This is a genomic window from Micromonospora sp. CA-263727, assembly GCF_050942455.1.
Classification (GTDB): Bacteria; Actinomycetota; Actinomycetes; order Mycobacteriales; family Micromonosporaceae; genus Micromonospora.
On sequence record NZ_CP192031.1, the window covers coordinates 5,760,001 to 5,816,745 of the forward strand.

At 71.7% G+C, this 56,745-nt stretch carries 52 protein-coding genes, 2 tRNA genes and 2 pseudogenes (2 of these 56 cut by a window edge); 17 read left to right on the plus strand and 39 right to left on the minus strand.

Annotation, left to right across the window (positions count from 1 at the left end; all coding sequences use genetic code 11):
• The 5 genes from clpX to ACQPYA_RS25115 form a co-directional block, all read right to left on the minus strand.
• Positions 1-862, minus strand: partial view of an ATP-dependent Clp protease ATP-binding subunit ClpX gene (gene clpX, locus ACQPYA_RS25095; protein ID WP_433529534.1) — the 5' portion only. 434 nt of this gene lie to the left of the window's left edge; 862 of the gene's 1,296 nt are visible here — the first part of the coding sequence; it begins with the start codon at positions 860-862; the stop codon falls past the left edge of the window.
• Between the two features lie 206 nt (positions 863-1,068).
• Positions 1,069-1,731, minus strand: a complete 663-nt coding sequence (locus tag ACQPYA_RS25100; protein WP_111217803.1) for an ATP-dependent Clp protease proteolytic subunit — start codon at positions 1,729-1,731, stop codon at positions 1,069-1,071.
• A gap of 14 nt (positions 1,732-1,745) precedes the next feature.
• The gene (locus ACQPYA_RS25105; RefSeq protein WP_433529535.1) at positions 1,746-2,387 is read right to left on the minus strand and encodes an ATP-dependent Clp protease proteolytic subunit; all 642 of its coding nucleotides are present in this window, start codon (positions 2,385-2,387) and stop codon (positions 1,746-1,748) included.
• A gap of 173 nt (positions 2,388-2,560) precedes the next feature.
• Positions 2,561-3,907: a trigger factor gene (gene tig, locus ACQPYA_RS25110; protein ID WP_433529536.1), complete on the minus strand. Its 1,347-nt coding sequence runs from the start codon at positions 3,905-3,907 to the stop codon at positions 2,561-2,563.
• A 160-nt stretch (positions 3,908-4,067) separates the two neighbouring features.
• Positions 4,068-4,141, minus strand: a tRNA-Pro gene (locus ACQPYA_RS25115).
• Between the two features lie 256 nt (positions 4,142-4,397).
• On the opposite strand from ACQPYA_RS25115, the gene ACQPYA_RS25120 reads away from it, so the two are divergent.
• Positions 4,398-4,471 (plus strand) — tRNA-Gly (locus tag ACQPYA_RS25120).
• A gap of 99 nt (positions 4,472-4,570) precedes the next feature.
• On the opposite strand, the gene ACQPYA_RS25125 is transcribed toward ACQPYA_RS25120, so the two are convergent.
• The 3 genes and pseudogenes from ACQPYA_RS25125 to ACQPYA_RS25135 form a co-directional block, all read right to left on the minus strand.
• A complete protein-coding gene (locus tag ACQPYA_RS25125) occupies positions 4,571-5,101 on the minus strand; it encodes a tyrosine-type recombinase/integrase (protein WP_433529537.1) in 531 nt (176 codons plus the stop codon).
• A 15-nt stretch (positions 5,102-5,116) separates the two neighbouring features.
• Positions 5,117-6,068 (minus strand): annotated as a pseudogene (locus tag ACQPYA_RS25130) (TRM11 family SAM-dependent methyltransferase).
• On the minus strand, positions 6,061-6,705 hold the full coding sequence (locus tag ACQPYA_RS25135; RefSeq protein WP_433529538.1) for a hypothetical protein: 645 nt from the start codon (positions 6,703-6,705) through the stop codon (positions 6,061-6,063). Before ACQPYA_RS25135 ends, ACQPYA_RS25130 begins: the two are co-directional and overlap by 8 nt.
• Before the next feature lie 257 nt (positions 6,706-6,962).
• Here ACQPYA_RS25135 and ACQPYA_RS25140 point away from each other — a divergent pair, with 257 nt between their 5' ends.
• Complete coding sequence (locus ACQPYA_RS25140) at positions 6,963-8,342, plus strand: IS1380 family transposase (protein WP_433529539.1); 1,380 nt, start codon at positions 6,963-6,965, stop codon at positions 8,340-8,342.
• 161 nt (positions 8,343-8,503) lie between these two features.
• On the opposite strand, the gene ACQPYA_RS25145 is transcribed toward ACQPYA_RS25140, so the two are convergent.
• From ACQPYA_RS25145 to ACQPYA_RS25155, 3 genes are all read right to left on the minus strand, one after another.
• The gene (locus ACQPYA_RS25145; protein WP_433529540.1) at positions 8,504-8,806 is read right to left on the minus strand and encodes a hypothetical protein; all 303 of its coding nucleotides are present in this window, start codon (positions 8,804-8,806) and stop codon (positions 8,504-8,506) included.
• Between the two features lie 4 nt (positions 8,807-8,810).
• On the minus strand, positions 8,811-9,869 hold the full coding sequence (locus ACQPYA_RS25150; RefSeq protein WP_433529541.1) for an RHS repeat-associated core domain-containing protein: 1,059 nt from the start codon (positions 9,867-9,869) through the stop codon (positions 8,811-8,813).
• Positions 9,870-9,997: 128 nt separating this feature from the next.
• Positions 9,998-10,495 carry a DUF4265 domain-containing protein gene (locus ACQPYA_RS25155; protein ID WP_433529542.1) on the minus strand — a complete coding sequence of 166 codons (498 nt, stop codon included), beginning with the start codon at positions 10,493-10,495 and terminating at the stop codon, positions 9,998-10,000.
• Positions 10,496-10,602: 107 nt separating this feature from the next.
• On the opposite strand from ACQPYA_RS25155, the gene ACQPYA_RS25160 reads away from it, so the two are divergent.
• Positions 10,603-10,761 carry a hypothetical protein gene (locus tag ACQPYA_RS25160; RefSeq protein WP_433529543.1) on the plus strand — a complete coding sequence of 53 codons (159 nt, stop codon included), beginning with the start codon at positions 10,603-10,605 and terminating at the stop codon, positions 10,759-10,761.
• Positions 10,762-10,817: 56 nt separating this feature from the next.
• On the opposite strand, the gene ACQPYA_RS25165 is transcribed toward ACQPYA_RS25160, so the two are convergent.
• A complete protein-coding gene (locus ACQPYA_RS25165; protein WP_433529544.1) occupies positions 10,818-12,050 on the minus strand; it encodes a low temperature requirement protein A in 1,233 nt (410 codons plus the stop codon).
• 209 nt (positions 12,051-12,259) lie between these two features.
• Entirely contained in the window at positions 12,260-12,799 is a 540-nt protein-coding gene (locus tag ACQPYA_RS25170) for a hypothetical protein (protein ID WP_433529545.1), read from the minus strand.
• Positions 12,800-12,910: 111 nt separating this feature from the next.
• On the opposite strand from ACQPYA_RS25170, the gene ACQPYA_RS25175 reads away from it, so the two are divergent.
• Entirely contained in the window at positions 12,911-14,143 is a 1,233-nt protein-coding gene (locus tag ACQPYA_RS25175) for a GNAT family N-acetyltransferase (protein WP_433529546.1), read from the plus strand.
• Positions 14,144-14,373: 230 nt separating this feature from the next.
• Positions 14,374-14,646, plus strand: a complete 273-nt coding sequence (locus tag ACQPYA_RS25180; RefSeq protein ID WP_433533608.1) for a hypothetical protein — start codon at positions 14,374-14,376, stop codon at positions 14,644-14,646.
• A 48-nt stretch (positions 14,647-14,694) separates the two neighbouring features.
• Here ACQPYA_RS25180 and ACQPYA_RS25185 read toward each other — a convergent pair whose 3' ends face one another.
• The 3 genes from ACQPYA_RS25185 to ACQPYA_RS25195 form a co-directional block, all read right to left on the minus strand.
• Positions 14,695-15,162, minus strand: a complete 468-nt coding sequence (locus ACQPYA_RS25185) for a ribose-5-phosphate isomerase (RefSeq protein ID WP_433529547.1) — start codon at positions 15,160-15,162, stop codon at positions 14,695-14,697.
• Positions 15,163-15,278: 116 nt separating this feature from the next.
• A complete protein-coding gene (locus ACQPYA_RS25190) occupies positions 15,279-16,484 on the minus strand; it encodes a DUF1015 family protein (RefSeq protein ID WP_433529548.1) in 1,206 nt (401 codons plus the stop codon).
• A gap of 775 nt (positions 16,485-17,259) precedes the next feature.
• A complete protein-coding gene (locus ACQPYA_RS25195; RefSeq protein ID WP_433529549.1) occupies positions 17,260-17,883 on the minus strand; it encodes a mycothiol-dependent nitroreductase Rv2466c family protein in 624 nt (207 codons plus the stop codon).
• Between the two features lie 220 nt (positions 17,884-18,103).
• Between ACQPYA_RS25195 and pepN the strand changes: the two genes are divergently transcribed.
• Positions 18,104-20,650, plus strand: coding sequence for an aminopeptidase N (pepN, locus tag ACQPYA_RS25200; RefSeq protein ID WP_433529550.1), 2,547 nt, complete (start codon positions 18,104-18,106; stop codon positions 20,648-20,650).
• Positions 20,651-20,761: 111 nt separating this feature from the next.
• Here pepN and ACQPYA_RS25205 read toward each other — a convergent pair whose 3' ends face one another.
• The 14 genes from ACQPYA_RS25205 to ACQPYA_RS25270 all read right to left on the minus strand — a co-directional run bounded on the left by ACQPYA_RS25205 (position 20,762) and on the right by ACQPYA_RS25270 (position 33,837).
• Positions 20,762-21,178 carry a DUF5130 family protein gene (locus ACQPYA_RS25205; RefSeq protein ID WP_433529551.1) on the minus strand — a complete coding sequence of 139 codons (417 nt, stop codon included), beginning with the start codon at positions 21,176-21,178 and terminating at the stop codon, positions 20,762-20,764.
• Positions 21,165-21,473 carry an aa3-type cytochrome oxidase subunit CtaJ gene (gene ctaJ / locus ACQPYA_RS25210; RefSeq protein WP_433529552.1) on the minus strand — a complete coding sequence of 103 codons (309 nt, stop codon included), beginning with the start codon at positions 21,471-21,473 and terminating at the stop codon, positions 21,165-21,167. Before ctaJ ends, ACQPYA_RS25205 begins: the two co-directional genes overlap by 14 nt.
• A 46-nt stretch (positions 21,474-21,519) precedes the next feature.
• Positions 21,520-22,983 carry an amidase gene (locus ACQPYA_RS25215; protein ID WP_433529553.1) on the minus strand — a complete coding sequence of 488 codons (1,464 nt, stop codon included), beginning with the start codon at positions 22,981-22,983 and terminating at the stop codon, positions 21,520-21,522.
• A gap of 85 nt (positions 22,984-23,068) precedes the next feature.
• Positions 23,069-24,115: an amidohydrolase family protein gene (locus ACQPYA_RS25220; protein WP_433529554.1), complete on the minus strand. Its 1,047-nt coding sequence runs from the start codon at positions 24,113-24,115 to the stop codon at positions 23,069-23,071.
• A complete protein-coding gene (locus tag ACQPYA_RS25225; RefSeq protein ID WP_433529555.1) occupies positions 24,115-24,639 on the minus strand; it encodes a 3-hydroxyanthranilate 3,4-dioxygenase in 525 nt (174 codons plus the stop codon). The genes ACQPYA_RS25220 and ACQPYA_RS25225 overlap by 1 nt, the downstream gene beginning before the upstream one ends.
• Complete coding sequence (locus ACQPYA_RS25230; RefSeq protein ID WP_433529556.1) at positions 24,636-25,067, minus strand: RidA family protein; 432 nt, start codon at positions 25,065-25,067, stop codon at positions 24,636-24,638. Before ACQPYA_RS25230 ends, ACQPYA_RS25225 begins: the two co-directional genes overlap by 4 nt.
• A 180-nt stretch (positions 25,068-25,247) precedes the next feature.
• Positions 25,248-26,021: a 2-keto-4-pentenoate hydratase gene (locus tag ACQPYA_RS25235; protein ID WP_433529557.1), complete on the minus strand. Its 774-nt coding sequence runs from the start codon at positions 26,019-26,021 to the stop codon at positions 25,248-25,250.
• On the minus strand, positions 26,018-27,073 hold the full coding sequence (gene dmpG, locus ACQPYA_RS25240) for a 4-hydroxy-2-oxovalerate aldolase (protein ID WP_433529558.1): 1,056 nt from the start codon (positions 27,071-27,073) through the stop codon (positions 26,018-26,020). Before dmpG ends, ACQPYA_RS25235 begins: the two co-directional genes overlap by 4 nt.
• Entirely contained in the window at positions 27,070-28,002 is a 933-nt protein-coding gene (locus ACQPYA_RS25245; RefSeq protein WP_433529559.1) for an acetaldehyde dehydrogenase (acetylating), read from the minus strand. The genes dmpG and ACQPYA_RS25245 overlap by 4 nt, the downstream gene beginning before the upstream one ends.
• On the minus strand, positions 28,002-28,793 hold the full coding sequence (locus ACQPYA_RS25250) for a 2-keto-4-pentenoate hydratase (protein ID WP_433529560.1): 792 nt from the start codon (positions 28,791-28,793) through the stop codon (positions 28,002-28,004). Before ACQPYA_RS25250 ends, ACQPYA_RS25245 begins: the two co-directional genes overlap by 1 nt.
• On the minus strand, positions 28,790-30,271 hold the full coding sequence (locus tag ACQPYA_RS25255; protein ID WP_433533609.1) for a 2-hydroxymuconic semialdehyde dehydrogenase: 1,482 nt from the start codon (positions 30,269-30,271) through the stop codon (positions 28,790-28,792). Before ACQPYA_RS25255 ends, ACQPYA_RS25250 begins: the two co-directional genes overlap by 4 nt.
• Before the next feature lie 20 nt (positions 30,272-30,291).
• Positions 30,292-31,626: an FAD-dependent oxidoreductase gene (locus tag ACQPYA_RS25260; RefSeq protein WP_433529561.1), complete on the minus strand. Its 1,335-nt coding sequence runs from the start codon at positions 31,624-31,626 to the stop codon at positions 30,292-30,294.
• A complete protein-coding gene (gene kynU / locus ACQPYA_RS25265; protein ID WP_433529562.1) occupies positions 31,623-32,927 on the minus strand; it encodes a kynureninase in 1,305 nt (434 codons plus the stop codon). The genes ACQPYA_RS25260 and kynU overlap by 4 nt, the downstream gene beginning before the upstream one ends.
• A 10-nt stretch (positions 32,928-32,937) precedes the next feature.
• Complete coding sequence (locus ACQPYA_RS25270; protein WP_433529563.1) at positions 32,938-33,837, minus strand: tryptophan 2,3-dioxygenase; 900 nt, start codon at positions 33,835-33,837, stop codon at positions 32,938-32,940.
• Between the two features lie 146 nt (positions 33,838-33,983).
• Between ACQPYA_RS25270 and ACQPYA_RS25275 the strand changes: the two genes are divergently transcribed.
• The 3 genes from ACQPYA_RS25275 (at position 33,984) to ACQPYA_RS25285 (ending at position 35,932) form a co-directional block, all read left to right on the plus strand.
• A complete protein-coding gene (locus tag ACQPYA_RS25275) occupies positions 33,984-34,439 on the plus strand; it encodes an Lrp/AsnC family transcriptional regulator (protein WP_433529564.1) in 456 nt (151 codons plus the stop codon).
• Positions 34,440-34,546: 107 nt separating this feature from the next.
• The gene (locus ACQPYA_RS25280) at positions 34,547-35,080 is read left to right on the plus strand and encodes a hypothetical protein (protein WP_433529565.1); all 534 of its coding nucleotides are present in this window, start codon (positions 34,547-34,549) and stop codon (positions 35,078-35,080) included.
• Positions 35,081-35,092: 12 nt separating this feature from the next.
• On the plus strand, positions 35,093-35,932 hold the full coding sequence (locus ACQPYA_RS25285; protein WP_433529566.1) for a class F sortase: 840 nt from the start codon (positions 35,093-35,095) through the stop codon (positions 35,930-35,932).
• A 30-nt stretch (positions 35,933-35,962) separates the two neighbouring features.
• Here the strand turns inward: ACQPYA_RS25285 and ACQPYA_RS25290 are convergent, their stop codons facing one another.
• Positions 35,963-36,496 (minus strand): HNH endonuclease, encoded by a 534-nt coding sequence (locus ACQPYA_RS25290; protein ID WP_433529567.1) that lies wholly within the window; start codon positions 36,494-36,496, stop codon positions 35,963-35,965.
• Positions 36,497-36,752: 256 nt separating this feature from the next.
• Between ACQPYA_RS25290 and ACQPYA_RS25295 the strand changes: the two genes are divergently transcribed.
• The 3 genes from ACQPYA_RS25295 (at position 36,753) to ACQPYA_RS25305 (ending at position 39,868) form a co-directional block, all read left to right on the plus strand.
• Complete coding sequence (locus ACQPYA_RS25295; protein WP_433529568.1) at positions 36,753-37,820, plus strand: mechanosensitive ion channel family protein; 1,068 nt, start codon at positions 36,753-36,755, stop codon at positions 37,818-37,820.
• Between the two features lie 222 nt (positions 37,821-38,042).
• Positions 38,043-39,395: an MFS transporter gene (locus ACQPYA_RS25300; protein WP_433529569.1), complete on the plus strand. Its 1,353-nt coding sequence runs from the start codon at positions 38,043-38,045 to the stop codon at positions 39,393-39,395.
• Between the two features lie 53 nt (positions 39,396-39,448).
• Complete coding sequence (locus ACQPYA_RS25305; protein ID WP_433529570.1) at positions 39,449-39,868, plus strand: globin; 420 nt, start codon at positions 39,449-39,451, stop codon at positions 39,866-39,868.
• Between the two features lie 40 nt (positions 39,869-39,908).
• Here ACQPYA_RS25305 and ACQPYA_RS25310 read toward each other — a convergent pair whose 3' ends face one another.
• The 4 genes and pseudogenes from ACQPYA_RS25310 to ettA all read right to left on the minus strand — a co-directional run bounded on the left by ACQPYA_RS25310 (position 39,909) and on the right by ettA (position 43,505).
• Complete coding sequence (locus ACQPYA_RS25310) at positions 39,909-40,493, minus strand: YbjN domain-containing protein (RefSeq protein WP_433529571.1); 585 nt, start codon at positions 40,491-40,493, stop codon at positions 39,909-39,911.
• A 131-nt stretch (positions 40,494-40,624) separates the two neighbouring features.
• Positions 40,625-41,370 (minus strand): annotated as a pseudogene (locus ACQPYA_RS25315) (hypothetical protein).
• Positions 41,367-41,813: an acyl-CoA thioesterase gene (locus tag ACQPYA_RS25320; RefSeq protein WP_433529572.1), complete on the minus strand. Its 447-nt coding sequence runs from the start codon at positions 41,811-41,813 to the stop codon at positions 41,367-41,369. Before ACQPYA_RS25320 ends, ACQPYA_RS25315 begins: the two are co-directional and overlap by 4 nt.
• A 15-nt stretch (positions 41,814-41,828) precedes the next feature.
• Positions 41,829-43,505, minus strand: coding sequence for an energy-dependent translational throttle protein EttA (ettA, locus tag ACQPYA_RS25325; protein WP_433533610.1), 1,677 nt, complete (start codon positions 43,503-43,505; stop codon positions 41,829-41,831).
• Between the two features lie 339 nt (positions 43,506-43,844).
• On the opposite strand from ettA, the gene ACQPYA_RS25330 reads away from it, so the two are divergent.
• The 3 genes from ACQPYA_RS25330 to ACQPYA_RS25340 all read left to right on the plus strand — a co-directional run bounded on the left by ACQPYA_RS25330 (position 43,845) and on the right by ACQPYA_RS25340 (position 48,897).
• Complete coding sequence (locus ACQPYA_RS25330) at positions 43,845-45,245, plus strand: alpha,alpha-trehalose-phosphate synthase (UDP-forming) (protein WP_433529573.1); 1,401 nt, start codon at positions 43,845-43,847, stop codon at positions 45,243-45,245.
• 41 nt (positions 45,246-45,286) lie between these two features.
• Entirely contained in the window at positions 45,287-47,848 is a 2,562-nt protein-coding gene (gene otsB / locus ACQPYA_RS25335; protein WP_433533611.1) for a trehalose-phosphatase, read from the plus strand.
• Between the two features lie 467 nt (positions 47,849-48,315).
• Entirely contained in the window at positions 48,316-48,897 is a 582-nt protein-coding gene (locus tag ACQPYA_RS25340; RefSeq protein WP_433529574.1) for a hypothetical protein, read from the plus strand.
• A gap of 89 nt (positions 48,898-48,986) precedes the next feature.
• On the opposite strand, the gene cobA is transcribed toward ACQPYA_RS25340, so the two are convergent.
• The 3 genes from cobA to cobC all read right to left on the minus strand — a co-directional run bounded on the left by cobA (position 48,987) and on the right by cobC (position 52,565).
• Positions 48,987-50,264, minus strand: a complete 1,278-nt coding sequence (cobA, locus tag ACQPYA_RS25345; RefSeq protein WP_433529575.1) for a uroporphyrinogen-III C-methyltransferase — start codon at positions 50,262-50,264, stop codon at positions 48,987-48,989.
• A 76-nt stretch (positions 50,265-50,340) separates the two neighbouring features.
• On the minus strand, positions 50,341-51,480 hold the full coding sequence (locus ACQPYA_RS25350) for a nicotinate-nucleotide--dimethylbenzimidazole phosphoribosyltransferase (RefSeq protein WP_433533612.1): 1,140 nt from the start codon (positions 51,478-51,480) through the stop codon (positions 50,341-50,343).
• On the minus strand, positions 51,480-52,565 hold the full coding sequence (gene cobC, locus ACQPYA_RS25355) for an Rv2231c family pyridoxal phosphate-dependent protein CobC (RefSeq protein WP_433529576.1): 1,086 nt from the start codon (positions 52,563-52,565) through the stop codon (positions 51,480-51,482). Before cobC ends, ACQPYA_RS25350 begins: the two co-directional genes overlap by 1 nt.
• A 121-nt stretch (positions 52,566-52,686) precedes the next feature.
• Here cobC and ACQPYA_RS25360 point away from each other — a divergent pair, with 121 nt between their 5' ends.
• Positions 52,687-54,819, plus strand: a complete 2,133-nt coding sequence (locus ACQPYA_RS25360; RefSeq protein ID WP_433529577.1) for a transglycosylase domain-containing protein — start codon at positions 52,687-52,689, stop codon at positions 54,817-54,819.
• 24 nt (positions 54,820-54,843) lie between these two features.
• On the opposite strand, the gene ACQPYA_RS25365 is transcribed toward ACQPYA_RS25360, so the two are convergent.
• Positions 54,844-56,331, minus strand: a complete 1,488-nt coding sequence (locus ACQPYA_RS25365; protein WP_433533613.1) for a cobyrinate a,c-diamide synthase — start codon at positions 56,329-56,331, stop codon at positions 54,844-54,846.
• A gap of 205 nt (positions 56,332-56,536) precedes the next feature.
• Here ACQPYA_RS25365 and ACQPYA_RS25370 point away from each other — a divergent pair, with 205 nt between their 5' ends.
• Positions 56,537-56,745, plus strand: the 5' end (the start) of a protein-coding gene (locus ACQPYA_RS25370) for an SURF1 family cytochrome oxidase biogenesis protein (RefSeq protein ID WP_433529578.1). The gene runs 601 nt beyond the window's last position; 209 of the gene's 810 nt are visible here — the first part of the coding sequence; it begins with the start codon at positions 56,537-56,539; the stop codon falls past the right edge of the window.

Sequence of the window (56,745 nt, forward strand, 5' to 3'; positions counted from 1 at the left end):
AGATGTCGTCGGTGGAACGCTCGGAGACCGCACGGAGCCGGGCACCGAAGCCGGTGCCGCCATGGCCCGTACGCGCCTCGATGATCTGATCCAGGCCGGCGAAGGCACCACCGCAGATGAACAGCACGTTGGTGGTGTCGATCTGGATGAACTCCTGGTGCGGGTGTTTGCGCCCGCCCTGCGGCGGCACGTTCGCCACCGTGCCCTCAAGCATCTTGAGCAGCGCCTGCTGGACGCCCTCGCCGGAGACGTCCCGGGTGATCGACGGATTTTCCGACTTGCGGGCGATCTTGTCGACCTCGTCGATGTAGATGATGCCGGTCTCGGCCCGCTTGATGTCGTAGTCGGCGGCCTGGATCAGCTTGAGGAGGATGTTCTCCACGTCCTCGCCGACGTAGCCGGCCTCGGTCAGCGCGGTGGCGTCCGCGATGGCGAAGGGCACGTTGAGCATCCGCGCTAGGGTCTGCGCTAGGTGCGTCTTGCCACACCCGGTCGGGCCGAGCAGCAGGATGTTCGACTTGGCCAACTCGACGCCGTCGTTACCGGCGCCCGGCGCGCCGGCCGCCTCGGCCTGGATCCGCTTGTAGTGGTTGTAGACCGCGACGGCGAGCGCCTTCTTGGCCTGCTCCTGCCCCACCACGTAGGTGTCGAGGAACTGGCAGATCTCCATCGGCTTGGGAAGCTCTTCCCACTTCACCTCGCCGGACTCGGCCAGCTCCTCTTCGATGATCTCGTTGCAGAGGTCGATGCACTCGTCGCAGATGTAGACCCCGGGGCCTGCGATGAGCTTCTTGACCTGCTTCTGCGACTTGCCGCAGAAGGAGCATTTGAGTAGGTCGCCGCCGTCACCGATCCGTGCCACCTACGTTCTCCCTGCACTCATCGGCCGGAGCCCCGGCCACGACCTGCGGACGCTGCGCTCCGCCCGTCTTCTTCCCACCTCACCGGTCGCCCGGCTAAGCGGTACGCAACCGACGTTACCCGCTGGCGGTGGTTTCTCCGACCCCCAAAACGGGTGTGTCAGAGGTCGGCCAGCAACCTGCCCGACCGACCCCTGACCCGACCTGGTCAGCTGGCGGCGTTCGCGGCCAGCAGGCCCTTCTTGCGACTGCTGAGAATCGTGTCGACCAGTCCGTACTCGCGGGACTCCTCGGCCGTCATGATCTTGTCACGGTCAATGTCCCTACGGACCTTCTCGACCGGCTGGTTGCAGTGCCGGGAGAGCATCTCCTCCAGCTGCGTACGCATCCGCAGGATCTCCCGGGCCTGGATCTCGATGTCCGAGCCCTGCCCGTAGCCGCCCTCGGTGGCCGGCTGGTGGATGATGATCCGCGAATTCGGCAGCGCCATCCGCTTGCCCGGGGTGCCCGCCGACAGCAGCACCGCCGCGGCGGAGGCGGCCTGGCCGAGGCAGACGGTCTGGATGTCCGGCCGGACGTACTGCATGGTGTCGTAGATCGCCGTCATGGCGGTGAACGAGCCGCCGGGCGAGTTGATGTACATGATGATGTCCCGGTCGGGGTCCGTCCCCTCAAGGGTGAGCAGCTGGGCCATCACGTCGTTGGCCGACGCGTCGTCCACCTGGACACCGAGGAAGATGATCCGGTCCTCGAAGAGCTTGTTGTACGGGTTGGACTCCTTGACCCCGTACGACGTGCGCTCGACGAAGGACGGCAGGACGTAACGGTTGTGCACGGCCGCGAACTGGGGCGGCAGGCTGAGGTCGGTCATCGTCTGCTCCTCGGTCAGCTCAGGGTCCCGGCGCCCTCGGGAACCTGCGCGGCCCCGGTGATCACCTTGTCGATGAAGCCGTAGTCCACGGCCTCCTGGGCGGTGAACCAGCGGTCCCGGTCCGAGTCCGCCTCGATCTGCGTCGGGGCCTGGCCGGTGTGGAAGGCGACCCGCTCCTGGAACATCCGCTTGGTGTAGAGCATCTGCTCGGCCTGGATGGCGATGTCCGCGGCGGTGCCGCCCATGCCACCGGAGGGCTGGTGCATCATGATCCGCGCGTGCGGCAGGGCGTAACGCTTGCCCTTGGTGCCCGCGCAGAGCAGCAGCTGACCCATCGAGGCCGCCATGCCCATCGCCACGGTCGACACGTCGTTGTCGATGTACTGCATCGTGTCGTAGATCGCCATGCCGGAGTAGACCGAGCCGCCCGGCGAGTTGATCCAGAGGAAGATGTCGCGGTCCGGGTCCTCCGCGGCGAGCAGCAGCAGCTGCGCGCAGATGCGGTTGGCCACCTGGTCGTTCACCTCGCTGCCCAGGAAGATGATCCGTTCCTTAAGCAACCGGTTGTAGACCGAGTCGTCGAGGTTGCCAATTGAGTCACCGCCACGGGCATCGATCGCCCGGAGCGGCTTCGCTGGGATGTGCATGTCGGTCATGGCAGCCCTTCGCTCTCCGTACCGTCGTGTCCGACACTAACCGCTGGGCCGGACGGCAGAGTCCCGGTCCGGGCACTGTTCGCTCTCAGCGCAGGGGCCCCGAGAGACGTACCCGGAAAGGGATCGGGCCACCACCCACCGCGACCGGCGGACGGCGGCCCCACCCGTCGCGATCAGTGCTCGTGCGCGTGCTCCGCCTCGCCGGCCTCACGGAGCGCGTCGAGGCTGACCGTGTTGCCGGCCGAGTCCTTGATCGTGACGCGCTCCATGACCGCGGCCAGCGCCTTGCCCCGCCGGACGTCGCCGTAGACCGCGCCGGCCGCGCCGGAGCGGACCAACTGGTCGTAGTACTGCTGGGGGGCCATGCCGGCGCGCTGGGCGCGGTGCACGATCTCGTGGCCGAACTCGTCGTCGGAGACCTGCACGTCCTCGGCGTCGGCGAGGGTGTCCAGCAGCAGCTGGACCTTGACGCCCTGGGTGGCCGCCTCGGTCAGCTCGGCGTCGATCTGCTCCTCGGTCTTCTCCTCGGCGGCGAGGTAGTCCTCCAGCGAGGCGCCGATCCGCTCCAGCTGGTCGACCATCGCCTCCTTGCGGCTCTCCACCTCGTCACGGATCACGCCCTCCGGCGCCGGCACCTCGGCGGCCTCGACGAGCTGCTCCAGGGCCTTGTCCCGGGCGGCGTAGATCTGCTCGACCCGCTTGCCCTGGACGACCCGCTCACGCAGGTCGCCGCGGAGTTCCTCGATGGTGTCGAACTCGCTGGCCAGCTGGGCGAACTCGTCGTCCAGCGCGGGCAGCTCCTTCTCCTTGACCGTACGCACGGTCACCACCACGTCGGCATCGCGGCCGGCGAAGTCGCCGCCGACGAGCTGGGTGGTGAAGGTGGTGTCCTCGCCGGCGGCGAGGCCGACCACGGCCTCGTCCAGGCCCGGCAGGAGCTGCTTGCTGCCCACCTCGTGGGAGATGTTGCTGGCCGAGCCGCCCGGCACCTCCTCGCCGTCGACGGTCGCCCGCAGGTCGATCTGGACGTAGTCGCCCTCGGCGGCGGCCCGCTCGACGGTCTTGAGGGTGGCGAACCGCTCGCGCAGATTCTTCACCTGCTCGTCAATCTCGCTCTCGTCGACCTGGAGCTCGTCGACCGTGACCTCGATGGTGGCCAGGTCGGGCACGGTGATCTCCGGCCGGACGTCCACCTCGGCGGTGAAGTTCAGCGAGTCACCGTCGTTGAACTCGGTGATCGCGACCTCGGGGCGGCCCAGGGTCTTCAGGTCGTGCTCACGGACCGCGGTGAGGATGTTCTGCGGGATCGCCTCCTGCACCGCCTCGTTGAGCACGGTGCCCCGCCCCACCCGCTGGTCGATGATCGCCGCCGGCACCTTGCCCTTACGGAAGCCGGGAATCTGGATCTGCTGGCCGATCTCCCGGTACGCCTTCTTGAGGCTCGGCTCGAGCTCGACGAACGGCACCTCGATGGCGAGCCGCACGCGCGTCGGGCTCAGAGTCTCGACGGTGCTCTTCACAGGCGTACTCCTTGACGGATCTCGGTTGAGTCTGGGCGCTCTTACAGCCCATCGAGTGTAGGCGAGCCGACACGGCCGGCCAGCAGCGCCCGGGAGCCAGCGGCGCGGCTGTCCCCGCGCGCCGGCCGTCCCGGGTGCCGCCGGTTCCACGTTGCGGCAGTCGGGGTGGCGGGATTTGAACCCACGGCCCCTCGCTCCCAAAGCGAGTGCGCTACCAAGCTGCGCCACACCCCGTGGCGACGAGCAGTCTATGCCTTCCAGCCGACAACGATGTCCCGGGGCGTCACCCAACGCGCCGAACACGCTCGGGCCACACGCTCGGGCGGGTGACAGCAGTCTCGGTGATGTTGTGGCATCCCTGCCGGCGGGATGCCACAACATCGGTGAAACTGCGGGGATCATGCACGGCGCGGCGCCGGGGATACGGCCGCGCGGTCGCCGCGGGCATTGGGTAGGCTGTCGGGCGCGCCCCGCTGCGGTGAGGGCGTACGCGGGCGTAGCTCAATGGCAGAGCTTCAGTCTTCCAAACTGACGGTGCGGGTTCGATTCCCGTCGCCCGCTCCACCTGTTCGGGCTGGTCAACGCTTGATCATCTTGTCACTTCATCGATGAACTTCGGTGCATGGGGCGGATTGGTAGGGAAATGGTAGGGATCTTGGTTCGCTACCCTGCCCGCCGCCGGGGAACTACCGCTGCCGCCGCTTCGGCTGCCGACTTGCCCACGGTTCCGATCAGGTGCCCGTAGGTGTCGCTGGTCAGGCTGATCTTGCTGTGGCCGAGGCGCTTGGAGATGACGGCGATGTCAACACCGCCCTCGATCTGCAGCGACGCCGACCCGTGCCGTAGGTGGTGCAACGCCACGTCGGGCAGCCCGTGTCGACCTACCAAACGTTTGAACGTCTTATACACCTGGTCCGGGTCGAGGGGTGTTCCGTCAGCGCGGGTGAACACGAGGTTCTCCCGGTTCCGGTAGGCCCGGCCCAGCGCCAGCCGTTCCTTCGCCTGCTGACGTCGCCACGCCCGCAGCACCAGGATTGTCACGGCGTCGAGGTCAACTGTGCGGTCCTCCCCGTCGCTGGTCTTCGGCCGGATCCGATAACTCACCGCCTGCCCCTGCTTCTCGGCGGCCTTCGCCTTGCGGTAGCTGATGCCGGTGATCTGCCACGCAACGCTCCGTCTCGGCGTGGTCGTCAAGCCTGGCCATCTCCGTCACACCCCCTCCCCCGGCTCGCCAGGCCGGGCCTTGAGGACGACAACGTCTTCGTGCTGGACGAGCCATTGCGGGTCGCCGGTGGCGATGGCGTCGCGGACGTTCTTCTGCTGAAAGAACGAGGCCCGGGGGATGATCACGCCGTCGCGGACGCCGCAGATGAGGGCGATGCACTCCTCAACGAGTTCGAGGCCGGCGTTGATGCCGGCGGCGACGACCATGCCGGGGATGTCGATGAGTTCGCCGTGTCGGCGGTACGGGCGGGCGGTGACGACGACGTGTCCACCGGGGCGCAGCATGGTCCGGCAGCCGGCGAGGATCGCGGTGAACCCGTCGGCGAGTTGGCCATGGCTGCGGTAGGCGAGGTCGTCCCCGCCGCCGTAGCTGTGGTTGATCTTGCGGACTTTGCCGCGTCTGGGGCCGGGGGGTGCGGACGTGGCCGTGGGTGGACGGCCCGTACGGCGGTGACGTGATCACCAGTGAGACCTGTCCGTGCAGGCTCGCCGGCAGCAGTGCCGGCAGGGCGGTGGAGTCTCCGTGGTAGATCTCGCCCCTTCCCGGTGCTCCGGCTTGGGTGGTGTGGCGGATGTTGTCGGCTGCCTTGGCGACCCATTCGGCTTCGTACTCGACCCCGATGCCGTGTCGGCCGAGGTGCATGGCCTCGATGATGGTGGTGCCGATGCCGGCCATGGGGTCGAGGACCACGTCGCCCGGGTTGGTGTAGGTGCGGATGGCGTACCGGGGGATGGTGGGCAGCATCTTGGCGGGATGGGTCAACGATTCGGGGGTGTATCGGCCTCGCCGCAGGTCCCGCGACGGGTGCTGGCCCGTGAGCCAGACGGCACCGAGGTAGCCCTCGGCGAGCCGGGCCGCCAGGTCGGACACACCGGAATGCAATGGGTCAGAGTCGTGGAGGCCGGTGGTGTGCAACGACGGACGAGGCTCAGACATCGGCGGTCTCCTCACCGGTGGCGGTGGTACCGAACGCGAGCAGGTCCCGGAACGTCGGGAGGTGACGGCCGGCGAGCAGACGCCGCCCGTCGTCGGCCTCGCCCAGGTGGTTGGGGGTCGTGCGGGGCTCGTCTTCGGGCAGTGGGGCGAGGACGGCGGGGATGTGCTGGTGGTAGTAAAGGCCGGCGGCGCGGGCGGCGGCGATGACCGTGGCGCGGTAGCTGACCTCACCCGGTCCAGGCCGCTGGGCGGTGACTCCTACGAGCAGGAACCCGCCAGGGCGCAGCAGAGGCCGCCAGGTCCGCATCGCTGTGGCCGCGCCGTTGGCGTCGTGCGCCTGGGGTTCTTGCGGCAGCGTGGCCAGGATCAGGTCGACGCACATGCATGGCCGGCGTGCCGCGCGGTGGGTGCGGTGTCCGGGCTCGGACGTTAGGAGCTGCACGTGCGGGCCATGGCGACCAGTGATCAGCCGGGCCGGTATCCGTCCCAGGTAGGCGGTCGCGGCGATGGCGGACGGGTGCGCGTCGAGGTCGAGCACCACCCCATCCGTGTCGGTGTAACGGCGGATGAGGTACGCGAGCTGGCTCGGGGACAGCCCGTGCCAGTCCGGCACCGCCAGTCGGGGCGTGCGCGGCACGAGGGAAAGAGGAAGGAGAGGGAGGAGCAAACCGACCGGTACCGGCTGGAGCCGGCCGCCGGGGGCGGTGGAGCGGAGCTTCGACATGGGCGTGTGGGCCACGTCCGCCGACGAGCGCTGACACTAGCCCGGGTGATTCGTGGTGATCATCAACTTGTGGGTCTGACCGGCGTGTAATAGACGAAAGTGCCTCTCCGGCAGGGGAAACTTGTGATTGCGACATCTACAAGGATCTCTACCAAGGAGGCACTTCCGGCGTGCAGTTTACGGCGTGGTCGAAGGATCTGCGGGTCACCGCGGACGGAACACAGGTGGTGTCGCACGTCGGCACGGCGCTGCTGCGGATGCTCGCGGACCGGGCCGGGCTAACCAACGCCTTGTCGGCAGCGCTCGCCCGTGCCGGGGTGTTCCCGGTTCATGACCGGGGCCGAGTCCTGGTCGATCTGGCCGTGATGATCGCCGACGGCGGTGAAGCCATCTGTGACATCGACGTGTTGCGGCACCAGGGCGAGGTGTTCGGGCCGGTCGCCTCGGACACCACCGTCTGGCGGGCCCTGGACGAGATCGGCCCTGCCCAGTTACGGCGCATCGCGGTGGCGAGGGCGAAGGTCCGGGCCCGGCTGTGGCAGCTGTTCGGCGGCCCACCGGCGGCCCGCGCCGCCGGGCGTGACATCGGTGACGGGGTGGTCGTGCTGGACGTGGACTCCACGATCCTGATCGCGCACTCCGACAAAGACGGCGCCGCGGCCACCTACAAGCACACCTACGGCTTCCACCCCATCCTCGTGACCTGCGACAACACCAGCGAACTTTTGGCCCTTACGCTGCGGCCGGGCAACGCCGGCGCCAACACCGCCGCCGACCACCTCGCGGTGCTGGCCGACGCGATCGCGCAGATCCCCGCCGCGCATCGCCGGAACCTGCTGATCCGCGGGGACAGCGCGGCCGGCACGCACGTCGTGCTGGACTGGCTCACCGCGCTGAACACCCGCCGCCGCACCGTCGAGTACTCCATCGGCTGGTCGGTCGGCGAGCCGGAACGCGCCGCCATCACCGCGCTGCCCGCCACGGCGTGGACGCCGGCGCTGACCGCCGACGGCGGCGTCCGTGAGAAAGCCGAGGTGGCCGAGCTGACCGGCCTGCTCACCCTGCCCGGCTGGCCCCAGACGATGCAGGTCATCGTCCGCCGCGAACGCCCGCACCCAGGCGCTCAGCTGTCGCTGTTCGAGCACCGGGACGGCTGGCGCTACACCGCATTCGTCACCAACACCCGCGCCGGCGCGTTGCAGTGGCTCGAAGCCCGCCACCGCGCCCACGCCCGCGTCGAGGACCGGATCCGCTGCGCCAAGGACACCGGCCTGCGCCGGCTCCCGTCCCGCGAGTTCGCCATCAACCAGGCCCGGTGCCTCGCGGCCGCGATCGCCGCCGACCTGCTCGCCTGGCTGCAGATCCACGCCCTCGACGGCGACCTCGCCCGCGCCGAACCGAAACGACTGCGATACCGGCTGCTGCACACCGCAGCCCGCCTCACCCACGGCCAACGCCGCCGCTGGCTGCGCATCCCCGCCACCTGGCCCTGGGCCACCCAACTGTCCGCCGCGTTCACCCGGATCACGACAATCCCCGCACCCGGCTGACCCCCGTCAGCCCCAACACCTACGACCGGACACCCCAGGAGACCACGCCCCGCCGCCGCGACAGACGGCCCACCACCATGCCCAGACCGCCACACCCATCAACAATCATCGACCAATGCGCTCCGGCCGAACCAGCAGCCACCACCGGCGAATCATCGAGGTCAGTCTTTGCAGTCCTCATTCATGTAGCCTCTTGTCGAATCGAGCCAGTCTTCCGCGATCTCCCTGAGGCCAGTGCCGACGCTATCCACCTCCACGCTTTCCAATGCACGCTTCAGGACCTCGACTGTCTCTCGATCTATATGAACAGTAAACCATTGCCTCGGGTCTACGGCAGTACCAGGCAATCCGGGAAATCGGCTCGCGAGCGCTTCGGCCTGTTCCTGAGTAAGCCCGGGAATGTCGACACTCCAGTAGAGTTTTCCGGAGCGGTCTTCGTCGCCGCCATCGCCAGCGCCTGTCATTTAATCACCCACCTATAGGAGTCAAGAGGGCGTCGGTAGTCGCAGTTCGGGTCGATTTGCTATTCAATGCGCTAGGCGACCGCGCGATCTTCCACATGCCGCCTATGTGCGACGTTGTGTACTGCACGATGTAATGTTTACCATTCGTAAAGATTCGCTCACCTCTAAGAATTTGTTTCGTCGGCTGATAGCCATTGTACGCTGCCAGGTCCGTCGCCTGCTTATTCGTTAGCGGCTGCGTCGGCCCGATTTTTTGCGTGGAGAGTGGGCCAGCTGGCCGCGCCGCCCCGGGCGGCCCGACCGGCACCACCATGCTGTTGATCTCATAGCGTTCCATGCTGCAGCCACAGTGGTACCGGAGGTTAGCGAGATAGGACTCGGAACATAGATCGAATCGTTCGCACGCTTCAATGCGCCAGATGCCTCGGGAGCAGTCGTCTTGGCTGGCTCCCGCACCACAAGACACTCGATCGCCATGTGTTGGACCGAACAGCAACATCATCAGCCAGTCGTGCTCCGCCGCATGCTCGTCCTTAAGCGCGTCGGCAAGGCGGTCGAGGGTTTTTTCGTCCGGCGATGGTTCCGGCTTGCCGCACCGCCGCTTACATTTCTCTTCCGGAGCTGTGTCGATTGATTTAGCCTTCGGCCTGTGGTCGACGACTTTGTGTTTGCCGCCGGTGGTCGGATAGGACCGAAGGTTGCCGAGTTCGTCGCCGATGGGATACTGCCCGGAGGGGTCACTGAGGGTGACTGGGTTGTTGTTGGCGTAACTATAGCCGTTCCATTGTTGAGGGTCGGCGAGGTCCTGAATGGGGTCGACACTAATGAAGCGGCCGAGGGTGGGGTCGTATTCGCGGGCGCCGAGATGGGTGAGACCGGTGTCGTCCTGGGTGCCGCCGACGAACCCTCGGGTACCGAAGAAGGCGGGTTGGGTGGCGCTGCGGTCTTCACCGTTGGGCAGGCGGCGCTTGCGGCTGGTGGTGAGGTTGTCGGCGTTGATTTGGACTTGTTCGGTGCCTTGGTGGTCGCCGCCGCTCCAAGCAAGTCCTGTCACGGTACGCACGGCGATGGTGCTGCCCGCGTTGCACACCGCTGGGCCGCTTGTCGCGCGGGTAGATCCGTCCGACCGACAATCTGGGCGAGCGAGTAGCCTGGCGAACCGCGGTGGTCCGCTCGTCGCGGGATGGGAGCCTACGGTGTCGCCGAGGTCTGCCAAGCCTCGGTGACGCAGAGTTCGTCGTACTCCCACCAGCCGTCGCGCTTGCCGGTATCGAGCAGATGGCGCACGAGCCGGAGGTCAGCGTCGGGCGGAACGTCGATTGCAGTCAGCCCGAACATGCCTGTGCCAGTGACGCCCAACGCGTTGAATTTCTCCAGGACCGCTTCGGTACCGACATCGAGTGGACCGAGTGGACTGCCGGAGGCGAGCATCACCCGGATCGCGCAATAGCCGGATGCCTTGAGTTTCTCTCGTACCCAGAGTTGCCCGTCTTCTTCCCGCTGAACGCGGAAGATGTCACCCTTGGCGGCATTCAGGGCGGCCCATGGTGCAAACGGCAGCCGGACTCGGTCCGGCGAGAGCACCTCGGCACCCATCCCGAGGGCCGATGCCGGCCCACCTGACATCGGGAACCAAACCTGCACCCATTCCGCTGCCGGCTTGACCACGGCGTCGCCTGTCGAGGGCATCGCTCAAGTTTGCCAGCGCACCCACCTGGGCGACCAACTCACCGAAGCCGACACCACGTGCCGGCGGCCGATCCCGGACCGTCCGAGCTCGTTCGGAGGTGCCGCTGGTGACGTACGACATCACCGACGTCGGGTTCACCGCCGCCGGTACGGTGGTGACGGCCACCATCAGCGGAAACTTTCCCGGCAGCCCCTCTGCCGGCCTGCGTTACCGCTTCGAGGAGTACGACGACCGGAACACCCGTCGGCTCCGCATCGCACCCTGATCCCTCACCCAGATCGCCCCTGCCCGGTGTAACCCGGGCGCGAACGAGGATCGGCGTCAGAAGGGTGGCTTGGCGGGTTCCGGTGGCAGGCGCCATGCGCGTCGGGCGTCGGCGGTGGCCGCTGCGGCGAGCACGACGACGGCGACGGCCGAGGCGGCCAACGGTGGCGCCTTCAGCAGGGCCGGATAGGGCAGGATCAGCGCGATCAGCGTGCCGACCCGGGCGGTGGAGATGCGGCCGAAGACCTCGTACTCGAAGCGGGCCCGGCCGGCGATGAACAGTGCCGGGCCGAGCAGGATGGGCGCGATCCAGGTGGGTGGGGCGTGCTCGAAGGGGCGTTCGATGACGATCTCGTAACCGAGGGCCGTGGTCACCACCCCGATGATCATGATCAGGTGGGAGTCGGCCGCCGACCGGCCGATGGTGGACGGCTCGGCCGACCTGGTGATCGCCTCGGCGAGGATCTGGCCGGCACGGTAGAAGTAGATGCGGAAGAGCAGCACCGTGGTGATGGTGGCGACCGCGAAGGCGGCCGTGTGGTTGAGGTCGAACGGGCCGGTGCTGTAGGTCAGGCCGATCACCAGGATGGTCTCGCCGAGGGCGATGAGGAAGAACTGCTGGTACCGCTCGGCCAGGTGCTCCCCCGCGACCTCCCAGCGGGAGGTGGTGGAGCGGCCCAGCCCCGGTATCGGCCAGCCGAGGTGCCGGGCCGCGTACTCCAGGGCGAGGGCCAGGACCCAGAGCGGGATCAGGGTGCGGCCGTCGATGATCCCACCGGCGATCCAGAGGGCACCGGTGACGCCGTGGGTGACGAGCATCCGGACTTCCAGCGTCCGGCGTTGCCGGTCGATGCCGGCGAGCAGGAGCAGCACCGGCCGGGTGACCTGGCCGAGGACGTACGCGAACGCGAAGGCCTCCGCGTACCCGTCGAAGGCCCGCGGGATGGCCACGCCCATCACCAGGCCGGCGCCGAGCGCCACCATGACCACCGCCTGGATCACGGTCCGGTTCGGGTCGTACCGGTTGGTCGTCCAGGTGGTGCTCTGCCACAGGGCGTAGAGCGCGAGCAGCAGCAGGAGGGTCTTGCCAGCGCCGGGCAGTGCCTGGGGCAGTTCGCTGCCGCCCGGTTCCAGGACGATGTCCTCGAAGGCCCGCGCGACAATCCGGGTCAGCGCGAATACGAACACCAGGTCGAAGAAGAGTTCGAGGAACGACACCTGGCCGGGGCGGTCATGGGTGGCCTCGGCTCCGGGAAGGGCACGGCCGGACATCATCACCACCCCTCGCACGACGTTTCCTGGGCAGTCGTAACACGCCGGCCGACGCCAGGACCGGTGATGACGAGGATCCGGTTGCGGCCACGGATGAACCGGCGGCGGCCGGGTATGCAGCCCGTCCTGGTGGAGTGACGACCTTCCGGTCGCGGTCCGCGACCGGCCCTGCCGGGTGGGTCGGCGTCGCGCCGACCCACCCGGCAGCAGCTCAGGTCAGTAGCCGCTCAGGTGGTCAGCCAGTTCCAGGCGTCCACGATCCACTGGGTCTGTTGCAGGTAGGCGATACCCAGGCCGGTCAGGAAGACCGCGGTGACCAGGTGGGCCCCCCGGGCGCTGCGTCGCACCCGCCCCAACTGCCGTTCCAGCACCACCCGCCCCAACAGCCGGGCCAGCGCGAAGAGCCCGGCCGCCACCAGCAGGCTGAGCACGAAGATCAGGAACGGCCCGACGAGGTCGCCCCCGCCGGAGATCGCCCAGATACCCCAGCACACGAAGGCGAACAACGCCCCCGCGGCGCTCGACTCCCCGCCGCGCCTCAGCTGCGCCAGGTGCCAGCTCAACGGCCGGCGGGGCGCCGGGGCACCCGGCCATCCGGTGCCGGTCGGCTCGTGCGCCACCGCCGGAAACGGCTCGGTACGCGGAGTCTGGGACCCGACCGAGGCCACGCCACGCCGGTACGGGTCGCGCTGTGGCGGAATCCCGGCACCCGGCTGCGGCGGAACCTCCACGGTCCGCTCCGCCCACGGCTGTCCTTGGTCGGCCATCTCGTCCCCTCCCCCTGGGCCGGCGGCGGCATCGGTCACCGCTGGCGACTTCGAGGGTAGCCACCCGGCAAATCGCTCGCCGCATCCGCGTCGATCGGTTAGACACAACCGGTGACGACCTGCGCGCTACCCATCGAACCCGCCCGTGCCGAGGACTACGACCAGATCGGCCGCTTCCTCGGCGCACTCTTCCATCATCCGGTCGAGCCCGAGGCCCACGAGGCCGAGCGTACGATCTTCGAGCCGGAACGCGCGCTGGTGGTCCGCGACGGACCGGAGCTGGTGGCCAGCGCCGCGGCGTACACCCGGGAGTTGGGCGTACCCGGTGGTGTGCTGCCCGCCGCCCACGTCACCCTGGTCGGCGTCGCGCCCACCCATCGCCGTCGGGGACTGCTCACCGCGATGATGCACCGGCAGCTACGCGAGATCCACGACGCCGGCCGGGAGCCGGTCGCGGTGCTCTGGGCCAGCGAGGGCCGGATCTATCCCCGCTTCGGCTACGGGCTGGCCTCGCAGCGGCTCCAGCTCGCCGGTCAGACCACCGAGCTACGGTTGCCGCCCCCGACGCCCGACGAGGGCCGGCTGCGCCTGGACCGGCCGGCCGATCGTCAGCCCGACCTCGCCCGGGTGTACGAGCAGGCCCGCGCCGACCGTCCCGGCTGGTCCGCCCGCGACGAGCGCTGGTGGCGGTACGTGCTGGTCGACCCGGAGTCGCAGCGGGGTGGCGGCACCGAGCGGCGGGTGGTGCTGCACGAGGGAGCCGACGGCGTCGACGGGTACGGCCTGTTCCGGACCAAGAGCGCGTGGGACGACTCCGGCCCGAAGGCTGAGACCACGGTCGACGAGGTGGTGGCGACCAGCGTCACCGCGTACCGGGCGATCTGGCGGATGCTGCTGTCGATCGACCTGACCCGGAGGCTGTCCCTGCGACGAGCGGCGGTGGACGAGCCGCTGCTACGGCTGGTGAACGAACCGTGCCAGCTCGGCGCCCGGCTGGTCGACGCGCTGTGGGTACGCGTGGTCGACGTACCCGCCGCGCTCGCCGCCCGGCGATACGCCACCGACGTCGACGTGGTCATCGAGGTCACCGACGACCTGCTGCCGGAGAACACCGGCCGGTGGCGGCTGCACGGCGGGCCGAAGACGGCCAACTGCACCCCGGCGACCGGCCCGGCCGACCTGGCCTGCGACGTACGCTGCCTGGGCGAGCTCTTCCTCGGCGGCGCCGGTCTGACCGCCCTGGCCGCCGCCGGCCGCATCCGCGAGCTGAGCCCCGGCGCCCTCGCCGCCGCCAGCCCCGCCTTCACCTGGCACCGCGCCCCCTCCGCCATGGAGGTCTTCTAGAAAGTGCATGATCGCGGCGAGCGGGCGAGCGGGCGAGCGGGCGAGCGGGCGAGCGGGCGAGCGGGCGAGCGGGCGAGCGGGCGAGCGGGCGAGCGGGCGAGCGGGCGAGCGGGCGAGCGGGCGAGCGGGCGAGCGGGCGAGCGGGCGAGCGGGCGAGGAGACGGTACGGTCGGGTGATGGTGGACGCGGAGCGACGGCGGCGACGGCATCGGCACCACGGTGGGCAGGAGATGGGTGCTGACGGGGGTGTCACGGCGACCACCGTTGGGGTGCACGACGGCGGCGATGCGCCCCGCGGGCGGCGGGCCGCCGGTGCAGCCGAGGAGGGCGAGCGGGGGCTGCGCGGGCTGGTCGGCTCCGGTTCGTCACAGGTGAGCGTGACGGCGGCGATGCGGGCGCGGGACGCCGCCCGACCGACCGACGAGGATCTCGACGAGGCGGCGGCGCGGATCGTCATCGTGCGCCGGAACTGGACGCCCCGCGACGAACTCCCCCGCCGCTGACCCGCTGCCGCCACCGCTGCGGCCCGCCGCCACCACCGTCGGGGAGGCTCAGGGGAGTTCAGGCAGCTTCCGGGTCTGCTCGTACTCGGCCACCTGCGCGATGCGGCGGGCGTGCCGCTCGCTGCCGGAGAAGGCGGTGGTGAGGAACGCCTCGACGATGGCGGTGGCCTCGTCGAGGGTGTGCTGGCGGGCCCCGACGGCCACCACGTTGGCGTCGTTGTGCTGCCGGCCCAACTGGGCGGTCTCCACACTCCAGGCCAGCGCCGACCGCACTCCGGCCACCTTGTTCGCGGCGATCTGCTCGCCGTTGCCCGAGCCGCCGATGACCACGCCGAGGCTGCCCGGGTCGGCCACCACACGGGTGCCGGCGTGTAGGCAGAAGGCCGGGTAGTCGTCGTCCGGGTCGTAGGCGTGCGGGCCGACGTCGACCACCTCGTAGCCCTGCTTGGCGAGGTGGTTGGCCAGGTGCACCTTCAGCTCGAAACCGGCGTGATCGGATCCCAGGTAGACGCGCATACCGCGCAGTCTGTCAGGCCCGCCCGGCCGGGCACCGCGGGGGCAGTGCCGGGCACGACGAGGACCACGCCATGCCCGGTCGGGCCGCCGGTGCCACGGGGCGGTGCCGGCGCCAGTCAGGACCGGTGCGGAAGCTCGGCGACCACCAGGCCGCCGCGGGCCTTCGGAGTGAACCAGGTGCTCTTGCGTGGCATCTTCTCCCGGGCGAGATTCACCGCGACGAAGTCGTCCACGGTCACCGGTGCGACGAGGACGGCCAGCTCGGCCCGCCCGGCCTCGACCTCGCCGGTGAGCCAGCTCGCCGGGTAGTCGCCGCCCACGTAGGTGATCCGCTTGTCGCCCGGGTCCAGCCCGAGAGCGTCGCGCAGCAGCAACCGCTCGACCAGGGCATGGTCCAGGTTCTCCAGCCGGTTCGCGCCGGTGTGCGGCAGCGTCACCGCGTACGCCCGGCCGGGAAGCTGGAGCACGACGGTGCCGCTGGCCGCCGGGACCTCGACCGGGCCGTGCACGTCGGTGATCTGCGCGCCGGCGGCGCGGAGCCGGTCGAGCAGCTCGTCCGGCGTGGTGGTCAGCTCGCTGACCAGGCGGTTGTACGGCTGGATGGCCACCGAGGCGGGCGTGGTGACGACCGCCAGGAAGCGGGGCAGGCTGCCGGTCTGGGCGGCCAGGCTGCGATGGTTGCCGTCGGCGACGACCAGCTCACCGCCACCGGCCAGCGCGGTCAGTTCGTCCTGCTCCGGGCCGGGCGCGACCAGCCAGATGGCGTGGGTGCGCCCGGCCTGGTCGGTGTCGGTCGCGGCGGGCACACCGGCCGCGTCGGCGGCCGCCGCGAGCGCGGCGTGCAACTCGTCGCCCCGGCCGGTCTGCAACAGCAGTACGGGCGAGAGCAGGTGACCCAGCGCCTCGGCCAGGGCGACCCGCTCGCGCACCTTGGCGATGAAGACGTCCTCGTTGCGGATGACCAGGCCCGGCTCGTCGGCCCGGGTGGAGATCTGGCCGGTGTCGACCATGGCGAACAGCCCGTACGCCGGCGGCTCGCCGGGCGCGGTGATCCGGTACAGCACCACCACCTGCTCGGCCGGGGTGTAGCTGCCGTCGGCCTTCGCCTCGGCGAGCCGGGTCACCGCGTCCGGCAGCGCGTCGCCGAAGGACTTGCCGAGGCTCTCCGGTGCCCGGTGCGGCATCTCGATGCCGAGGGCGCTGTGCGGATTCGCCTCGATGATCGCGGTGATCTCCGCGTCGTCGGCGAACTCGTCGTAGTTCTGCGCGCCGGTGCCGCCAGTGGTGATCCAGGCCCGGGTGATCGGGTGCACGACCGTCATGACCGATCACGCTACCGCCGACCGCCCCACCCCCACCGCCGGACCCACACCTCGTCCACCAGATGAAAGGAGGGGTCCCCTGTTAACGCCTGAGGTAGTGCAGGGGTCCCCTGTTAACACTCGGGCTCGCCCGTCCGCCGGTGCCGACCAGCGGGCCCGGGCACCGGGGCGGGCGGACGCGCCGAGCCCGCTCGCGGGCCCTGGTTGCGAATTTCCCGGCCGGGCGGGGTCAATCGCGAGGTCACCGGGACCCGGGCCACGCCCACCGCGGTCGGCCGGGCCAGCACCCCGGCTGCGTTGAGGGACCCGTCCCGCAGGGACGCCGACCAGCCCGCAACGCGGTCCTGGCGAGGAGCATGCCCGCTCTCGACGCGCTCCTGACGGGAAGCCGGCCAGCCCGCGACGCGGTCCCGGCGAGGTGCCGGCCAGGTCTCGATGCGGTCCTGGCGGGGTGCCCGGCGTCGTGGTTCGCGCGCCGCGATGTCGGTGCCCTGCTTCCGACCTCCGAGATCGTCAACGGGCGCACGATGCTTGGCCATCTGGCTGCCTCCACGAGCGGTGGACTGCGCCAGCGGGCACGGATGCGGCCCGCCGGTAGCGCTGCGGACACCTGGTCAAACGAGCCCGCGAAGGCGCCGGTGACGCCCTGCCCGGCACCGCGCGGCACGCCGTACGCCCGGCGGCACGACGCACGCCGGGCGGAGGACGGTGTTAACAGGGGGCCCCTGCTATGCAAAAGGCGTTAACAGGGGGCCCTTCCTTACAACTGGGTGGGTTAGTCGAAGATGGGGTCGATGTCGCGGCTGCGCTTGAGCTCGAAGAAGCCGGGCGTGCCGGCGACCAGCAGGACGCCGTCCCAGAGTCGGCCCGCGGCCTCCCCCTTCGGCGCCGGGGTGACCACCGGGCCGAAGAACGCGACCGGCCGGCCGTCCGGGCCGGGAGCGTGCACGACCGGGGTGCCGACGTCGGTGCCGACCGGACGCATGCCGGCCTCGTGGCTCTCCCGCAGCGCCGGGTCGACACCGGCGTCCTCGGCCGCCTCGGCCAGCGCCGGGTCCAGCCCGGCGTCGGTCAGCGCGGCGGTGAACAGCTCCGGCCCGAGCTTCTCCTTGCCCAGGTGGATCCGGGTGCCCAGCGCGGTGTAGAGGGTACGGACGGCGTCCGAGCCGTACCGCTGCTGCACGGCGATGCAGATCCGCACCGGCCCCCAGCCGAGCCGCATGAACTCCTGGTACTGCTCGGGCACCTCCCGACCCTCGTTGAGCACCGAGAGGCTCATGACGCGGTAGCGGACGTCGACGTCGCGGACCCGCTCCACCTCCAGCAGCCAACGGGAAGTGATCCATGCCCACGGGCAGATCGGGTCGAACCACATGTCGACCTTGACACGCTCGCTCACGGTGAGGTCCCTTCGCAACGATGACGCCGACTCGATCGGCGTACCTCAAATCCTTACTCCGTCCGGCCTCGATCGGGCGTAGATCGGCGGCGTGACCTCGCCCACCAACGACTGTTCCCGCATGGAAGACTCAGGACTTGACCGGCCGTCACGAACGGTTCGACGGACGACGCGGCCGTGGCGTACGGCGAGAGTGGGATGGAGACGAACAGTGCCGGGAGTGCGCAACCTGACACAGGTCGAGGCGACCGAGCGGGCCCGCCTGCTCGACGTGACCGGGTACGACATCAGTCTGGACCTGTCCAGCGCCGTCCAGGCGGCTGACGGCCGAACCTTCCGATCAACCACCGAGGTGCGCTTCAGTTGCGCCGAGCCGGGCGCGAGCACGTTCATCGAGGTGGCGGCGGACTCGGTGCGCTCCGCGACGCTCAACGGCGACCCGGTCGACGTGACCGGCTGGTCGGCCGAGAAGGGGCTGACGCTGACCGGGCTGGCCAGCGAGAACACGCTGGTCGTCGACGCTGACTTCGGATATTCGAACTCCGGGCAGGGGCTGCACCGCACGGTGGACCCGGTGGACGGCGAGACGTACCTCTACAGCCAGTTCGAGACGGCGGACGCGCAGCGGGCCTTCGCCTGCTTCGACCAGCCGGACCTGAAGAGCGTCTACACCTGGCACGCCACCGTTCCGGAGCACTGGAAGGTGATCTCCAACATGCCGGTGGAGCGGGAGGAGGCCGGCGACGGCCTGCGCACCGTCCACTTCGCCACCTCGCCGCGGATGAGCACGTACATCACCGCGCTCTGCGCCGGGCCGTACCACGAGGTCAGGTACGCCCACGACGGCATCGACCTGGGCTACTTCTGCCGCGCCAGCATGGCGCAGTACCTCGACTCCGACGACCTGAACCTGGTCACCACGCAGGGCTTCGACTTCTTCCACGAGCAGTTCGGGGTGCGCTATCCGCTGCCCAAGTACGACCAGCTCTGGGTGCCGGACTTCAACGCCGGCGCGATGGAGAACTTCGGCTGCGTGACGCACGCCGAGTCGCACTACCTGTTCCGCTCGCAGGTCACCGACTTCGAGTACGAGCAGCGGGCCAACACCGTCCTGCACGAGCTGGCGCACATGTGGTTCGGCAACCTGGTCACCATGCGCTGGTGGAACGACCTGTGGCTGAACGAGTCGTTCGCCGAGTGGGCCAGCCACTGGTGCAACACGCACGCCACCCGGTTCACCGAGGCGTGGACGACCTTCCTGTCCATCCGGAAGAACTGGGGCTACCGGCAGGACCAGCTCTCCTCCACCCACCCGGTCTACTGCGAGATGCCCGACCTGGAGGCGGTCGAGGTCAACTTCGACGGCATCACGTACGCCAAGGGCGCCAGCGTGCTCAAGCAGCTCGTCGCGTACGTGGGCGAGGAGCCGTTCCTGGCCGGCCTGCGGGCGTACTTCGCCCGTAACGCCTGGGGCAACGCCACCTTCGACGACCTGCTGTCCGAGCTGGAGACCGCCTCCGGTCGCAAGCTGCGCACATTCGCCACCCAGTGGCTGGAGACCGCGCAGGTCAACACGCTGCGGCCGGAGCTGACCGTCGGCCCGGACGGCACGTACCGGCGGGTCCTGGTCCGCCAGGAGGCGCCGGCGGGGCATCCCACGCTGCGTACCCACCGGATCGGGGTGGGCCTGTACGACCTCACCGACGGCCGGCTGGTGCGCCGCGATCGGTACGAGGTCGACATCGACGGTGAGCTGACCGAGTTGACCGACCTCGCCGGCCTGCCCGCGGCCGACGTGCTGCTGCTCAACGACGACGACTTCACCTACGCCAAGCTGCGGCTGGACGAGCGGTCGATGGCGACGGTGGTGCAGCACATCGCCGGCTTCGACTCGTCGCTGGCGCGGGCGCTGTGCTGGACCGCCGCCTGGGACATGACCCGCGACGCCGAACTGGCCACCCGCGACTACGTGGCGCTGGTGCTGGCCGGGTTGCCCGCCGAGACGGACATCAACCTGGTCACCGCGACCCTGCGCCAGGCCAGCAGCGCGCTCACCTTCTACGCCGACCCGGACTGGGCGCCGACCGGCTGGGCCGAGCTGGCCCGTACCGCGAAGACCGCTCTCGCCGCCGCCGCGCCGGGCAGCGGCTTCCAGCTCGCCTGGGCCCGGGCGTACGTCTCGGCGGCCCGCTCCGACGAGGACCTGGCGGTGCTGCGCGGCTGGCTGGACGGCACCGAGGTGACGACCGGGCTGACCATCGACACCGAGCTGCGCTGGAGCGTGTTGCAGGCGCTGGTGGCCAACGGGGTCGCCGGTGCGCCGGAGATCGACGCGGAACTGGCCACCGACAAGACGGCCAGCGGCGAGCGGGAGGCCGCGTACGCGCACGCCCTGGTGCCGACCGGGGAGAACAAGGCGGCGGTCTGGGCCCAGCTGACCGGCCCCGAGGCGCTGCCGAACTGGCGCAACCGGGCACTGTTGCAGGGCTTCAGCCACCCGGCCCAGGTCGAGCTGATCGCGCCGTACCGGGAGCGGTACTTCGCCACGGTGGGGCAGGTCTGGGCGAGCCGGGACAGCGAGCCGGCGCAGGAGTTCGCGATGCTGGCGTACCCGGCCTATCTGGTCGAGGAGGATACGGTGGCGGCCACCGACGCCTGGTTGGCGCAGGAGGGCCGCCCGGCGCCGCTGCGCCGGTTGGTGGCCGAGGGCCGTGACGGCGTGGTCCGGGCCCTCGCCGCCCGGGTCCGGGACGCCCGCAGCGCCTGAGCAGCGGCCGGTGGAGGGGCGGGCGGGCTCCTCCACCGGCCCCGCCGACCGGAGAAAACGACGAGGCCCGAGCCACGCGAGGTGGGGTCGGGCCTCGTCGTACGGGAGCGGTCAGGCCGCCTTGCCGGCGTACCGGGAGAGCTGGTCGAGGCCCTGGATGATGCCGCCGGCCAGGTCGCCACCGCCGAAGGCGGCCACCATCGACAGCGCGGCGATCTTGGCGTACGTGTCGGGGACCCGCTTGCGGGCGTACCGGCCGGTGACGATCTCCAGCTGCCGCTGGTTCGGCGAGATCGCGATCAGCACCGAGCGGTCGGGCTCGGCGAGTTGCCGGTGCAGCCGCTCGGCGTGCTCCCGGATCGGCTCGTCGAGGCCGCCCACGAAAACCGAGAAGACCAGGCCGGTCGTCCGGTCGGCCAGGCGCAGCGCCTCGTCGATGCGCAGCAGCTGGCGGGTCGAGAACGGCCCGTCGAGCACGTCGGGCGGGGTCTCCGTCCCGGTCCCGGGCTGCTTCTCACCAACGGTCACTTGCGCCTCCGGTTCCACCAGCCGGCGCCTCGACACCGGCCTGCTCCTGCTTGCGGCTGGTCAGCGCCGGTGCCTGTGCCCCCGCGGCCAGCGCGGTGCCGGCCGAGTCGGCCAGCTCCTCCGGCTTGCCGAGGAACCACACCGGTGTGAAGCTGAACGGCCGGCCCGGCCGGTAACGCTTGGCACCGCCGCTCCCGCCACGGCTACCCGCGTAGACGAGCCCGGCGATCACCAGCACGACGACTGCCGGGATGCCGACGAAGACCAGCAACGTGTCGGTTACAGACAATCCCAACGCCCCCAGGCGGAAAGAGAGACCTTCGACCGGATCGGGTGGCACGTCACCGCGGCGACCTCCCGACTCCGCTTCCACTCACGTTAGCGGAGCCGACGCTGCGCCAGACTCCGGGGTGGCGATCCCACCCGCCACTCAAGCGTTCCACCTGCGCAGCTGTCGCGATCAGCCGCGCGTCGTCACCGTACCGGCCGGTGAGCAGAACCCCGGCCGGCAGCCCCTCGGCGGTCACCCCGACCGGCAGCGAAACGGACGGTTCGCCCGTAACGTTGAAGACCGCACAGTACGGGGAGAAGCGGCGTTGCCGGTCGAAGTCCTCCTCCGGCGTACGCCCCTCGGTGAACCAGCCGACCGGGGCCTGCGGGGCCGCCAGGGTCGGGCAGAGCAGCAGGTCGCAGCCGGCGGTGCGGCGCAGACCGAGGCGTACCTGGGCCTGGATCTCGCCCAGGGTGGCGGTGAGGGCGCCGGCGGAGATCCCGGCGGCCCGGGACCGCAGGAAGCGGGTCAGCGGCAGTAGTTGGCCCTCCCGCTCCGGCGGCACCGGCGCCAGCGTGAGCACGTACCAGACGATCTCGAACAGCGGCCAGACCTGCGGCCCGAGCGGCGGTGGCACCTCGACCACCTCGTGGCCGGCGGCGGTGAGCAGCGCGGCGGCCCGGTCCACCGCGGCGGCGCAGTCCGGATGGACCGGTTCGTCGGCGAGCATCGGGGCGGTGAACCGGCCGACCCGCAGCCGCCCGGGTGCGGCGGCGCGGGCCGCGGCGAGGTAGCCGCCGGCGGGCGGCGGAGGTGGCAGGTAGGGCTCGCCGGGCACCGGCTCGGCCAGCACGTCGAGCAGCGCGGCCACGTCGGCGACGGTCCGCCCGATCGGGCCGCTGATCGGCAGTCCGAAGCCGCCGAAGCCGAGCGGGCCGCCGGAGACCAGGCCGCGACTGGGCTTGTAGCCGATCAGGCCGCACAGCGACGCCGGGATGCGCAGCGAGCCGCCGCCGTCGGAGCCCTGGGCGACCGGCACCAGGCCCGCCGCCACGGCCGCCGCCGCGCCGCCGCTGGAACCACCGGCGGTGTACGCCAGGTCCCACGGGTTGCGGGCCGGCGGGGCCACCAGCCCCTCGGAGTAGAGCGAGCAGCCCAGCTCGGAGGTGGTGGTCTTGCCGAGGCTGATCAGACCGGCCGCCCGGATGAACCGCACCACGTCGGCGTCGACCGGCGGCACGAAGTCGGCGAACGCGGCCGAGCCGAAGGTGGTGCGGACGCCGGCCGTCAACGTCAGATCCTTGATCGCGGTCGGTACGCCGTGCAGTGGCCCGCGCCGCTGTGCCGGCGTCGCGTCCGCCGCCCGTGCTGCCTCGCGGGCCAGTTCCGCGGTGACCGTGACGAAGGCGCCGACCGTGTCGCCGAGCGCGTCGACCCGGCGCAGGTGATGCTCGACCAGCTCCAGGCTGGACAGCTCGCCGCGGGCGATCGCGGCGGCCTGCTCCAGCGCGGTCAGGTCGTGCGGCTCGGCCATACCGCTCATCCTGCCCCGGGCGGCGGCGTGCTGCACTCGCTCCGGCGCGTCGCGTTAAGAGGGGGCCCTTCCTATACACGAGGCGTTAACAGGGGGCCCTTCCTTTCAAAAAGCGGAGGGCGTTGTGGGAGAGGAGGGCGGCGCGTTGGGTGTCGGTGAGGAAGTCGGCTTCGTGGACCACCCGGCCCACCGGGCGTTCGCCGAGCGGGTACGGGTAGTCGCTGCCGACCAGCACCCGGTCGACGCCCATGGTGTCGACCAGCAGCCGCAGCGCGGGCGTCGCGAAGACCACCGAGTCGACGTAGAACCGGTCGACGTAGGAGCTGGGCGGGGCGGCGGAGGAACCGCGTACCAGGTCGCCGCGGCGGCGCCAGGCGTTGTCGGCGCGGCCCAGCCAGAACGGGAAGCTGCCGCCGCCGTGGGCGAAGCAGATCCGCAACGTCGGCGGCACCTTGTCGAAGACGCCACCGAGGATCATCGCCAGCACCGACAGGTGGGTCTCGGCGGGCATGCCGGTGAGCCAGCGGGCCATCCACCGGTCGAGCCGGGGACCGCCCGCCATGTCCCACGGGTGGACGAAGACCGGTGCGCCGACCTCGGCGCAGTGGGTCAGGAAGGTCACGATGCCGGCGTCGTCCAGGTCCCGGTCGCCGACGTGGTTGCCGATCTCCACTCCGCCGTGCCCGGCGGCCAGGCAGCGGTCCAGTTCCGCGCAGGCCGCGTCCGGGTCCTGCAACGGCACCTGGCAGAACGGCAGCAACCGGTCGCCGCCGGCCGCGGTGACCTCCAGGGTCAGGTCGTTGAAGATCCGGGCCACCCGCACCGCCTGGTCGGCCGGGCGATCGTAGCCGAAGAAGACCGGGGTGGGCGAGACCACCTGCACGTCGACACCGTCGGCGGCCATGTCGGCCAGCCGGGTCGGCGCGTCCCAGCACTCCGCGCCGACCGGCCGGAACTCGGTCTCGCCGATCATGATCATGGCCGCGCGCTCCGAGTCGACGCGCAGCCAGGGCCAGTCGGACCCGCCGCACGCCGCCGCGAGGTCCGGCCATCCCTTCGGTACGACGTGCGTGTGCACGTCCACCACCGCCGGCTCCGACCGCGTCGGCGGACCGGCGATCGGAGCCGCCATCAGCCCTTGCCCGGGTGCAGGGCGCCGCAGTTGTCGCAGGTGCGGGCCGTCTCGTCGGCGTAGAACGCGCCGAAGACCGGGGGCAGGTCGGCGGCGATGTCGCGGACCTGCAACTCGACCTCGTGCACCTTGTGCCCGCACTCGGGGCAGTACCACTGGAACTTCTCCAGGGTGCCCTCCTCACGGACCCGTTCGATCACCACGCCGATCGAGCCGGCCTCCGGCCGCTGCGGCGAGTGCGGGGTGTCGCGCGGCAGCATCCACATCTGCCCCTCGCGCACGTGCACCGTACGCGGCCCCTCCGGAGTCATCAGGTTCACGTGCATGTTGCCCTTGACCTGGTAGAAGAACTCCTCGTACGGGTCGACGTGGAAGTCGGTGCGCTGGTTCGGCCCACCCACCACCATGACGATGAAGTCGTCGCTGCCCGGCAACATCTCCTTGTTGCCCACCGGCGGCTTGAGCAGGTGCTGGTTCTCGGCGATCCATCCCGGAAAGCTGAACGGCTCGGCGATCTCACTCACGACTGGCCTCCTTCTGGGAGCAGGGCCACGGCCTGCATCTCGATCAGCAGGTGCGGGTGCGGCAGCTGATGCACCGCGACCGTCGTCCGGGTCGGCCCGGTGGCGTCGAAGAACTCCGCCCACACCTCGTTGTACCCACCAAAGTCGTTCATGTTGACCAGGTAGGACGTCACCTGCACCAGGTCGGTCAGCTCGGCGCCCACCGACCGCAGCAGGTCCCGGACGTTCTCGATCACCGCTCGGGTCTGCGCCCGGATGTCCAGGTCGGTGGTCCCGAACTCGTCCACCGACACGCCCGCGAAGGTGTTGTCCGGCCGCCGCGACGACGTACCCGACACGAACACGAACCCACCCGCCACCTTGACGTGCGGAAACGCCCCCCGAGGAACGGCCTTCCCCGCGACGACGCGCCCTTCACCACCACTCACGACAGACCATTCCCGATCGGCGCAGCCACCGTGACCACCACTCTGGATCTCGACCAGGCACCGACGCACGGGCAGCGGCCACGTCAGGGGTTCCGGGCAGCCCGGCCGGCGCAGGGATCAAGCCTGACCGCCCGGAGCCGGTCGGGCTGCCCGGAACCCCCACCAGGACGATCCGCGAGATCACGACAAAGCCCGAAGTGAGGCGGTGCCGAGCTTCTCCACTCCCGCCCGGACATGGGCGCCGGGACGCAGCGGGACTGCCGCCGTGGCCGCGCCGGCCAGGAAGACCCAGCCTTCGCGCAACCGCACCCCGTGCCGCCCGGCCAGCCGGATGCCCTCGTCGAGCGCCCGGCGCGGGTCGCCGAGGATCGCCGCCGTCGAGCCGACCTGCGCCAGCCGCCCGTCGACCTCCAGCAGCACGCCGAGGTTCTCCAGCCCGTCCGGCACCGGCGACCAGGGCCCGACCGCGAACGCGGCGGCCGAGGTGTTGTCGGCGACGACGTCCGGCAGGGAGAAGGTGAAGTCGGCGTACCGGGAGTCGATCAGCTCGATCGCCGGGGCGACCGCGCGTACCGCGTCGGTGAAGTCGCCGACCGGCTCGCCGGGCTCGGGGAGCCGGTCCAGCAGGAACGCCACCTCCGGCTCGACCCGGGGGTGGATGAAGTCGGCCACGTCGACGGCGCCGCCGTCGGGCACCCGCATCGCGTCGGTGAGCCGACCCCAGATGACCTCGTCGACACCGACCTGGGCCATCTTCGCCTTGCTGGTCAGCCCCATCTTCAGGCCGACCAGCCGCTCACCCCGGTCGAACCGGCGTTGCAACAGGGCGGCCTGCACCGCGTACGCGGCGTCGACGTCGAGCCCGGTCTCGGCGGCGAGCTGCGGGATGGCGGTGGCCGTGTCGGCCGCCGTGCCCAACGTCGCCGCGATCCCGGAGATGTCCGGCCCGATCATGCTTCTCCCCCGCCCGCCAGGTCCAGCGCCACGTCCACGATCATGTCCTCCTGCCCGCCGACCATCCGCCGCCGGCCCAGCTCGACCAGGATCGAGCGGACGTCCACGCCGTACTTCGCCGAGGCCCGTTCGGCGTGGCGGAGGAAGCTGGAGTAGACCCCCGCGTACCCCAGGGAGAGGGTCTCCCGGTCGACCTGGACCGGCCGGTCCTGGAGCGGGCGGACGATGTCGTCGGCGGCGTCCATCAGCGCGAAGACGTCGCAGCCGTGCTTCCAGCCGTGCAGCTCGGCGACCGCGACGAAGACCTCCAGCGGCGCGTTGCCGGCCCCGGCGCCCATCCCGGCCAGCGAGGCGTCCACCCGGACCGTCCGGCCGGCCGGCGACCCGACCGGGCCGTCGCCGGCTACCCGGCCATGCTCGACGGCGACCACGCTGTTGGCCACGCCGAGCGAGAGGTTGTGGTGGGCGTGGATGCCGATCTGCGTGGTCGGCTCCAGCACCTGCCGGTACGCGTCGACCCGCTGCGCCACGTCGGACATCAGCAGCCGGCCGCCGGAGTCGGTGACGTAGACGCAGTGCGCCCCGTACGACTCCATCAGCTTGGCCTGGGCGGCCAGCCCGGCCGGGTCGTTCATGTGCGACATCATCAGGAAGCCGGCCACGTCCATGCCGTTCTCCCGGGCCCAGGAGATGTGCTGGGCGGAGATGTCCGCCTCGGTGCAGTGGGTGGCGATCCGGACGCTGGTCACCCCGAGCGCCCTGGCCGCCCTCAGGTCGGCGATGGTGCCGATGCCCGGCAGCAGCAGGGTGGTCAGCTTCGCGTTCGTCATCACCTCGGCCGCCGCCGAGATCCATTCGGCGTCGCTCGCCGCGCCGTGGCCGTAGTTGACGCTGGAGCCGGCCAGGCCGTCGCCGTGCGCCACCTCGATCGCGGCCACCCCCGCGGCGTCCAGCGCGGCGGCGATGGTGCGGACCTGGTCCACCGTGTACCGGTGGGCGATGGCGTGCATGCCGTCGCGCAACGTCACGTCCTGGATGTACAGCTCGCTCATGCGGGCAACCCCTTTGCGCGCAGGGCGACCAGCCGCTCCGCCGTGCGCAGCGCGGCCGAGGTCATGATGTCCAGGTTCCCGGCGTACCCGGGCAGGTAGTGCCCGGCGCCGGAGACCTCCAGGAAGACCGAGACCTGGAGGCCGGTGAGGTGCCGCCCGAGCGACGGCACGAAGCTGTCCATCCGGTCGAACTGCACGTCCTGCTTGAGCCGGTAGCCCGGGACGTACTCCTGCACGGCGGCGACCATCGCGGCGACCGAGTCGGCGATGGCGGCCCGGTCGGCGTCGGCGTCCGGGCAGAGGCAGTAGACGGTGTCCCGCATCAGCAGTGGCGGCTCGGCCGGGTTGAGCACGATGATCGCCTTGCCCCGGCCGGCGCCGCCGACCACCTCGATCGCCCGGGCCGTGGTCTCGGTGAACTCGTCGATGTTGGCCCGGGTGCCCGGTCCGGCCGAACGCGAGGCGATCGAGGCGACGATCTCGCCGTACGCCACCGGGGTGACCCGGCGTACCGCGGCGACGATCGGCACGGTCGCCTGCCCGCCACAGGTGACCATGTTGAGGTTCGGCTCGGCCAGGTGCTCGTCCAGGTTGACCGGCGGCACCACGTACGGGCCGATCGCGGCCGGGGTCAGGTCCACCACGGTCCGCCCGTGGGCGCGCAGCACCGCGTCGTGGTGCCGGTGCGCGCCGGCCGAGGTGGCGTCGAAGACCAGCTCGACGTCGGCGAACTCGGGGAGCGCGACCAGGCCGTCCACGCCCTTGGCGGTGGTGGCCACCCCCAGCCGCGCGGCGCGGGCGAGGCCGTCGGAGGCCGGGTCGATGCCGGCCATCGCCACCATCCGCAGTGAGTCCGACAGCCGGAGCACCTTGATCATCAGGTCGGCGCCGATGTTGCCCGACCCGATCACCGCCACACCCGTGGTCATCAGGAGGTCTCCTTCGAGAAGCAGGTCCGCACCGAGCCGACGCCGGAGATCCGGGCCTCGTACGCCGCGCCCGGCGTGACCGCCACCATCGGGCCGAGCGCGCCGGAGAGCACCACGTCACCGGCGCGCAGCGGGTCACCGGCGCGGGCCATCGTGCCGGCCAGCCAGGCCAGCGCGTGCAGCGGGTTGCCGAGGCAGGCCGCGCCGGCGCCGACCGACACCGGCTCCCCGGCGTGCTCCAGCACCATTCCGGCCAGCCGTAGGTCCACGTCGGCCGGCCGGCGCGGCGCGGTGCCGAGCACGAAGAGTCCGCTGGAGGCGTTGTCCGCCACCGTGTCCACGATGGAGATGTCCCAGCCGGCGACGCGGGAGTCGACGACCTCGATGGCCGGTAGCAGGTGGTCGACGGCGCGCAGCAGGTCGACGGTGGTGACTCGCTCGTCGGGCAGGTCGGCGCCGAGCACGAAGGCGATCTCCGCCTCGACCCGGGGCTGGAGCAGCCGGTCCACGGCGATCTCGGCGCCGTCGGGCACCGCCATGGTGTCGGTGAGCACACCGAAGTCCGGCTCGTAGACCCCGAAGGTCTCCTGGACCGCCCGGGAGGTGAGCCCGATCTTCGCGCCCACCCGACGCTGCCCCGACGCCAGCCACTCGCGCACCTGGAGCTGCTGCACCCGGTACGCGGACCCGACGTCCCCCTCGGGGATCAGCCGCCCGCGCAGCGGCGGGCAGGGCTTGCCGCTGCGCCGGGCCTCGGCCAGCTCCCCGGCCGCCGACTCGATATCAGTCATGAGAGGTCCACGCAGACGTTGGTGAGTTCGGAATAGAAGTCGAGCGAGTGCACGCCGCCCTCGCGGCCGATGCCGGAGGACTTCACCCCGCCGAAGGGGGTGCGCAGGTCGCGCAGGAACCAGGTGTTGACCCAGACGATGCCGGCGTCCAGTCGCGCGCCGGCCCGGTGCGCCCGGCCCACGTCCCGGGTCCAGACCGTCGCCGCCAGGCCGTAGTCGGTGCCGTTGGCCAGCGCGTACGCCTCCTCCTCGGTGTCGAACGGGGCCACGTGCACCACCGGGCCGAAGATCTCCTCGGTGTTGGTCCGGGCGTCCGGGCCGAGCCCGGTCAGCACGGTCGGCTGCACGTACGCGCCGCCGTCGCGGGCGTCGCCGAAGCGGGGCGTCCCGCCGCCGGCGAGCACCTGCGCGCCCTCCGTCCGGGCCAGGTCGTAGTGGCCGAGCACCTTGTCCCGGTGGGCGTGCGAGATCAGCGGCATGTTCGCCGTCGCCTCGTCCGCCGGCCAGCCGTACGCCAACTCGCCGGCACGCTCGGCCAGCCGGGCGGTGAACTCCTCGAAGACCGGCCGCTGCACGTAGATCCGCTCGGTGCAGAGGCAGACCTGGCCGCCGTTGGTGAAGCTGGAGCGCACCGAGCCGGCGACCGCCGCGTCCAGGTCGGCGTCGGCGAAGACCAGGCCGGCGTTCTTGCCGCCCAGCTCGAAGCTGACCGCCTTCACCCCGTCGGCCGCGGCCCGCATGATGGCGCTGCCGGTGGCCGACTCGCCGGTGAAGGTGATCGCGTCGACGCCCGGGTGCCGGGTGAGGAACTCGCCGGCCGAGCCGGGGCCGAAGCCGTGCACCAGGTTGAACACGCCGTCCGGCACCCCGGCGGCGGCCATCACCTCGGCGAGCAGCGTGGCCGAGGCGGGCGTCTCCTCGCTGGGCTTGACCACCACCGCGTTGCCGCAGGCCAGTGCCGGGGCGACCTTCCAGGTGAGCAGGAGCAGCGGCAGGTTCCACGGCACGATCACCGCGACCACCCCGACCGGCTTGCGTACCGCGTAGTTGAGCGCCCGGCCGCCGGTCGGGGTGACCGTGGTGAACGACTCGGTGGGCGCGGTCGCCACGATCTCGGCGAAGGCCCGGAAGTTTGCCGCGCCGCGCGGGATGTCCAGGGTGCGGGCCTGCGAGATGGCCTTGCCGGTGTCCGCGACCTCGGCGGCGACCAGGTCGTCGAAGCGGCGTTCCAGCTCGTCGGCGACCCGGCGCAGCACCTCGGCGCGCTCCCGCTCCGCCATCCGGCCCCACGGCCCGCGCAGCGCCGCCCGGGCCGCGGTCACCGCGTCGTCCACCACCGACGACGACGCCTCGACCACCTCGAAGACCGGCTCGCCGGTGACCGGGCTGCGCTTGGTGAACCGGGTGCCGGCGTCGAGGAACTGCCCGCCGACGAAGTTGCGCAGCAGGCCGGGGCCGTCCGGCGCGTGCCCGGCCATCAGCCGGGGATCCCAGCGGGTCATCCGCGCCTCCCGCGCCCGAGCGCCACCGCCGCGCCGGCCAGCGCCGCCACCGCGCCGGCCGCCACCGCGCCGAGCACCTGGTACTGCCGGCGGGCCCGGCGACGCACCTCGGCGTAGGGGACGGTGGAGAAGGAGACCATCTCGTACTGGGAGACGTAGCGGCCGGGCAGCGCCCGCTCCAGGGCGTGCTCGATCTTCTTGCGGGTCCGGAAGACCGGCGAGGCGACCTTGTCGCGCATCTCCACGAAGTTGGCCAGCGCCATCCGGGCGATCGCCTCGGCGTTGGCCTGCCGGCGGTGCTGGAACAGCGGCAGCGCCGCCGACCAGTCGTCGGCGCACTCGGAGAGGCAGCGGTCCAGCTCCACCACGTCCTCGAAGGCGCAGTTGGCCCCCTGGCCGTAGAACGGCACGATGGCGTGCGCCGCGTCGCCGAGCAGGCCGACCCGCCCGTCGACCTGCCACGGGTCGCACCGCACGGTGCCGAGCAGGCCGACCGGGTTGTGCTGGTAGTCGTCCACCAGGTCGGGGGCGAGCGGCACCAGGTCCGGGTAGTGCTGCGCGAAGTGCCGTCCGATGGCCGCCCGGCTGCCCAGCGAGGCGAAGCTGGCGGTGCCGTGGGTGGGCCAGAACAGGGTGCAGGTGAAGGAGCGGTCCGGGTTCGGCAGGGCGATCATCATCGAGGTGCCGCGCGGCCAGATGTGCAGCGCGCCCGGGTCGAGCGCGAAGTCTCCGCCGAGCGGCGGGATGGTGAGTTCCTTGTAGCCGTAGTCGAGGAAGTCGACGCTCTCGGTGAGCAGGCCGTGTTCGAGCAGCTGCCCGCGTACCGCCGAGCCGGCGCCATCGGTGCCGAGCACGACCCGGGCACCCGCGGTGACCGGGCCCTGCGGGGTGTCGAAGGTCATCTGCCCGGTCGCCGGGTCGAGCCCGACCATCCGGTGGTCGAAGGCGATCCGCACCCCGGGCAGCTTGGCGGCGGCCTCCAGCAGCGCGTTGTTCAGCGCGCCCCGGCTGATCGAATTGATCGCCCGGTCGCCGGAGACGCTGTACGACTGGAACCCCGGCTCGCCCGCCACCGGGTGCACCATCCGGCCGCGCATCGGCAGCGCGTCGGTCATCACCTGCTCGGCGAGCCCGATCCGGCGCAGCGCGTCCAGCCCGCGCTCGGAGAGCGCCAGGTTGATCGAGCGGCCCCGCTCGACCGTCCCGGTACGCGGATCCGGCCGCCGCTCGTAGAGCGCCACCGGGTAGCCGCGCCGGGCCAGGAAGCAGGCCAGCAGGCAGCCGGCCAGCCCGGCCCCCACCACCGCGATCTCGTCGCGTTCCCCCGTCACCGGCGCACCTCCTGGACCGTCGCGGCGAGCGCGTCGGCGACCCGCCAACAGTCGTGGTACGTCGAGTAGAGCGGCACCGGGGCGAACCGAACGACGTCCGGCTCCCGGGCGTCGGCGATCACGCCGTGCTCGTGGCGCAGCCGCTTGGTCAGCTCGTTGGCGCTGCCCTCGCCGAGGCGTACCGAGAGCTGGCAGCCGCGCCGGCTCGGGTCACGGGGGGTGACCACGGTCAGCGGCCGGTCGACGGTCACCCCGTCGAGCAGCCGCGCCAGGTAGCCGGTGAGCCGCAGGCTGCGCGCGCGCAACGCGGGCATGCCGATCGAGTCGAACAGCTCCAGCGAGGTACGGACCGGACCCATCGCGAAGATCGGCGGGTTGGAGACCTGCCACGCCTCGACGGTGCCCGGCGGCCGGCTCACCGGGGTCATCTCGAACCGGGTGGCCGCCGCCGTGCTCCACCAGCCCTCGAACCGGGGCAGCGACGGGTCGCCGTGGTGCCGCTCGTGCACGAAGACCCCGGCGAGCGCCCCCGGGCCGGAGTTGAGGTACTTGTACGAGCACCAGGCGGCGAAGTCGACGTCCCAGTCGTGCAGCGACAGCGGCACGTTGCCCGCCGCGTGTGCCAGGTCCCAGCCGACGACCGCCCCGGCCGCCCGGCCGGCGGCGGTGATCGCCGGAATGTCCATCAGCTCGCCGGTGAGGTAGTTGACTCCGCCGAGCAGGACCAGCGCGACGGTGTGCCCCTCGGCCGCCAGGAACGCGGTGACGTCCTCGGTCCGCAGGTGCTCCTCACCCGGACGCGGCGTGAGCCGGACCACGGTGGTGTCCGGGTCGAGGCCGTGGAACCGGGCCTGGCTGCGCACCGCGTAGCTGTCCGACGGGAAGGCGGTGTCCTCGATGACGATCCGGGTCCGCTCCCCGGCGGGCCGGTAGAAGCTGACCATCAGCAGGTGCAGGTTGACCGTCAGCGAGTTCATCACCACGGTCTCGGTGGGCCGGGCGCCGACCAGTCGCGCGGCCGGCGCGGTCAACAACTCGTGGTACGGCAGCCAGGGGCGCTCCGCGTCCAGGTGCCCCTCGACACCGAGCCGGCTCCAGGCGTCCAGGTCGGCCAGCAACTCGGTGCGGGTGGCCTTCGGTTGCAGGCCGAGCGAGTTGCCGGCCAGATACGCCGTCTCGGGGTAGCGGCCCCCCTCGGCCGGCGGCACGTGGAACAGGTGCCGGTGTCCCGGGTCGGCGGCGTCCAGCCGGACCGCGTCGGCCTCGTCGGCGTGCGGTGCCGCCTCCTCGTAGGTCCTCATCGTCGTCGCCTCACATCGCGGTACGGGCCGACCACAGCTCCGGGAAGACCACCCGGGCCATGCTGCGTTGCAACCAGGCCAGCCCGGCGGAGCCGCCGCTGCCAACCTTTGCCCCCATGGTGCGCTGTACCGCCTTGATGTGGTGGTGCCGCCAGTCGCCGAACTGCTCGGCCACCTCGGTCAGCGCCTCGCCGAGCAGCCGAAGGTGATTGTCCGGGCCGGTGTCGGCGTAGATCCGCACCCAGGCCGCCTCGACCGCGTCCTGCGACTCGTGTTCGATCGTCACGTCCCGCTCCAGCAGCTCGGCGGGGAGGTCGTGACCGTGCCGGGCGAGCAGGGCGACCACCTCGTCCCAGACGCTCGGCGTGGCCAGGGCGGCGGTCAGCTCGGCGTGCACCTCGGGCTGCCGGCGGAACGGGCGGATCAACGCCGGGTCGCGGAGCCCGAGCAGGAACTCCAGGTGCCGGTACATGGCCGACTGGAAGCCGGAGCCCTCGCCGAGCAGGTTGCGGAAGCGGTTGAAGTCGGCCGGGGTCATCCAGCGCAGGCCGCGCCAGGCGGCGTTCAGCCCCTCCAGGTGCAGGGTGGCCCGACGCAGCGGGGCCAGCGCCTCCCACACCCGGTCGGCGCGCAGCAGCCGGCAGGCGTCCCGCAGTTCGTGGCAGGTCAACCCGAAGTACAGCTCCATGATCTGGCTGACCATCAGGAAGGACATCTCGCCCGGGTCGCTGCTCAACGGCTGTTGCAGCCGGTGCAGCGTGCTGGCCTGCACGTACGCGTCGTAGGGCACCCGCTCGGCGAACTCCAGGGTCGGCTCGCCGCCGTTCCGGGCGGCCCGGGCCGCACGCTGCCGCCCGGTCACCGGGCGCACCGCCGCCCGGCTCCCCGGCCGCAGTTCGGTCTGCTCCATGCGTCCGCTCCTTCCCGGCGTCGGTCCAGTCATGATCTCGCGGTGGGATCGCCGGACGGAATGCCTGTTCAACGGCGGTTACGCTGATCGACCTACCGAACGGAAGGCACTGGCCGGGGTTGGCTTGCCGCACGTAAGGTCTGAGCGTGGACGAGATGGACTGGGCCCTGCTCCGCGAGTTGCAGGCCGACGCGCGGTTGTCCTTCAGCGAGCTGTCCCGGCGGGTGCACCTCTCCCCACCGGCGGTGGCCGAGCGGGTGCGCCGGCTGGAGGAGACCGGGGTGATCACCGGCTATCACGCCCACGTCGACCTGGCCCGCGCCGGCCGCACGGTGGTCGCGCTGATCCGGATGTCCTGCTACGGCGTCCGGTGCATCCTGCACGACCCGGCGGTCTCCGGCTGGCCGGAGATCCTGGAGATCCACCGGATCACCGGCGACGCGTGCAGCGTGCTGAAGGTCGCAGCCGGCTCCATCGGCGCCTTCGAGGCGGTGATCGACCGGCTCGCCCCGTACGGGCAGCCGTCGAGCACGATGGTGCTCTCCACCCCCCTCGACTGGCAGCCCATCACCCCGCTGGCCGGTCGCCCCGGCGCGGTCTAGCCGCCCCGCTGGCCGGTCGCCGCCCTGCGGGTTAGCCGCCCGGGCAGGGGGAAAGCACCGCGGGTCGCCCCAGCAGGGCCGGTGCGCCGGTGCCGGGAGGGAGGATCATGCGGGGTCTGCGACCGTACGGAGGCGTGCGTCACGTCCCGTCGACCATCGTCCGACTGTTCGGGGCGTTCGCGCTGATCGGGGCGTTCGTCCTGGTCGGCTCGGCACCCGCGCGGGCCGGTGACAACACCTTCGTCGAGGTGACGCCGAACAGCGTGCAGGCCGGTTCCCGGGTGCACCTCCGGGCCAGCTGCGACAACGCCAACAACCGGCAGGCCGAAGTGACCTCGGACGCGTTCCCCCGGGTCTCCCTCCGGCCGGACAACGGCTTCCTCACCGGGGAGGCCACGGTTCCGGGCAACAAGCCCGCCGGGGACTATCCGGTCCACCTGCGCTGCAACAACGGCCAGACGGCCAGCACCACCCTGACCGTGCTGAACATGGAACAGCCCACCAAGGGCCCGGCGACCGGTGGCGGCGGCACCGCGGGCCGGAGCACCGGCTCGGTCCTGCTGCTCGGCGGCGCGGCGACGGTGGCCGCGGCGGTGGTGTTCGGACTGGTCAGCAGCAGACGCCGGGCCGGCGGTTCCTGACCCGCCGTCGCCATGACCGGCTCCCGCGTCCCCGCGCCGGAACCGGGCCCGCGCCCGGCCCGGCCCGCCACCCGCCGAGCACCCCGTGCCTGGCGCCGGGTGGTGGCCGGAGCCGTGGGCCGGTTCGGCCGGACCGCCGCCCAGATGGGTTCCGCCAGCGTGGCCACGCCCGACCCGTCGGCCACGCCACTGCCGCCGAAGCAGCGCCAGGCCGGGTCGGTCGGGACCCGTCGACGGGTCAGTTCCGGTCCGGGCCTGCCGGTGCTGGTGATCGGCACGCTGATGCTGCTGATCGTCACGATGCTCGGCGTCGAGCGGATGACCGGGGTGAGTCTCCTGCCCGACCGGTTCGTCGCCGGGCTGGCGCCGCCGCCGAAGAAGTTTCCGCTGCTGCCGGCGAGCCAGCCGGTCGGCATCGAGATCAACAAGATCGATCTGGACGCGCCGGTACACAACGTGGGTCTCGCCCAGGACGGCAGCATCGCCGCGCCGCCGGCCGAGCGGGCCCAGGAGGCCGGGTGGTACGACCAGGGCCCGACCCCCGGCCAGTACGGCCCGGCCGTCATCGTCGGGCACGTCGACACCTCGACCGGCCCGGCGGTCTTCCAGAAGCTGCGGGAACTCCGCCCCGGCGACCGGGTCGAGATCGCCCGGTCGGACGGCTCGGTGGCGGTCTTCGAGGTCAACCGGGTGAGCCGGTACGACAAGCAGGAACTGCCGGCGGACGAGGTCTTCGGCGATTTCAGTCGGCCCGAGTTGCGGTTGATCACCTGCGGCGGACGCTGGGTCGGCGGGGAGACCGGTTACGCGGACAACGTGGTGGTCTTCGCCTCTCTCGTGCAGGCGCGCTGAATGGTGGCTGGGTGGGGTTCCCGGGGGTGGTCAGGCGGCTTCGGGCTCGCGGAGGTCGAGCCAGTCCGCCCAGCGCGGGTCGGGTGCCCGGTGGCCGAGCACCCGCCAGGCCATCCCCTTCGGCGCGGCGGGCGGCGCGTGCAGCCGCCACCCGAGCTCGGCCGGCGTCTTGTCGCCCTTCGTGTGGTTGCACCGGGCGCAGGCGGCCACGACGTTCTCCCAGGCGTGCCGGCCGCCCCGGCTGCGCGGGAAGACATGGTCGATCGTCTCGGCCGGTCCCCGGCAGTACGCGCAGCGCCAACCGTCCCGAGCGAAGATCGCGCGGCGGGAGAGGCCGACGTGGGTGCGGTACGGCACCCGGACGAACCGGGTGAGCCGGACGACCGAGGGCACCGGCAGCGCGTTGCGGGCGCTGTGCAGGATGCCCTCGCCGTCGGCGACGCAGACCGCCTTGGCGGATAGCACCAGAATCGCGGCACGACGTACCGACACGACACACAGCGGCTCGTAGGTGGCGTTGAGGACCAGCGCGCCGGAGCCCACCGTGGGTCGTATGTCAGGCATCGCGTCACCCTCCCGGTCAAGCGGCTTTCAACTCGCCACGCCGACCGGTGCCGGACACGACCGGGCACCACGCCGACGCCGGCCGGATCACCGACGTCCGTTGCGCCAATCGTCCCTGATCGCGCCCGGGAATGCACGTACTAATCCCGGGTAGGCGACGGCGGCCTCCGCCCCCGGCGACGGCAGAAGCGGGTCCGGCGTCACGGTCCGGAGGGTCGGCGGTGGGCCCGCCGGGCGGTTGCGGTACGAACACAGGGTGACCGTCAGCATCCTCAGCAGCCTCCCCGCCGCGCCCACCCCCGCGCCGGTGGAGACGACCGAAACGCCCAGCCCGGAGTGCCTGGACGAGAGCCTGGGCCTGTGCAAGCCGGTGTTCGATCTCACCGGCTCGGTGTGGTTCGCCGAGGGCAGCTACTGGATCCTGGTCAAGCCGCTGCGAATTCTCGTGATCGTGCTGCTGGCGGTGGCCGCCCGGTGGCTGGTGCACCGGACGATCCGCCGGCTGGTGCGGACCACCACCGACGCCGGGGTGCCCACCATGCTCCGCCCGCTGCGCGAGCGGATCCCGACCGCCGCCACGGCGCCCGGCGAGTTCGTTCCGGAGCGCCGCCGGCAACGCGCCGAGGCGATCGGCTCGGTGCTGCGCAGCCTGGCCACGGCCTTCATCTTCGGCATCGCCCTGCTGATGGTGCTCAAGGAGTTCAGCTTCGACCTGGCGCCGTTGCTGGCCAGCGCGGGCATCGCCGGCGTGGCCCTCGGCTTCGGCGCGCAGAGCCTGGTCAAGGATCTGATCGCGGGCCTGTTCATGCTGATCGAGGACCAGTACGGGGTCGGCGACAACGTCGACCTCGGCGAGGCGAGCGGCGTGGTCGAGGCGGTCGGACTGCGGGTCACCACCGTCCGTGACGGGCGGGGTGTGCTCTGGTACATCCGTAACGGCGAGATCGTCCGGGTGGGCAACAAGAGCCAGGGCTGGGCCCTGGTGGTGGTCGACCTGCCGATCGGCTTCGCCGGCACCGAGGAGGCCACCGCGGTGCTGCGTACCGCCGCCGCCTCGGTCGCCGTGGATCCGGAACTGGCGCCGTCGATCGTGGAGGCGCCGGAGGTGCTCGGCGTCGAACAGATAACGGTCGAGGGCACGGTGATCCGCACGGTGGTCAAGACCACCGCCAACGGGCAGTTCGCGGTGGGGCGGGAGCTGCGCCGCCGGCTCGCTGAGGCGCTGGAGAACTCGGGCATCGCCGCCAGGATCGCGGCCGGCCGCGGCTACCCGGGCCTACCTACTCATACGGAGACCGACACCGGTCAGGGTGGAGCTACCTGAGCCGACCGGCGGGGGTCGCGGCCGAGCGGCCCCTCGGGTATCGTCCGTTCGTTCAGTCGGAGATGCGACCTTCCAACCGTTCGCCCTAGCCAGTTGTCAGACGATCGGGCAGAATCCGGTGCACGCGCTTCCAAGCGTGGTCACGTCCTCGCTGATCCGTAGATCTGACGATGGTTCCGGGGCGGCCATCACGAGTGGCCTGCCACCGGGACGATGGAGGCGATGGTGTCCGACGAGCGACCTTCTCCGGAAGGCCCGGCCACCTTCCGTGAGGTTTTCGCCCAGCGTGAGTACCGCGCCATCTTCGCGGCGAGCGCGCTCACCTGGACCGGCGACTACGTCGCCAGGGCAGCGGTCACCCTCCTCGTCTACCGGGCCACCGATTCGGTCGCGCTGTCGGCCGCCGCCTTCGCGGTCAGCTATCTGCCCTGGCTGATCGGCGGGCCGCTGCTGGCCACCATCGCCGAGCGGCACCGCTACCGGCAGGTCATGGTGGTGTGCGACCTCGTCCGGATGGCGTTGATGCTGCTCATCGCCGTCCGGGACATGCCGGTGCCGGTGATCCTGGTGCTGCTGTTCGCCACCACCCTGGCCAACCCACCGAGCCAGGCGGCCCGCTCCGCGCTGATGCCGCTGATCCTGCCCGGCGATCGGCTCGTCCTCGGGCTCTCGCTCAACGTCAGCGTGGGACAGGCGGCCCAGGTCGTCGGCTACCTGGTCGGCGCCGCCGTGGCGACGGTCAATCCCACCGCGGCGCTGCTGATGAACGCGAGCACCTTCGCCCTGTCGGCCGCGCTCGTCCGGTTCGGCGTCCAGGACCGGCCGCCGGCGATGACCAGCCAGCATCGCAGCCACCTGCTCCGGGAGACCGCCGCCGGGTTCCAGATGGTCTTCGGCACGCCGGTGCTGCGGGCGATCGCCGTGCTGGTGTTCAGTTCCCTGCTCTTCTCCATCGTGCCCGAGGGGCTCGCCGCCGCCTGGGCGAACGAACGCGCCGACGCCAGCATGCACGCCGGGATGGCGCAGGCCATGATCATGGCGGCCGGCCCGGTCGGGTTCATCCTCGGCGGGCTGCTGGTCGGGCGGGCCGTCGCGCCGGCCCGCCGGCTGCTCCTGCTCCGGCCGTTGGCCGTCTTCGCCCCGCTGATCCTGGTGCCCGCGCTGTTCGACCCACCGCCGGCCGTGGTCGCGCTGCTCGTCGCCGCCTGCGGGTTCGCGGTCGCGGGCATCCTGCCGGTGGCCAACGGCCTCTTCGTGCAGGCCCTTCCGGACGGCTTCCGGGCCCGGGCCTTCGGCGTGATGGCCACCGGCGTACAGGTCATCCAGGGCCTGGCGGTGCTGGTGACCGGGCTGCTCGCCGAGCGGTTCCCGATCCCGGTCGTGGTGGGGGTCTGGAGCGCGGCCGGCGTGCTGCTGATGTCGCTGGTGGCGCTGCGCTGGCCCGACCAGCGGACCGTGACGGCCGCCATCGACTCGGCGCGGCACGCCTCCGCCGACAAAGCGCAGCCGGAACCCCCCGAGGAGCCCGGATCGGGGCATGTCGGGCCGGGCCGGCCGCGGCACGCGGTGACCTGAACCACCGCCGCCCGACCCGACCGCCGCCGGCCGGCGCCTGGCAGGATGGAACGGTGAATCCCGCAGGTGAGTCCCAACGCCGCGGCGAGGCGGTCACGCTCTACGACGCCGTCGGCGGCGAGCCCACGTTCCGCAAGCTGGTCGACGAGTTCTACGCCGGCATCGCCACCGACCCGCTGCTGCGCCCGATGTACCCGGAGGACGATCTGGGGCCGGCCGCCGAGCGGATGCGGCTCTTCCTCATCCAGTACTGGGGTGGCCCGAACACGTACTCCGCCCAGCGTGGGCATCCCCGGTTGCGGATGCGGCACGCGCCGTTCCGGATCGGTGCCGCCGAACGCGACGCCTGGTTGCGGCACATGCGACGGGCGGTCGACACCCTCGACCTGCCGCCGGCGATCGCCACCGAGCTCTGGGACTACCTGGAGCGGGCGGCGTACTTTATGGTCAACGCGATGGAGGACCCGGCCTGACGCGCCCGGTCCGGTCGTCGGGCGGACCGGGCGGTCGTGGTCAGAGCAGGGCGCCCTCGTCGTGCAGCCAGTCGACGAAGCTGGTCGACACGGCCGCTCCGCAGTCGAGCAGTTCGACCAAGAGCGCGTCGTGGGTGCCCGCGGCGAGCGGCACCTGCAACTCGGCGTAGATCGGCAACTGGCCCCGCTCGGTGGCGTCACCCACGTACGCCTTGCAGAAGCGCCGGGTGTGGTTCCACTCGTTGACCACCCGGTAGGCCCGGTCCGCCCAGTCCGGCGGCACGGTCGCGTGTGGCCGGGCCCGGAGCACGAGGATCTCGTCTTCGGGGCCCTCCAGGGTGACCAGCACGGCGTGCCGCTCCCACATGGCCAGCAGGTTGCCGTCCCCGTCGGCGAGATAGCGGACGTCGAGCAGGTCGAGCGCGTCACAGATCCGGCGCAGGGTGACCGGCTCGACCGTGGCCGACATGTCGGCGATCAACGGATGCTCCCCGCCCGGGCAGTCCTCCTCGGGCTGGCGGGGCGTCGGCAGTCCGACCCGGACGGCACCCTCCACCGTGATCCTGCTTCGAGTTTCCGGGTCGCCGCCACTGGCGGGACCGGGGCGCCATGACCACCACGGCATCGCTCGCGCACCTCACTCCCCAGCGGATCCAGTCGCCTACGGTGGGTTGGATCCGAGGATGGACGGTACCCGGACAGCCGGTACGAAGCATCCCCCCAACGCTAGCCCAAACCCAGAAGGATGATAGGTGGTCATCCGTTCGCATGAGCCGCTGAGGGCCGTACGACAAGATCCGTGGCCTTCTGCGACCAGACGGCTCCGTACGGTCCTACCAGGCCGACCCATCGGCCAGCGCGACGAACCTGCACCCCGTCCGGCCCCGGCGATCCGTCGAGCGGGCCCAGGAAGCCCATCCGGACCAGACCCTGCACCACCCGCTGGGTCACCTCCACCGGACGGCCAGGCTCGTCGTCCGGGGTCACCACCACCGCCACGTGGTCCAGCAGGGCGTCCCGCAGCGCCCGCTGGCCGACCGCCCGGCCGGCCACCCCGTGCGCGGCGGCCTCCCGCAGGGTCCCCGCCGCCGCCTCGGCGAGCCGGCGCAGCTCGCCGCCCGGCAACGTCTCCACCGGCCGGGTGGCGGCGGGCGGCAGCGCCCAGCGCCACTGCGCGTCGTGCCGGGCGGGCAGCCCGGCACGGCCGCCCGCCAACGCGGCGAGCAGCTCTCCGGCGGCCACCGTGACGTCCCCGGCGCCCGCGCCGGCCACCGTGCGCACCGCCAGCACCCCCACGGCAGCCGGGCCCAGAGGGCCGTACGGGCCGGCGTGCCGGCCGGACGCAGCCGGACCAGCGCGGCGCGCTCCAACCGGACCAGCCGGGCCAGGAAGGCCCCGGCGTCGTCGACGCCCTCGATCCCGTGTCCCGCGCCCTCGGCCCGCGCCGGGCCGCCGGCAGCCTGCGGCCCACCGGCGGCGCCCGGGACGCCGGGGCCGCTCACGCCGGACCGCCGTTCGGCGCGTAGCCGAGCAGGAACCGGCGCTCGGCGTCGCTGAGCCGCCGGGGCAGCTGCCGGGTCAGGTCGAACGGGACCAGCACCGAACGCGCCCGGCTGACCAGCAGGTCGTCGTCGTACATCTCGTAGCCGATGGTGAAGGAGGCGGCCCGGATCTGCTCCACCCACAGCTCGATCCGCACGGTGGGGGCCGCCTCCGCAGTGGCCCGGCTGAGGGCGTAGTCGACCGGGCGCAGGTAGTCGATCTCGTGCCGACGGATCACCACGCCGTCGGCGAACGAGTCGACCCCCTGGGCCCGGGCGCCGGTGAACATCAACGCGACCCGGGCCTCCTCGTAGAGGGTGAGGAAGCGGGCGTTGTTGACGTGGCCGTACGCGTCCTGGTCGGACCACCGCAGGGTGCACTGGTAGACGAACCGGTCAGCCAAGGAGATCGACCCCGATCAGTCGCGGGTCAGCTTGCGGTACGTCACCCGGTGCGGACGGGCCGCCTCGGCGCCGAGCCGGTCGATCTTGTTCTTCTCGTACGCCTCGAAGTTGCCCTCGAACCAGAACCACTTGGCCGGGTCCTCGTCGTCGCCCTCCCAGGCCAGGATGTGCGTGGCGACCCGGTCCAGGAACATCCGGTCGTGGGAGATCACCACGGCGCAGCCGGGGAACTCCAGCAGCGCGTTCTCCAGGCTGGACAGGGTCTCCACGTCCAGGTCGTTGGTGGGCTCGTCGAGCAGGATCACGTTCCCGCCGATCTTGAGGGTCAGGGCCAGGTTGAGCCGGTTGCGCTCGCCGCCGGAGAGCACCTTGGTCGGCTTCTGCTGATCCGGCCCCTTGAACCCGAACGCCGCGATGTACGCCCGGGACGGCATCTCGACCTTGCCGACCATGAGGTAGTCGAGACCGTCCGAGACGACCTCCCAGACGGTCTTGTCACCATCCAGCCCCTGGCGGTTCTGGTCGACGTACGACAGGGAGACCGTGTCGCCGACCCGGACCTGGCCGGCGGTCGGCTCCTCCAGCCCGACGATGGTCTTGAAGAGCGTGGTCTTGCCGACGCCGTTCGGGCCGATGATGCCGACGATGCCGTTGCGGGGCAGCGAGAAGCCGAGGCCGTCGATCAGCAGCCGGTCGCCGAAGCCCTTGGTCAGGTTCTGCGCCTCGATGACCGTGTTGCCCAGGCGCGGGCCCGGCGGGATCTGGATCTCCTCGAAGTCCAGCTTGCGGGTCTTCTCCGCCTCGGCGGCCATCTCGTCGTACCGGTCCAGGCGGGCCTTGGACTTGGTCTGCCGGGCCTTGGCGTTGGAGCGGACCCACTCCAGCTCCTCGGAGAGCCGCTTCTTCATCTTGGCGTCCCGGCGGCCCTCCACGGCCAGCCGCGCGGCCTTCTTCTCCAGATAGGTGGAGTAGTTGCCCTCGTACGGGAAGGTGCGGCCGCGGTCCAGCTCCAGGATCCAGTTGGCCACGTTGTCCAGGAAGTACCGGTCGTGGGTGATGGCGATGACGGTGCCCGCGTACTTGGCCAGGTGCTGCTCCAGCCACTGCACGCTCTCCGCGTCCAGGTGGTTGGTGGGCTCGTCGAGCAGCAGCAGGTCGGGCGCCTCCAGCAGCAGCTTGCAGAGCGCCACCCGACGGCGCTCACCGCCGGAGAGCTGGGTGACCTCGGCATCCGGCGGGGGGCAGCGCAGCGCGTCCATGGCCAGTTCGAGCTTGGAGTCGATGTCCCACGCGTCGAGGTGGTCCAGCTCCTCCTGGAGCTTGCCCATCTCCTCCATCAGCTCGTCGGAGTAGTCGGTGGCCATCTGCTCGGCGATCGAGTTGAACCGCTCCAGCTTGGCCTTGGTCCCCGCGACCGCCTCCTCGACGTTGCCGAGGACGGTCTTGCTGTCGTTGAGCGGCGGCTCCTGGGCCAGCATGCCCACGGTGAAGCCGGGCATGAGCCGGGCCTCGCCGTTGCTCGGTTGGTCCCAGCCTGCCATGATCTTGAGAAGGCTGGACTTACCGGCGCCGTTCGGACCGACCACACCGATCTTGGCCCCGGGCAGGAAGTCCAGCGTCACGTTGTCGAGCACGACCTTGTCGCCGTGTGCCTTGCGCGCCTGCTTGAGGGAGTAGATGAACTGGGCCACGGTGCGGGCTACCTCCGTCGGGTTGCGATCGCCGAATTGCGGGTGCGGGGCACGGGCCGCGGCCACCGGCCGCCGTCGGCCGGGAGCCGACCACACGCACGCCACCTTCAATCCTGACAGGTACGCCGGGCATTCCCCACATCGCCCCGCCCGCCCGTACGCGCCGGCAACCACCCCACCCCGGGCCACCGGCGGGCGGCCGACCTGTCAACATGATCACGTTCGCGGTTCGGCGAGTCTGGGACGGGTAGGTGACTCCGGCACGGGGGAACAGACGCCGCAGCTACGCTCAGTACGCTCATCGCGGTGGGACCCGTCAGCACCCGGAGGTGGCAAATCGTGACCGTCCGTAGCTCCTTTGTCGTAGTGGCGAACCGACTGCCGGTCGACGAGGTGAGCACCCCAGCGGGACGGCAGTGGCGGCGCAGCCCCGGCGGGCTGGTCACCGCGCTGCATCCCGTCCTGGCGGAGCACCACGGCACCTGGGTCGGCTGGGCCGGCGGCACCGGCGCGGCTCCCGAACCCTTCGACCTGGAGGGCATCCGGCTGCATCCGGTGCCCCTGAGCGCCGAGGAGTTGGAGCGCTACTACGAGGGCCAGTCCAACGCGACGATCTGGCCGCTCTACCACGACGCCGTCGAGACACCCGCCTACAAGCGCCGCTGGCGCGAGGCGTACCGGCTGGTCAACGCCCGCTTCGCGGAGGCGGCGGCGGAGGTCGCGGCCGAGGGCGCCACGGTGTGGGTCCAGGACTACCAGCTTCAGCTGGTGCCGGCGATGCTCCGGGAACTCCGCCCCGACCTGCGGATCGGCTTCTTCCTGCACATCCCGTTCCCGCCGATCGAGCTGTTCATGCAGATGCCGTTCCGCACCGAGATCCTGCGCGGCCTGCTCGGCGCCGACCTGGTCGGGTTCCAGCAGCGGCTGGCCGCACAGAACTTCGTCCGGCTGGCCCGGCACCTGCTCGGCCTGCGCTACGAGGGGCAGATGATCCAGGTGGACGGCCGCCAGGTCAAGGCCGGCGCCTTCCCCATCTCGATCGACACCAAGGAGATGGAGCGGCTGGCCGCGGACCCGGCGATCCAGGCGCGGGCCAAGGAGATCCGCGAGGAGCTGGGCAACCCCAGCACGATCATCCTCGGCGTGGACAGGCTCGACTACACCAAGGGCATCGAGTTGCGCCTCAAGGCGTTCCGCGAGTTGCTGGCTGACGGAAAGCTGACCGTGCCCGACGCCGTTATGGTGCAGGTCGCCACGCCCAGCCGCGAACGGGTAGAGCACTACCAGGCACTTCGCGTCAAGGTCGAGCGTGAAGTTGGTCGGATTAATGGCGAATTTGGCCGGGTCGGGGTGCCGGCGGTGCATTATCTGCACCAGTCGTACAGTCGCACCGAACTGGCTGCGATGTACGCCGCTGCCGACGTGATGATGGTGACCCCGCTTCGAGACGGAATGAACCTCGTGGCCAAGGAGTACGTCGCATCTAGGGCAGACCACGGGGGCGCGCTCGTACTCAGTGAGTTCGCCGGCGCAGCCACCGAGCTGCGTCAGGCGTTCCTGTGCAACCCGCACGACCCCGACGCAGTCAAGGATGCGCTGCTACGGGCCGTGCACGTGGAGAAGCCGGAGGCTCGTCGCCGTATGCGGACCATGCAACGCCATTTGCGCACCCACGATGTGGGGCACTGGGCGAAGTCCTTCCTCACCGAACTCGGTGTGCCCGACATGGAGGCGGCGTGAACGTCGCAACCACCGACATCATCACGCCCGCAGCGGGGACCATGGATCCCGAGCTGCGGGCCGCCATCGGGCGGATCGCCCGGGTACCACAGCTGCTGATCGCCTGCGACTACGACGGCACCCTCGCACCGATCGTCGAGGACCCGAGCAAGGCCGTACCGCTGCCGGAGTCGGTGGCGGCGGTGCGCGCCCTGGCCGCGCTGCCGCAGACCACGGTCGCCGTGGTCTCCGGCCGCGCGCTGCGCGACCTGGCCGCGCTCTCCCGGCTGCCCAGCGAGGTCCACCTGGTCGGCAGCCACGGCTCCGAGTTCGACATCGGCTTCGTCGAGCGGCTCTCCCCCGAGCTGATCGCCGTGCGCACCCGGCTGCGGGACGCGCTGCGGGAGATCGCCGCAGACCACCCGGGGGTACGGCTCGAACGCAAGCCGGCCAGCGTCGCCGTGCACACCCGCGGGGTGGACTCCCAGATCGCCGCCGCGGCCATCGAGGCGGTCCGCAACGGTCCGGCAACCTGGCCCGATGTGACCGTCACGCAGGGCAAGGAGGTCATCGAGCTCTCCGTGGTGGCCACCCACAAGGGCACCGCGGTCGACCAGCTCCGGACCCAGCTCTCGGCCAGCGCGGTGCTCTTCATCGGCGACGACGTCACCGACGAGAACGCCTTCGGCAATCTGACCGGCCCGGACCTCGGCATCAAGATCGGCCCGGGCGAGACCAAGGCCGGTTACCGGGTGGCCGAGCCGATCGAGGCCGCCCGCGCGCTCGGCCTGCTCCTGGAGACCCGCCGGCACTGGCTGTTCGGCGAGCGGGCGGTGCCGATCGAGCGGCACTCGATGCTGGCAAACGGGCGGACGGTGGCGCTGCTCACGCCCGACGCCAAGGTCAGCTGGCTCTGCCACCCCAAGCCCGACTCGGCGGCGATCTTCGCGGACCTGGTCGGCGGCAGCCCGGCCGGGCACTTCAGCGTCGCCCCGGAGCGCGACGGCATCCCACTGGGCCAGCGGTACCGCTCGGGCACCATGACCGTGGAGACCCGCTGGTCGGGCCTCACCGTCACCGACTGGCTCGACAAGCCCGACCCCAGGGCCACCCCGGACGGGCCGGCGGTCATCGCCGGTGACTCGACGCTGATCCGGCTGCTCACCGGCACCGGCCGGGCCCGGCTGGAGTTCGCGCCACGGCCGGAGTTCGCGCAGGTCGCGGTGCAGCTACAGCCGCTCGACGACGGTCTGCTGGTGCTCGGCTCCAACGAGCCGGTCGCGCTCTACTCCCCCGGTGTGCAGTGGGAGGTCAACAACGACGGCGGGTACGAGACCGCCAAGGCGGTGGTGGACCTCGCCGCGCTCGGCGGGCAGGTGGTGCTGGAGCTGCGCTTCGGCACGCACAGCCTGGAACACCACCGGCTGCCGATCCACGAGCGGCAGGCCGCGGCCGAGCGGCCCTGGAAGGAGTGGGTGGCCTCGCTCCGGCTGCCCACCACCGCCCGGGACCTGGTCGCCCGCAGCGCGCTGACGTTACGGGGCCTCTGCCACGAGGCGACCGGCTCGATCCTGGCCGCGGCGACCACCTCGCTCCCCGAGGAACTGGGTGGCGTCCGCAACTGGGACTACCGCTACTGCTGGCTGCGGGACGCCGCGATGACCGCGCGGGCCCTGGTCGACCTGGGCTCGATCACCGAGGCCGAGGCGCTGCTGCGCTGGGTGGATGGCTGCGTGGAACGCACCGGCGGGCACCCCGAACGGCTGCACCCGCTCTACACGGTGGACGGCTACGAACTGGGCGCCGAGGCCGTCATCGACACCCTGCCCGGCTACGCCGGTTCCCGGCCGGTCCGCGTCGGCAACCTCGCCAACCACCAGCTCCAGCTGGACGTCTTCGGCCCGATCGCCGATCTGATCGCCGCCACGGCGGACGCCCGAGGCTCGGTCCGCCCCGAGGAGTGGCGGGTGCTGGAGAACATGGTCGAGGCGGTCCGCCGCCGCTGGCACGAGCCGGACCACGGCATCTGGGAGGCGCGCCTGCCACCCCGGCACCACATCTTCTCGAAGGTGATGTGCTGGTTGACCGTCGACCGGGCGCTGCACGTGATGCGCCAGCACGGCGGCGAGGACCGCCCGGAGTGGGTGGAGCTGCGCGACCGGATCGGCGCCAACGTGCTGGAGAACGGCTGGCACGAGCACGCCGAGGCGTACAGCGTCGCGTACGGCGACGAGGACATGGACGCCTCGTCGCTCTGGATCGGCCTCTCCGGTCTGCTGCCCGGCGACGACCCGCGCTTCCTCTCCACCGTCCTGAAGATCGAAGCCGACCTGCGCAGCGGCCCGGTCGTCTACCGCTACCACTGGGACGACGGCCTGCCCGGCCGCGAGGGTGGCTTCCACATCTGCACGGCGTGGCTGGTCGAGGCGTACCTGCGCACCGGGCGGCGCACCGACGCCGAGGAGCTGTTCACCCAGATGATCGACACCGCGGGTCCGACCGGGCTGCTGCCCGAGCAGTACGACCCGCTCGCCGAGCGCGGCCTGGGCAACCACCCGCAGGCGTACAGCCACCTCGGGGTCATCCGCTGCGCGCTGCTGCTGGACAACATGCTCAAGCAGTAGCCGGACGCCCCACCTGAGGCGGCCGGAGACAACTGTCTCCGGCCGCCTCCGCATGGCGGACGGAGGTGACCTGTCGTTCCCCGTGCACGGCACGGGCCCCTCCGCGCGAATTATCCCCCAATGGGCAGCGGTGTCCGTTTCGCCCGGCAGCAGCGCTCAGCTCCTAGGCCGATTGTCGGCTAACGCGATAAATGTCCGCTTTCCGGATGCGGTTGACCGGCCACGGCGGAATCCGGGACGGGGTCGGGGCGTTGTATCGGGTGGCTGACCGAAGAGGGCCGCCCCCCGCGTGCCCAGCCGGTGGATCCCCCCGGGAATGATCCGCCCCGGTCAGCCGTTGTACATCGTCCCGGCGCCGCGAAGGCCCCCCGGCCCGCGAGCCCGCCGGTCTCTCCCCCTGAACTTCCCCGCGCCGCCGTTCCCCCTTGTGCGGGCGCGCGCGTCTACCCCCGAATGGAGCTTCGATCATGAACTCGATGCTGCGTAAGAGCGTTCTCGGTATCGCCGGCCTGGCCTTCACCGGCGGCATGTTCGCCGGCCCGATCGCCGCCCACGCGGATGCCACCCCGGTAACCGCCGTGTCGACGGCGCAGGCCGACAAGCCCGACACCGGCACCCTCACCCCGCACGGCGTGCAGGGCGCGCAGTCACGGATCGACCTGAACGCCGAGCAGACCGGCAACGCCAAGGCCATCATCGCCGCCACCAAGAAGACCGGCATGGACGAACGGGCCGCGGTCGTGTCCATCGCGACGGCGTTGCAGGAGTCGAAGCTGGAGAACCTGGGTCATCTGGGTGACCGCAACGACCACGACTCGCAGGGCCTGTTCCAACAGCGTCCCTCCTCCGGCTGGGGCACGGTCGAGCAGATCACCGACCCCGAATACGCCACCACCGCGTTCCTGAAGGGCCTGAAGCAGGTCGACGGGTGGAAGGACCTGCCCCTGACCGTGGCCGCGCAGAAGGTGCAGGTCTCGGCCTACCCGGACCACTACGCCCAGTGGGAGCAGCAGGCCGCCGACCTGGTCACCCAGCACTGGAACAGCTGACACACGCATAACCGACTGGCCGGCACCCCGGGTTGGGGTGCCGGCCAGCGGCGTCCCGGCCGCATGCCACGCTCAGGTCAACACGCCGGTCAGCGGGTCTCGGGGCCGAGCAGGTCGAGCGGGTTGAGGGCGGTGACCACGTCACCCACCACCACGACCGCTGGTGGGCGTAGCCCCGCCCCGGCCACCTCGGCGGCCACCTCAACCAATGTCGAGCGGACGATCCGCTGGGCGCCGGTGGTGGCCTCCTGGACCACGGCCGCAGGGGTGTCGGCCGGCCGGCCGTGCTCGATCAGGGCGCCGGTGATGGCCGACAGGTTCTTCAGGCCCATCAGGATCACCAGCGTGCCACGGAGCCGCGCCAACGCGTCCCAGCGCACCAGCGAGGCTGGCGAGTCGGGCGCGACGTGCCCGGACACCACGGTGAACTCGTGCGCCACCGCCCGGTGGGTCACCGGGATGCCCGCCGCGGCGGGAGCGGCTGTCGAGCTGGTCACGCCCGGCACCACGGTGACCGGCACGCCGGCCGCCGCGCAGGCCAGCAGCTCCTCCCCGCCCCGACCGAAGACGTACGGGTCGCCGCCCTTGAGCCGCACCACGGATGCGCCGGCCAACGCCCGGTCGACCAGGATCTGGTTGATTTCCTCCTGGGCCCGGGACGGGCCGTACGGGATCTTCGAGGCGTCCACCAGCTCCACGCCGGTGCGCAGCTCGTCCAGGAGCAGGCCCGGCACCAGCCGATCGGCCACCACGACGTCGGCCTCGGTGAGCAGCCGCCACCCCTTGACGGTGATCAGCTCCGGATCACCCGGGCCGGCGCCCACCAGCGCGACTCGACCACCCCGGCCCGTCCCGCCGGCCGGGGTGTTAACAAGGGACCCTTCCTCTACAGAATCCGTTAACAAGGGACCCTTCCTTGCGTGCAGCAGGGGGCGGATGGCGTCGCGGACGGTCATCGCGCGGTGGGGGTCGCCACCGCCCAGCACCGCCACGGTGACCGGGCCGTGCCGGGTCACCGCCGGGGTCCAGGCCGACGCCGCCTCCCGGTCGTCGGCGCGTACGCAGAAGATGCGGTGTTCGGCGGCGACGGCGCTCACCGAGGCCGCGGCGGTCGGGTCGTCGACGGCGACGTGCACCAGCCAGGCGCCGTCCAGGTCGCCGGAATCGAACCGGCGCGGCAGCCAGCGCAGCCGCCCGGCGTCGGCGTGGGCGCGCAGCGCCGGGCTGACCTCCGGTGCCACCAGCAGCACGTCGGCACCCGCGTCGAGCAGCGCGGGCACCCGGCGGGTGGCGACCACTCCCCCGCCGACCACGACCACCCGCCGACCGGCCAGCCGAAGCCCCAGCGGGTACGGGTTGACACTCACGCCGGCACTCCGCTTCGCTCCGTGCCGCCGCGAGGTGCCACCGCACCGAGCCTGATGGTTCGCTCGCGCCGCCCGCTCACTTCTCGGCCACCCCGGCGGAGTCGAAGGTGGCCACCTCGTGCAGCACCCGGACCGCGCCGGTGACCACCGGCAGGGCCAGCAACGCTCCCGTGCCCTCGCCCAGCCGCAGCCCGAGATCGATCAGCGGGGTGAGGCCGAGCCGGCGCAGCGCGACCGTGGCACCGGGTTCGGCCGAGCGGTGACCGGCCACCATCGCGCCGACCGAGTCCGGAGCGAACGCCGCCGCGGCGAGCGCGGCGGAGACCGCGATCACCCCGTCCAGCAGCACCGGCACGCGGCGCGCGGCGGCACCGAGGACGAGCCCGCTCAGCGCGGCGTGCTCCAACCCGCCGACGGCGGCCAGCACCCCCAGCGGGTCCTCCGGATCGGGGGTGTGCCGGCGCAGCGCCGCCCGCACCACCTCGATCTTGTGCTGGTACGTCGGGTCGTCGACGCCGGTGCCCCGGCCGGTCGCATCGGCGGCGTCGACGCCGGTGAACGCGGCGATCAGCGCGGCGGCGGGCGTGGTGTTGGCGATGCCCATGTCGCCGGTGAGCAGGATCCCCGCCCCGGCGTCGACCAGTTCCCCGGCGATCCGGATGCCGACCTCGACCGCCGACCGGGCCTCGTCACGGGTAAGCGCGGCGGTGACGGTCATGTCCCGGGTGCCCCGGCGGACGGTGGCGTCGACCAGCCGGGGCACGTCGGGGCCGACCGAACCCGCCGTGGCGCCACCCGCCCCGGCGGGGCCGCCCACGACGGCCGGATCGGCCAGGTCGGCCGGATCGTCGGGGACGGGCAGCGGGCTGGCCACCCCGACGTCGACCACGGTCACCGAGGCGCCGGCCTGCCGGGCGAACGCGTTGACCACCGCGCCGCCGGCCAGGAAGTTGCCGACCATCTGGGCGGTGACCTCCTGTGGCCAGGGGGTGACCCGCTGGGCGTGCACGCCGTGGTCCCCGGCGAAGATCGCCACGGCGGCCCGGTCGGGCAGCGGCGGCGGGCACATCCCGGCCAGGCCGGCGAGGCGTACGGAGAGCTCCTCCAGGGCGCCGAGCGAGCCGGCCGGCTTGGTCAGTCGACCCTGCAACTGTCCGGCCGCGGCCATCGCCGACTCGTCGAGCGGGCCGATTCCCGCGATCGTGGTCTCCAGCATCATGCCTCCATGATCTCCGCCAGCGTATCGATGAAGGCATCGGTGGTCGCCCGATCCCGCACCGCGATGCGCAGCCAGTCCGGGCCGAGCCCCGGGAACGTGTCGCCCCGGCGTACCGCCCAGCCACGGTGGCGCAGCTCGGCGCGCACCCGATCGGCCCCGGGGCGGTGGATCAGCACGAAGGCGCTGGCCGGGCGGCCGGCGACGCGTACCCCGGGCAGGGCCGCGAGCCGGGCCACCAGGTGTTCGCGGTCGGCCGTGAGCTGCCCGGCGATGGCGCGTTCGGCCCGGACCGCCGCCGGGCCGGCGCAGGCGGACGCGGCGGCCAGGGCCGGCGTGCCGACCGCCCAGAGCGGCTGTACCGCGGCCAGCCGCTCCAGCAGCGCGGCCTCGCCGAGCAGGTAGCCGATCCGCAGCCCGGCGAGCCCCCAGGTCTTGGTGAGGCTGCGGACGACCAGCAGCCCGGGCAGGTCCCGCCGGGCCGCCAGCGACTCGGGCTCGCCGGGTACGCCGGGCGCGGCGGTGGTGTCGGCGAACGCCTCGTCGACCACCAGCACGCGACCCGGCCGGGCCAGCGCGGCCAGGTCGGCGGCGGGATGCAGCACCGAGGTGGGGTTGGTCGGGTTGCCGATCATGACCAGGTCGGCGTCGGCGGGGATCCGGTCCGGGGCGAGCCGGAAGCCGTCCGCGGCGTCGAGCAGCACCCGCTCGACCGGGTGCCCGGCCGCTCGCAGCGCGGCCTCCGGCTCGGTGAACTGCGGGTGCACCACCACCGGCCGGCGTACCCCGCGCAGCGCCTGGGCGAGCAGCACGAAGCCCTCGGCGGCACCGGCGGTCAGCAGCACCTCGGCCGGCGGCCGGCCGTGCCGGGCGGCGACGGCGGCCCGCGCCGGCCGCGGATCCGGGTACGCGGCGAGGTCGGCCAGCGATGCCATGATCGGCTCAGCCAGCCAGCCCGGCATCGGGGCACGCCGCACGTTGACGGCGAGGTCGACGAGGCCCTCGCCCACCTCCGCGTCACCGTGATGGGCAAGATCCGGCTCGACCGGCGCCAGGGGAAAGGTCCCGGTCAGCTGACCACGCATGACCGCGATCCTGCCGGGAAGCCGGCGCGGGGGACAGCCGCCCGGAGGGTGGGCCGCATCACCACCGATCACTTCATGAGTATTTCTCATGGACGAATCGGAAATGTCATAACTTGGCGGTGTGAGTAACCGACCCCTTGCTGCCGCTGGTCGTCTCGTTCCTCTCCTCCGCGCCGGGCTGATCGCCGGCATCGTGGTCGCCGCCGTGGCGTACCCCGTGGTCGCTCTGACCGGGGTCGGCGCCAAGGCCACCGCGCACGCCGTGGAGAGCAAGACCCGCCTGCTGGCCACCGCCCTGCCCGCCGAAACGTCCTACCTGTACGCGCCCGACGGCAAGACCGTGCTGACCATGTTCTACGAGGAGTACCGGCAGTACACCAAGCTGTCGGACATCTCGCCGAACATGTTGCAGGCGATCGTGGCCGCCGAGGACAGCCGCTTCTACCAGCACCACGGCGTCGACCCGAAGGGCGTGGCCCGGGCCTTCGTGGCCAACGCCCGGTCCAGCGGCGTCTCCCAGGGCGCCTCCACGCTGACCATGCAGTACGTCCGGATGGCGCTGCGGGACAGCGCCACCACCCCGAAAGAGGTGCAGGAGGCCACCGCACAGACCCCGATCCGCAAGGTCAAGGAGATGCGGATGTCGGTCGACCTGGAGAAGGAGTTGAGCAAGGAGGAGATCCTGGAGCGCTATCTCAACTCCGCGTACTTCGGGCACCGGGCGTACGGCATCTACGCCGCCAGTGAGATCTTCTTCTCCAAGACGCCCAAGGAACTCACCGCCGTCGAGGCGGCCACCCTGGCCGGGCTGGTGAAGTCTCCCTCCCAGTACGACCCGGCCAGCTCCGACCAGAAGGACGCCACCGCCCGCCGCAACTACGTGCTGGACAACATGACGCACCTCGGCTACCTCTCGCCGGACTCGGCCGCGGCGGCGAAGACCGAGCCGATCCGGCTGCGCCTGACCTACCCGCCGAACGACTGCGCCGCGGTGCCGGAGAGCTGGAACAGCTGGGGCTTCCTCTGCGACTACCTGAAGAACTGGTGGAGTGCGCAGCCCGCGTTCGGCGAGAACCGGTTGCAGCGGATGGACAAGCTGCGCCGGGGCGGCTACCGCATCGTGCTCAGCATGGACCCGAAGATCCAGAAGGCGGCGGAGGAGAACGTCGGCACCAAGGGGAACACCGGCAGCCCGTTCGCCAACGGCATCGTGGTCTCCGAGCCGGGCACCGGACGGGTCAAGGCGATGGCGGTGAACCGGACATACTCCCTGAACCTGGATGAGAACCCGCTCAGCTCCAACCCGGAGGCCGGGCCCAAGGTGAAGGCCAACTACCCGAACACGGTGGCCCCCCTGATGGGCGGCGGTGACCTGCCGGGATACCAGGCCGGGTCGACGTTCAAGATGTTCCCCATGCTGGCCGCGCTGGACGCCGGCATGACCCTCAACACCACGTTCAACGCGCCGCACCGGTACCAGTCCCAGGTGTACGACGGCTGGGCGCCGACCAACGCCAGCGGCGCGATGAGCGGCACCCAGACCATGTGGTCCGGCTTCGGCAAGTCGGTCAACACGTACTTCGTCTGGCTTGAGGAGCAGGTCGGCGCGGAGCGCGCGGTCCGGCTCGCCGAGCAGTTGGGGCTGCGCTGGCGTACCGACGTGGACCGGGAGCACGCCGCACCGTCGAAAGCCAACAAGTGGGGTGCGTTCACCCTGGGCGTCTCCGACGCCACCCCGCTGGAGATGGCCAACGCCTACGCCGCCGTCGCCGCCGACGGGCGGTACTGCGAGGCGATGCCGGTGACCGCCATCTACAACCGGGACGGCACCCCGGCCACCTTCAAGACCGCCGGCGGCATCGAGCGGGAGGTCGCCAAGCCCCGGTGCCGCCAGGTGGTCAGCGCCGACGCGGCCCGCGCCGCGACCGACGCGGCCCGCTGCCCCACCGGCGACTCCCCGGCCAAGGGTGGCTGCGGCGGCTGGTCGACGGCGGACAGCGTCCGGGGCACGGTGGGCCGACCGGTGGCCGGCAAGACGGGCACCACGGACAGCACCCGGTCGGCCTGGTTCGTCGGCTACACCCCGGAGCTGGCGGCGGCGAGCTTCATCTCCGACCCGGACAACCCGTTCAACGCGGTCGGCGACGGCCAGTCACAGATCCCGATCGCGGCGGTCTCGAACACGCTCCGCGACGCCCTCAAGGGCAAACCGGTCCGGGACTTCGTCCCACCGTCGGACCAGATAGTCGGCTGACGACGACGCCACGGCGCTGACCGCTCAGGTCGATGGCGCGGCACCGGCACCGGTCGCCGCGCCATCGGCGGGCCCGGCACCGCTCGGCGTCGCGGCGGCGATCGCCGAGCCGGCCACCGTCGCGGCGACCGTGGCCGGCTCGGCCGCTGCGGCGGCCACCAGCCGCGTCGCGATCTGCGGGTACGCGGCCCAATGCGGGACGAGTTGCGAGGCATGCACGCCGCGCCAGACGAACCCCTCCGGTGCGCCACCCGACCAGCTCCACGCCGGCCGCTGCCCGCCCCGTGGGGTGAGCACCGCCCGGTGCTCCTTGTGCCCGGTCACCACCTCGCCCCGGGTGGCGACCACGCTGTCGCTCTGGGCGGTCGCCTCCCGGTAGCCGACGACCAGCCCGTCGCGGAGGCTGCCGATCGCATCGAGCACCCCGCACATCGGCAACCCGTCCACCTCGCGAGCCAGCCAGAGCAGGCCGGCCCCCTCGGCCACCACCGGCCGGCCGGTCCGGGCCAGCTCGGCCACCGCGATGCAGAGCCGGCGGTTGGCGGAGAGCTGCTCGGCGTACGACTCGGGCAGGGCGCCACCGACCACCAGCGCCTGGGTGTTGGCCGGCAGCGCCTCGTCGGTGAACGGATCGAGCGTCACCACCTCGGCACCGGCGGCCCGCAACAGCTCGGCCGTCTCGACATGACTGAAGATGCCGCCCGGACCGCCGGCCAGCGCGACGACCGGGCGCCCGGCACCCGGTGCAGGGGCCGGTGCCGGGCCGTCGGCACCCGTCGGTGGCTGCGGCGACCACGGCTGCGCTCCCAGCGTCGGGGCCGAGCGGGCCAGCGCGAGCAGCCGCTCCAGGTCGACGGTGGCGGTCACCGCCTCGCCCAGGCGACGGACCGCACGGGTGGCCTCGGCCGCACCGGCGAGCACCGGCACCACCCCGTGCCGGCGCGGCGGCAGCACGGAGGGCAGATCCTGACGGCGCAGCGCGCCGTAGACCGGCATCCCGATGTCGTCGAGCGCCTCGCGCAGCAGCGCCTCGTGCCGGGAGGAGGCGACCCGGTTGAGGATCACGCCGCCGATCCACAGCTGTTCGTCGTACGCCCGGAAGCCGTGCACCAGCGCCGCCACCGACTGGCCCATCGCGGCGACGTCGACCACCAGCACGACCGGGCTGCGCAGCGCAGTGGCGACGGCCGCGGTCGACTCGCTCTCGGGGCGGCCGGTAAGACTGTCGTACAGGCCCATGCTGCCCTGCACGACCGCGAGGCCGGCGCCGGCCGCGCCGTGCAGGAGCAGCGGGGCGATCCGCTCGGTACCGACCAGCCGTGGATCCAGGGTGCGTCCGGGCCGGCCGGCGGCGAGCCCGAGGTACGCCGGGTCGACCTGGTCCGGCCCTATCTTGAACCCGGCCACGTCGAGACCCCGGTCGGCGAACGCGGCGAGCAGACCGATCGCCAACGCGTTCTTGCCGTGTCCGGAGGAGGGAGCGCTGAGCACCAGACGCGGCACGACGGTCATCATCGACTCCTCGCCAGCGGTCGGCGTGCCGACCGTCGGCGCGCTCCGCCCGCGTGACGATAGCCGAACCGGACGACTGGCACGCGCCGCCCGGCACCCTTCCCATTCCGGCACGGCCCATCCGACGCGGACGGCCCCGGCGCGGGCACGCTCCGCCACCGACGGCGCGACGCAGTGACGGCGGTCACCCGGGTAACCTCGTGGCGTGTACCGGTTCCTGCTGACGCCGCGCTGGCTGGGCATCCTCGCGCTGACCCTGGTCGCCGCCATGGTGATGGTGGCGCTCGGCAACTGGCAGCTGGATCGCTACCGGGGTCGCACGGCGGTCAACGAACGGATCGACGCCGGCCTGCGGATGACGCCGGCGCCGCTGCACGAGGCGGTGCCCGCGCCGACCGGAGGTCCCGGCACGGC

Coding starts and splice junctions, on each gene's coding strand:
- ACQPYA_RS25100 (WP_111217803.1), bottom strand. CDS start 1,731: ATGACCGACCTCAGCCTGCCGCCCCAGTTCGCGGCCGTGCACAACCGT.
- ACQPYA_RS25105 (WP_433529535.1), bottom strand. CDS start 2,387: ATGACCGACATGCACATCCCAGCGAAGCCGCTCCGGGCGATCGATGCC.
- ACQPYA_RS25145 (WP_433529540.1), bottom strand. CDS start 8,806: ATGACAGGCGCTGGCGATGGCGGCGACGAAGACCGCTCCGGAAAACTC.
- ACQPYA_RS25155 (WP_433529542.1), bottom strand. CDS start 10,495: ATGCCCTCGACAGGCGACGCCGTGGTCAAGCCGGCAGCGGAATGGGTG.
- ACQPYA_RS25170 (WP_433529545.1), bottom strand. CDS start 12,799: ATGGCCGACCAAGGACAGCCGTGGGCGGAGCGGACCGTGGAGGTTCCG.
- ACQPYA_RS25180 (WP_433533608.1), top strand. CDS start 14,374: ATGGGTGCTGACGGGGGTGTCACGGCGACCACCGTTGGGGTGCACGAC.
- ACQPYA_RS25185 (WP_433529547.1), bottom strand. CDS start 15,162: ATGCGCGTCTACCTGGGATCCGATCACGCCGGTTTCGAGCTGAAGGTG.
- ACQPYA_RS25190 (WP_433529548.1), bottom strand. CDS start 16,484: ATGACGGTCGTGCACCCGATCACCCGGGCCTGGATCACCACTGGCGGC.
- ACQPYA_RS25215 (WP_433529553.1), bottom strand. CDS start 22,983: ATGGCCGAGCCGCACGACCTGACCGCGCTGGAGCAGGCCGCCGCGATC.
- ACQPYA_RS25220 (WP_433529554.1), bottom strand. CDS start 24,115: ATGGCGGCTCCGATCGCCGGTCCGCCGACGCGGTCGGAGCCGGCGGTG.
- ACQPYA_RS25235 (WP_433529557.1), bottom strand. CDS start 26,021: ATGATCGGGCCGGACATCTCCGGGATCGCGGCGACGTTGGGCACGGCG.
- dmpG (WP_433529558.1), bottom strand. CDS start 27,073: ATGAGCGAGCTGTACATCCAGGACGTGACGTTGCGCGACGGCATGCAC.
- ACQPYA_RS25245 (WP_433529559.1), bottom strand. CDS start 28,002: ATGACCACGGGTGTGGCGGTGATCGGGTCGGGCAACATCGGCGCCGAC.
- ACQPYA_RS25250 (WP_433529560.1), bottom strand. CDS start 28,793: ATGACTGATATCGAGTCGGCGGCCGGGGAGCTGGCCGAGGCCCGGCGC.
- ACQPYA_RS25255 (WP_433533609.1), bottom strand. CDS start 30,271: ATGGCCGGGCACGCGCCGGACGGCCCCGGCCTGCTGCGCAACTTCGTC.
- kynU (WP_433529562.1), bottom strand. CDS start 32,927: ATGAGGACCTACGAGGAGGCGGCACCGCACGCCGACGAGGCCGACGCG.
- ACQPYA_RS25270 (WP_433529563.1), bottom strand. CDS start 33,837: ATGGAGCAGACCGAACTGCGGCCGGGGAGCCGGGCGGCGGTGCGCCCG.
- ACQPYA_RS25280 (WP_433529565.1), top strand. CDS start 34,547: ATGCGGGGTCTGCGACCGTACGGAGGCGTGCGTCACGTCCCGTCGACC.
- ACQPYA_RS25285 (WP_433529566.1), top strand. CDS start 35,093: ATGACCGGCTCCCGCGTCCCCGCGCCGGAACCGGGCCCGCGCCCGGCC.
- ACQPYA_RS25290 (WP_433529567.1), bottom strand. CDS start 36,496: ATGCCTGACATACGACCCACGGTGGGCTCCGGCGCGCTGGTCCTCAAC.
- ACQPYA_RS25300 (WP_433529569.1), top strand. CDS start 38,043: ATGGTGTCCGACGAGCGACCTTCTCCGGAAGGCCCGGCCACCTTCCGT.
- ACQPYA_RS25310 (WP_433529571.1), bottom strand. CDS start 40,493: ATGCCGTGGTGGTCATGGCGCCCCGGTCCCGCCAGTGGCGGCGACCCG.
- otsB (WP_433533611.1), top strand. CDS start 45,287: ATGGATCCCGAGCTGCGGGCCGCCATCGGGCGGATCGCCCGGGTACCA.
- ACQPYA_RS25340 (WP_433529574.1), top strand. CDS start 48,316: ATGAACTCGATGCTGCGTAAGAGCGTTCTCGGTATCGCCGGCCTGGCC.
- ACQPYA_RS25350 (WP_433533612.1), bottom strand. CDS start 51,480: ATGCTGGAGACCACGATCGCGGGAATCGGCCCGCTCGACGAGTCGGCG.
- cobC (WP_433529576.1), bottom strand. CDS start 52,565: ATGCGTGGTCAGCTGACCGGGACCTTTCCCCTGGCGCCGGTCGAGCCG.
- ACQPYA_RS25365 (WP_433533613.1), bottom strand. CDS start 56,331: ATGACCGTCGTGCCGCGTCTGGTGCTCAGCGCTCCCTCCTCCGGACAC.